Source organism: Streptomyces sp. NPDC051555 (genome assembly GCF_044454405.1).
In the GTDB taxonomy this organism is placed as follows: domain Bacteria; phylum Actinomycetota; class Actinomycetes; order Streptomycetales; family Streptomycetaceae; genus Streptomyces.
Genome location: NZ_JBITDP010000004.1, coordinates 257,804 through 314,354 on the forward strand (window position 1 = coordinate 257,804; position 56,551 = coordinate 314,354).

51 protein-coding genes and 2 pseudogenes (2 of these 53 cut by a window edge) are annotated in these 56,551 nt (G+C 71.3%); 26 read left to right on the forward strand and 27 right to left on the reverse strand.

From position 1 onward, the window contains the following. Positions 1–1,302, reverse strand: partial view of a class II fumarate hydratase gene (locus tag ACIBEA_RS12300; RefSeq protein ID WP_399259820.1) — the 5' portion only. Its footprint begins 102 nt before the window's first position; the window shows 1,302 of its 1,404 coding nt (coding positions 1–1,302); its start codon is at positions 1,300–1,302; its stop codon lies beyond the left edge, outside the window. Positions 1,303–1,409: 107 nt separating this feature from the next. Between ACIBEA_RS12300 and ACIBEA_RS12305 the strand changes: the two genes are divergently transcribed. After that, positions 1,410–2,924, forward strand: coding sequence for a ricin-type beta-trefoil lectin domain protein (locus tag ACIBEA_RS12305; RefSeq protein ID WP_399259823.1), 1,515 nt, complete (start codon positions 1,410–1,412; stop codon positions 2,922–2,924). 85 nt (positions 2,925–3,009) lie between these two features. On the opposite strand, the gene ACIBEA_RS12310 is transcribed toward ACIBEA_RS12305, so the two are convergent. Both ACIBEA_RS12310 and ACIBEA_RS12315 read right to left on the reverse strand, forming a co-directional pair. Then, on the reverse strand, positions 3,010–3,801 hold the full coding sequence (locus tag ACIBEA_RS12310) for a glycerophosphodiester phosphodiesterase (protein ID WP_399259825.1): 792 nt from the start codon (positions 3,799–3,801) through the stop codon (positions 3,010–3,012). Between the two features lie 298 nt (positions 3,802–4,099). Further along, positions 4,100–5,767: a fumarate hydratase gene (locus ACIBEA_RS12315; RefSeq protein ID WP_399259827.1), complete on the reverse strand. Its 1,668-nt coding sequence runs from the start codon at positions 5,765–5,767 to the stop codon at positions 4,100–4,102. Positions 5,768–5,915: 148 nt separating this feature from the next. On the opposite strand from ACIBEA_RS12315, the gene ACIBEA_RS12320 reads away from it, so the two are divergent. Beyond that, a complete protein-coding gene (locus ACIBEA_RS12320) occupies positions 5,916–6,608 on the forward strand; it encodes a DUF1707 domain-containing protein (protein WP_399259829.1) in 693 nt (230 codons plus the stop codon). A gap of 163 nt (positions 6,609–6,771) precedes the next feature. Continuing rightward, positions 6,772–7,158, forward strand: a complete 387-nt coding sequence (locus tag ACIBEA_RS12325; RefSeq protein WP_354379663.1) for a WhiB family transcriptional regulator — start codon at positions 6,772–6,774, stop codon at positions 7,156–7,158. A 110-nt stretch (positions 7,159–7,268) separates the two neighbouring features. On the opposite strand, the gene glpX is transcribed toward ACIBEA_RS12325, so the two are convergent. Further along, positions 7,269–8,300: a class II fructose-bisphosphatase gene (gene glpX, locus ACIBEA_RS12330; protein WP_399259831.1), complete on the reverse strand. Its 1,032-nt coding sequence runs from the start codon at positions 8,298–8,300 to the stop codon at positions 7,269–7,271. A gap of 224 nt (positions 8,301–8,524) precedes the next feature. Between glpX and ACIBEA_RS12335 the strand changes: the two genes are divergently transcribed. Continuing rightward, positions 8,525–9,043 (forward strand): DUF4245 domain-containing protein, encoded by a 519-nt coding sequence (locus ACIBEA_RS12335; protein ID WP_399260142.1) that lies wholly within the window; start codon positions 8,525–8,527, stop codon positions 9,041–9,043. A gap of 77 nt (positions 9,044–9,120) precedes the next feature. Here ACIBEA_RS12335 and ACIBEA_RS12340 read toward each other — a convergent pair whose 3' ends face one another. The 4 genes from ACIBEA_RS12340 to ACIBEA_RS12355 form a co-directional block, all read right to left on the reverse strand. Beyond that, entirely contained in the window at positions 9,121–9,711 is a 591-nt protein-coding gene (locus ACIBEA_RS12340) for a malonic semialdehyde reductase (protein WP_399259833.1), read from the reverse strand. 133 nt (positions 9,712–9,844) lie between these two features. Continuing rightward, positions 9,845–10,078, reverse strand: a complete 234-nt coding sequence (locus ACIBEA_RS12345; protein WP_385780129.1) for an exodeoxyribonuclease VII small subunit — start codon at positions 10,076–10,078, stop codon at positions 9,845–9,847. Positions 10,079–10,206: 128 nt separating this feature from the next. Next, entirely contained in the window at positions 10,207–11,421 is a 1,215-nt protein-coding gene (gene xseA, locus ACIBEA_RS12350) for an exodeoxyribonuclease VII large subunit (protein ID WP_399259836.1), read from the reverse strand. Between the two features lie 9 nt (positions 11,422–11,430). Further along, entirely contained in the window at positions 11,431–12,852 is a 1,422-nt protein-coding gene (locus tag ACIBEA_RS12355; protein WP_399259838.1) for an APC family permease, read from the reverse strand. 86 nt (positions 12,853–12,938) lie between these two features. Here ACIBEA_RS12355 and ACIBEA_RS12360 point away from each other — a divergent pair, with 86 nt between their 5' ends. Beyond that, positions 12,939–13,931 carry a 4-hydroxy-3-methylbut-2-enyl diphosphate reductase gene (locus tag ACIBEA_RS12360; RefSeq protein WP_399259840.1) on the forward strand — a complete coding sequence of 331 codons (993 nt, stop codon included), beginning with the start codon at positions 12,939–12,941 and terminating at the stop codon, positions 13,929–13,931. Positions 13,932–13,976: 45 nt separating this feature from the next. Beyond that, positions 13,977–14,720: a polyphosphate--glucose phosphotransferase gene (ppgK, locus tag ACIBEA_RS12365; protein ID WP_399259842.1), complete on the forward strand. Its 744-nt coding sequence runs from the start codon at positions 13,977–13,979 to the stop codon at positions 14,718–14,720. Positions 14,721–14,748: 28 nt separating this feature from the next. Here the strand turns inward: ppgK and ACIBEA_RS12370 are convergent, their stop codons facing one another. Next, on the reverse strand, positions 14,749–15,252 hold the full coding sequence (locus ACIBEA_RS12370) for a DUF6542 domain-containing protein (RefSeq protein WP_399259844.1): 504 nt from the start codon (positions 15,250–15,252) through the stop codon (positions 14,749–14,751). A 148-nt stretch (positions 15,253–15,400) separates the two neighbouring features. Here ACIBEA_RS12370 and ychF point away from each other — a divergent pair, with 148 nt between their 5' ends. Then, positions 15,401–16,489 (forward strand): redox-regulated ATPase YchF, encoded by a 1,089-nt coding sequence (ychF, locus tag ACIBEA_RS12375; RefSeq protein ID WP_399260144.1) that lies wholly within the window; start codon positions 15,401–15,403, stop codon positions 16,487–16,489. 134 nt (positions 16,490–16,623) lie between these two features. Here the strand turns inward: ychF and ACIBEA_RS12380 are convergent, their stop codons facing one another. The 6 genes and pseudogenes from ACIBEA_RS12380 to ACIBEA_RS12405 form a co-directional block, all read right to left on the reverse strand. Further along, positions 16,624–16,887 (reverse strand): type II toxin-antitoxin system RelE/ParE family toxin, encoded by a 264-nt coding sequence (locus ACIBEA_RS12380; protein ID WP_399259846.1) that lies wholly within the window; start codon positions 16,885–16,887, stop codon positions 16,624–16,626. After that, on the reverse strand, positions 16,880–17,149 hold the full coding sequence (locus ACIBEA_RS12385) for a type II toxin-antitoxin system Phd/YefM family antitoxin (protein ID WP_019434848.1): 270 nt from the start codon (positions 17,147–17,149) through the stop codon (positions 16,880–16,882). The genes ACIBEA_RS12380 and ACIBEA_RS12385 overlap by 8 nt, the downstream gene beginning before the upstream one ends. A gap of 215 nt (positions 17,150–17,364) precedes the next feature. Further along, positions 17,365–17,640, reverse strand: a pseudogene (locus tag ACIBEA_RS12390) (DNA-binding protein); the annotation flags it as partial. Next, complete coding sequence (locus ACIBEA_RS12395; RefSeq protein WP_399259848.1) at positions 17,624–17,854, reverse strand: hypothetical protein; 231 nt, start codon at positions 17,852–17,854, stop codon at positions 17,624–17,626. The pseudogene ACIBEA_RS12390 and the gene ACIBEA_RS12395, both read right to left, overlap by 17 nt. Before the next feature lie 234 nt (positions 17,855–18,088). Beyond that, positions 18,089–18,340: pseudogene (locus ACIBEA_RS12400) on the reverse strand (type II toxin-antitoxin system RelE/ParE family toxin); the annotation flags it as partial. Then, positions 18,333–18,518 (reverse strand): type II toxin-antitoxin system prevent-host-death family antitoxin, encoded by a 186-nt coding sequence (locus tag ACIBEA_RS12405; RefSeq protein ID WP_399259850.1) that lies wholly within the window; start codon positions 18,516–18,518, stop codon positions 18,333–18,335. The pseudogene ACIBEA_RS12400 and the gene ACIBEA_RS12405, both read right to left, overlap by 8 nt. Before the next feature lie 104 nt (positions 18,519–18,622). Between ACIBEA_RS12405 and ACIBEA_RS12410 the strand changes: the two genes are divergently transcribed. Beyond that, on the forward strand, positions 18,623–18,904 hold the full coding sequence (locus ACIBEA_RS12410) for a type II toxin-antitoxin system Phd/YefM family antitoxin (protein WP_399259852.1): 282 nt from the start codon (positions 18,623–18,625) through the stop codon (positions 18,902–18,904). Next, entirely contained in the window at positions 18,901–19,155 is a 255-nt protein-coding gene (locus ACIBEA_RS12415) for a Txe/YoeB family addiction module toxin (RefSeq protein ID WP_351032907.1), read from the forward strand. Before ACIBEA_RS12410 ends, ACIBEA_RS12415 begins: the two co-directional genes overlap by 4 nt. Positions 19,156–19,189: 34 nt before the next feature. On the opposite strand, the gene ACIBEA_RS12420 is transcribed toward ACIBEA_RS12415, so the two are convergent. From ACIBEA_RS12420 to ACIBEA_RS12430, 3 genes are read right to left on the reverse strand one after another with little or no spacing between them, the layout of a single operon-like run. Beyond that, entirely contained in the window at positions 19,190–19,771 is a 582-nt protein-coding gene (locus tag ACIBEA_RS12420; RefSeq protein ID WP_399259854.1) for a Uma2 family endonuclease, read from the reverse strand. A 4-nt stretch (positions 19,772–19,775) separates the two neighbouring features. Then, complete coding sequence (gene lanL / locus ACIBEA_RS12425) at positions 19,776–22,406, reverse strand: class IV lanthionine synthetase LanL (RefSeq protein ID WP_399259856.1); 2,631 nt, start codon at positions 22,404–22,406, stop codon at positions 19,776–19,778. A gap of 2 nt (positions 22,407–22,408) precedes the next feature. Then, on the reverse strand, positions 22,409–22,603 hold the full coding sequence (locus ACIBEA_RS12430) for an SflA family class IV lanthipeptide (RefSeq protein ID WP_399259858.1): 195 nt from the start codon (positions 22,601–22,603) through the stop codon (positions 22,409–22,411). A gap of 275 nt (positions 22,604–22,878) precedes the next feature. Between ACIBEA_RS12430 and ACIBEA_RS12435 the strand changes: the two genes are divergently transcribed. From ACIBEA_RS12435 to ACIBEA_RS12445, 3 genes are all read left to right on the forward strand, one after another. After that, a complete protein-coding gene (locus ACIBEA_RS12435) occupies positions 22,879–24,168 on the forward strand; it encodes an alpha/beta hydrolase-fold protein (RefSeq protein WP_399259860.1) in 1,290 nt (429 codons plus the stop codon). A 210-nt stretch (positions 24,169–24,378) separates the two neighbouring features. After that, complete coding sequence (locus ACIBEA_RS12440; RefSeq protein ID WP_399259862.1) at positions 24,379–25,617, forward strand: alpha/beta hydrolase; 1,239 nt, start codon at positions 24,379–24,381, stop codon at positions 25,615–25,617. Beyond that, a complete protein-coding gene (locus tag ACIBEA_RS12445) occupies positions 25,614–26,408 on the forward strand; it encodes a trypsin-like serine peptidase (protein ID WP_399259864.1) in 795 nt (264 codons plus the stop codon). The genes ACIBEA_RS12440 and ACIBEA_RS12445 overlap by 4 nt, the downstream gene beginning before the upstream one ends. A gap of 72 nt (positions 26,409–26,480) precedes the next feature. Here the strand turns inward: ACIBEA_RS12445 and ACIBEA_RS12450 are convergent, their stop codons facing one another. The 3 genes from ACIBEA_RS12450 to ACIBEA_RS12460 all read right to left on the reverse strand — a co-directional run bounded on the left by ACIBEA_RS12450 (position 26,481) and on the right by ACIBEA_RS12460 (position 29,569). Further along, complete coding sequence (locus tag ACIBEA_RS12450) at positions 26,481–27,398, reverse strand: EamA family transporter (RefSeq protein ID WP_399259866.1); 918 nt, start codon at positions 27,396–27,398, stop codon at positions 26,481–26,483. Positions 27,399–27,513: 115 nt separating this feature from the next. Then, positions 27,514–28,332, reverse strand: coding sequence for an isocitrate lyase/phosphoenolpyruvate mutase family protein (locus tag ACIBEA_RS12455; RefSeq protein ID WP_399259868.1), 819 nt, complete (start codon positions 28,330–28,332; stop codon positions 27,514–27,516). A gap of 118 nt (positions 28,333–28,450) precedes the next feature. Beyond that, a complete protein-coding gene (locus ACIBEA_RS12460) occupies positions 28,451–29,569 on the reverse strand; it encodes a threonine synthase (RefSeq protein WP_399259870.1) in 1,119 nt (372 codons plus the stop codon). 237 nt (positions 29,570–29,806) lie between these two features. Between ACIBEA_RS12460 and ACIBEA_RS12465 the strand changes: the two genes are divergently transcribed. The 7 genes from ACIBEA_RS12465 (at position 29,807) to ACIBEA_RS12495 (ending at position 38,094) form a co-directional block, all read left to right on the forward strand. Then, on the forward strand, positions 29,807–31,015 hold the full coding sequence (locus ACIBEA_RS12465; RefSeq protein WP_399259872.1) for a DUF4190 domain-containing protein: 1,209 nt from the start codon (positions 29,807–29,809) through the stop codon (positions 31,013–31,015). Between the two features lie 207 nt (positions 31,016–31,222). Beyond that, positions 31,223–31,975 carry a GntR family transcriptional regulator gene (locus ACIBEA_RS12470; protein ID WP_399259874.1) on the forward strand — a complete coding sequence of 251 codons (753 nt, stop codon included), beginning with the start codon at positions 31,223–31,225 and terminating at the stop codon, positions 31,973–31,975. Between the two features lie 129 nt (positions 31,976–32,104). Next, positions 32,105–33,823 carry a purine-cytosine permease family protein gene (locus tag ACIBEA_RS12475; protein ID WP_399259876.1) on the forward strand — a complete coding sequence of 573 codons (1,719 nt, stop codon included), beginning with the start codon at positions 32,105–32,107 and terminating at the stop codon, positions 33,821–33,823. Between the two features lie 160 nt (positions 33,824–33,983). Then, positions 33,984–34,172: an SPOR domain-containing protein gene (locus ACIBEA_RS12480; RefSeq protein WP_399259878.1), complete on the forward strand. Its 189-nt coding sequence runs from the start codon at positions 33,984–33,986 to the stop codon at positions 34,170–34,172. Positions 34,173–34,202: 30 nt separating this feature from the next. Beyond that, positions 34,203–34,598, forward strand: a complete 396-nt coding sequence (locus tag ACIBEA_RS12485) for a (deoxy)nucleoside triphosphate pyrophosphohydrolase (protein WP_399259880.1) — start codon at positions 34,203–34,205, stop codon at positions 34,596–34,598. A gap of 278 nt (positions 34,599–34,876) precedes the next feature. Next, positions 34,877–35,305, forward strand: coding sequence for an ATP-binding protein (locus ACIBEA_RS12490; RefSeq protein WP_399260146.1), 429 nt, complete (start codon positions 34,877–34,879; stop codon positions 35,303–35,305). Between the two features lie 149 nt (positions 35,306–35,454). Beyond that, on the forward strand, positions 35,455–38,094 hold the full coding sequence (locus ACIBEA_RS12495) for a SpoIIE family protein phosphatase (RefSeq protein ID WP_399259882.1): 2,640 nt from the start codon (positions 35,455–35,457) through the stop codon (positions 38,092–38,094). A gap of 174 nt (positions 38,095–38,268) precedes the next feature. Here ACIBEA_RS12495 and ACIBEA_RS12500 read toward each other — a convergent pair whose 3' ends face one another. The 6 genes from ACIBEA_RS12500 to ACIBEA_RS12525 all read right to left on the reverse strand — a co-directional run bounded on the left by ACIBEA_RS12500 (position 38,269) and on the right by ACIBEA_RS12525 (position 45,151). After that, entirely contained in the window at positions 38,269–38,988 is a 720-nt protein-coding gene (locus ACIBEA_RS12500) for a PspA/IM30 family protein (RefSeq protein ID WP_399259884.1), read from the reverse strand. A gap of 37 nt (positions 38,989–39,025) precedes the next feature. Then, positions 39,026–41,164, reverse strand: a complete 2,139-nt coding sequence (locus tag ACIBEA_RS12505) for a TPM domain-containing protein (protein WP_399259886.1) — start codon at positions 41,162–41,164, stop codon at positions 39,026–39,028. A gap of 58 nt (positions 41,165–41,222) precedes the next feature. Beyond that, positions 41,223–41,993 carry a succinate dehydrogenase/fumarate reductase iron-sulfur subunit gene (locus tag ACIBEA_RS12510; protein WP_399259888.1) on the reverse strand — a complete coding sequence of 257 codons (771 nt, stop codon included), beginning with the start codon at positions 41,991–41,993 and terminating at the stop codon, positions 41,223–41,225. Then, positions 41,990–43,918, reverse strand: a complete 1,929-nt coding sequence (locus ACIBEA_RS12515) for a fumarate reductase/succinate dehydrogenase flavoprotein subunit (protein WP_399259890.1) — start codon at positions 43,916–43,918, stop codon at positions 41,990–41,992. Before ACIBEA_RS12515 ends, ACIBEA_RS12510 begins: the two co-directional genes overlap by 4 nt. A gap of 1 nt (position 43,919) precedes the next feature. After that, entirely contained in the window at positions 43,920–44,741 is an 822-nt protein-coding gene (locus tag ACIBEA_RS12520) for a hypothetical protein (RefSeq protein ID WP_354379631.1), read from the reverse strand. A 188-nt stretch (positions 44,742–44,929) separates the two neighbouring features. Continuing rightward, a complete protein-coding gene (locus ACIBEA_RS12525; RefSeq protein WP_399259892.1) occupies positions 44,930–45,151 on the reverse strand; it encodes a hypothetical protein in 222 nt (73 codons plus the stop codon). Positions 45,152–45,511: 360 nt separating this feature from the next. Between ACIBEA_RS12525 and ACIBEA_RS12530 the strand changes: the two genes are divergently transcribed. From ACIBEA_RS12530 to ACIBEA_RS12560, 7 genes are all read left to right on the forward strand, one after another. Continuing rightward, entirely contained in the window at positions 45,512–47,998 is a 2,487-nt protein-coding gene (locus ACIBEA_RS12530) for an ABC transporter family substrate-binding protein (protein ID WP_399259894.1), read from the forward strand. A gap of 317 nt (positions 47,999–48,315) precedes the next feature. Continuing rightward, positions 48,316–50,214: a translational GTPase TypA gene (gene typA, locus ACIBEA_RS12535; RefSeq protein ID WP_399259896.1), complete on the forward strand. Its 1,899-nt coding sequence runs from the start codon at positions 48,316–48,318 to the stop codon at positions 50,212–50,214. A gap of 416 nt (positions 50,215–50,630) precedes the next feature. Beyond that, positions 50,631–52,274 (forward strand): ABC transporter substrate-binding protein, encoded by a 1,644-nt coding sequence (locus ACIBEA_RS12540; RefSeq protein ID WP_399259898.1) that lies wholly within the window; start codon positions 50,631–50,633, stop codon positions 52,272–52,274. A 182-nt stretch (positions 52,275–52,456) separates the two neighbouring features. Further along, on the forward strand, positions 52,457–53,380 hold the full coding sequence (locus ACIBEA_RS12545; RefSeq protein ID WP_399259900.1) for an ABC transporter permease: 924 nt from the start codon (positions 52,457–52,459) through the stop codon (positions 53,378–53,380). A gap of 31 nt (positions 53,381–53,411) precedes the next feature. Then, positions 53,412–54,344, forward strand: coding sequence for an ABC transporter permease (locus ACIBEA_RS12550; RefSeq protein WP_399259902.1), 933 nt, complete (start codon positions 53,412–53,414; stop codon positions 54,342–54,344). A 16-nt stretch (positions 54,345–54,360) separates the two neighbouring features. Next, entirely contained in the window at positions 54,361–55,416 is a 1,056-nt protein-coding gene (locus ACIBEA_RS12555; protein WP_399259904.1) for an ABC transporter ATP-binding protein, read from the forward strand. Then, on the forward strand, positions 55,409–56,551 hold the 5' portion of the coding sequence (locus tag ACIBEA_RS12560) for an ABC transporter ATP-binding protein (RefSeq protein ID WP_399259906.1). 6 nt of this gene lie beyond the right edge of the window; the window shows 1,143 of its 1,149 coding nt (coding positions 1–1,143); its start codon is at positions 55,409–55,411; the stop codon falls past the right edge of the window. Before ACIBEA_RS12555 ends, ACIBEA_RS12560 begins: the two co-directional genes overlap by 8 nt.

Sequence of the window (56,551 nt, forward strand, 5' to 3'; positions counted from 1 at the left end):
CGTCCTGCGTTCCGCGAGCGCCTTTTTGGCGACCTTGGCCGCTTCCTCGTAGCCGATGTAGCGGTTCAGTGGGGTCACCACGGAGGGCGAGGACTCCGCGTACTCCCTGGCCCGGGCCGCGTTGGCGGTGATCCCGTCCACCGTGCGGTCGGCCAGCAGCCGGCTCGCGCTGCCCAGCAGTCGGATCGACTCCAGGAGGTTGCGGGCCATCACCGGGAGCATCACGTTCAGCTCGAAGTTGCCCGCCGCGCCGGCCACGGCGACCGTGGTGTCGTTTCCGGTCACTTGGGCGGCCACCATCAGGACGGCCTCGGCGACGACCGGATTGACCTTTCCGGGCATGATCGAAGAGCCTGGCTGGAGATCCGGGAGATTGATTTCGGCCAATCCGGTGCGCGGTCCCGAGGCCATCCAGCGCAGATCGTTGGCGATCTTCGTGAGTGAGACCGCGACGGTGCGGAGCATGCCCGAGGTCTCCACCAGCGCGTCCCGCGCGCCCTGGGCCTCGAAGTGGTTGCGGGCCTCGGTGAGCGGCAGCCCGGTCTCGGCGGCCACTTCGGCGATGACCGCGGCGGAGAATCCGGGCGGGGTGTTGATCCCGGTGCCGACCGCGGTGCCGCCCAGCGGCAGTTCGGCGAGCCGGGGGAGCGCCGCCCGGAGCCGCTCGACGCCGTAGCGCACCTGGGCCGCGTAGCCGCCGAACTCCTGTCCCAGCGTCACCGGGGTGGCGTCCATCAAATGGGTGCGTCCCGCCTTGACCACCCCGGCGAACTCGTCGGACTTGCGCTCCAGGGCGGCCGCGAGGTGCTCCAGGGCCGGGATCAGCTCGCCGGTGACGGCGCCGGTGGCGGCGATGTGGATCGACGACGGGAAGACGTCGTTGGAACTCTGCGAGGCGTTGACGTGGTCGTTGGGGTGCACCTCGCGACCCAGCCGCTCGGTGGCCAGGGTCGCGATCACCTCGTTGGCGTTCATGTTGGACGAGGTGCCGGACCCCGTCTGGAAGACGTCCACGGGGAAGTGCGCGTCCCAGCGTCCCTCGGCCACCTCGGCGGCGGCCGACCGGATGGCGTCGGCGACCTCCGGGTCGAGGACGCCCAACTCCGCGTTGACCTTCGCGGCCGCGGACTTGATCCGGGCGAGGGCGGCGATGTGCGCCCGCTCCAGGCGCTGCCCCGAGATGGGGAAGTTCTCCACGGCGCGCTGGGTCTGGGCCCGCCACTTGGCATCGGCGGGGACCAACACCTCGCCCATCGAATCGTGTTCTACGCGCAGCCCTGTGGCCTGCTGGTCTTCGGTCATGTTCGTGGCCTCCTCAAAAAGTTGAGCAATTGTCTTGTTCGAAGTGTTCCCAACTCCCCTACCGGCCAGTAAATACCGGGGGTAACACTGACACCGGGGAGACATCCATGGCCCGCACCACACCCAGGCTCAGATCTACCTTCGCCGCGGTCGCGGCGATCGCGGCCGCCCTCGGCGGCGTCACCGCCATCACCCCCATGGCCCAGGCGGCCACCGCCGCGGCGAGCGCCCTGTCGCCCGAACTGGAGGCGATCCGCGCCGCGGAGGCCACCAAGATCTACGGCGATCCCGCGATCCGTCCGCCGGCCGACCGCAGGACCGGGCTGATCTCACTGGGCGACAGCGAGATCTCGGGCGAGGGCGTCGGCAACTACGACCCCGCGACCAACACCTCGTCCAACCAGTGCCACCGCTCGCCGGACTCGGCCATCCACCGCACCGGCATCCCCGCCGACCTCACCTTCAACGTGGCCTGTTCCGGCGGCTACACCGGCAACATCCGGATCGGCGGCAGCAAGCAGTACGCCGACGAGCTGGTCCAGAGCGACAACCTCGCCATCAAGGCCCGCAACACCCGCATCAAGATGGTGCTGCTGGTCGCCGGGGCCAATGACGACCTCCAGTTCGGCCCCGTCATGACCGACTGCGTGACCCGTTGGGTGCTCAGCCAGGGCACCTGCGAGCCCAAGTACGGGCCGGGCTGGCAGGCCCGGGTGGACGGCCTGCGGCCCAAGGTCGAGTCGACGGTCGCCGACCTCAGGACCGTCATGCGGGACGCCGGTTACGCCGACACCGACTACAAGCTGGTCGTGATGGGCTACCCGAGCCCGATCGGCCCCGACTTCTACGACAACCCGAACTTCCCCGGCAAGCTCCCCGGAGGCTGCGCGGGCTACGACTCGGACGCCGCGTGGGGCCGCAACTACGCGGTGCCCACCTTCGAGAAGGGCATGCGCGCCGCCGCCCTCGCCTCCGGCGCCTACTACCTCGACAACTCGCGGCTCTTCAACGGCCACGAGGTCTGCATGGAGGACACCTGGGCCCGCGGCCTCTACCTGGACCTGGGCGACCACTTCCCGTGGGACGAGAACACCGCCCGGCAGTCCTTCCACCCGAACTACCGCGGCCACGGCGCCTTCGCGTCCTGTCTGACCCAGCTCTACGACTCCGGCCTGCGCGAGGCCTCCTGCGCCGACCCGGCGAGCACCGGCACCCCCGTCCTGCAGGCCGGGGCCTGGGACGACCTGTACAAGCCGCTCAAGAACGAGGCCAACGGCACCTGCGTCGACGCCAACGGCGGCTCCAGCGCCAACGGCACCGGGCTCCTCGGCTGGGACTGCCACGGCGGCCGCAACCAGGGCTGGTGGTACGACGCGCCCCGCAAGTCGCTGCACGTCGAACTGACCCAGGACCGCTGCCTGGACGCCCCCGGCGCCAACTACGGCGCGGGCACCGGCCTGATCATCTGGAACTGCCACGGCGGCGCGAACCAGCAGTTCGTCCGCAACGGCGCCACCATCCGCCCGCAGGCCGCCCCCGGCATGTGCCTCACCGTGGGCGCCGCCCACGAAGCCGTGCGCCTGCAGACCTGCACCGGCGCGACGAACCAGCGCTTCGCGTAACACCCGAATCGCCGGCACCCCGCACCGCCGACACGCCCACACCCCCCACCCGGCCGGCGCACCCCGGCCGGGTGTTCCCGTTCCCTCAGCAGGCGTCGAGCTGGTCCCGCACCTGCCGCGGACGGTTGGTGATGATCGCGTCCACGCCGAGGCGCAGGCACAGGTCCACGTCCTCGGGCTCGTCGACCGTCCACACCCGTACGCCGAGCCCCGCCGCCCTGAGCCGGTCCACCAGCCGCGGATCCCGGCGGACCAACTCGATCCCGGGACCGGCGTGCCCGACGGTGTGCGGCAGCCGCAGCGGGCCGCGCCGCTCCAGCAGCTGTACGGTCTCCAGCGCGGGCGCCAGCCGGTGCGTACGGGCCAGCGCGCCGCGGGAGAAGCTCATCACCTCGACCCGGTGGCCGCCCTCGCCGGGCCCGTCCGCGAGACCGTACTCGCCGAGCACCCGCACCAGTTCGGCCTCCACCCTGCCGCCCGCCCGGGTCGGGTGCTTGGTCTCCACGGCCAGCCCCACGGGCCGCGGCGCGGCCAGCACCTCCTGGAGCAGCTCCTCGAAGTACAGGACCCGGGCCCCATCGTGCCGGGGCCCCTTCCAACTGCCGAAGTCGAGCCCGGCCAGCTGCTCGTAGGTCATCGCGGACACGGCCCCGCGCCCGTCGGAGGTCCGGTCGACCCGGCGGTCGTGGACGCACACCAGCCGCCCGTCCGCCGTGAGCCGGACGTCGCACTCCAGCGCGTCGGCCCCGTCGACCAGGGCCTGCCGGTAGGCGGCGATGGTGTGCTCCGGGTACTGCTCGGAAGCCCCGCGATGGGCGATGACCCGCGTCGCGCGGGCGGCGGATGCGGAAGCGGGGAGGTGGGACGCCTGAGTCATACGGCAAACCCTGGCAAACCAGGGTGAACGCGAAGTTCCCTCCTTGTGTCCGCCCCCGGTCCACCCCGGGTGGACGAAGCGAAGACGCCGGGCCGGCACGACCCGGTGGCGGACGGGCGCGGCCGATGGTCGGCCCCTGAGGGTGTCGGGCAAGGACCATCCGGGTTTCCGGCCCGCCATGGACGCACTGGCCGCCGTCGAGGACGAGGCCGCACGGGCGGTGAACGAGTGACCCGGCGCCCTCGGGCGGACCACCGGTCGCCGGGGCGGGCGCGGACGCCGCGCCCCGGCGGTGGGGTCAGGCCAGGCCCGGGCCGCGGACCGGGATGTGGGTGAAGGTGGGCTCCGGGGCCGGGTTCTGGAAGAAGTCGTTGCCCTTGTCGTCGACCACGATGAAGGCCGGGAAGTTCTCGACCTCGATCTTCCAGACCGCCTCCATGCCGAGCTCCTCGTACTCCAGGACCTCGACCTTCTTGATGCAGTCCTGCGCGAGGCGGGCCGCCGGGCCGCCGATCGAGCCGAGGTAGAAGCCGCCGTGCGTCCCGCAGGCGTCCGTGACCTGCTGCGAGCGGTTGCCCTTGGCCAGCATCACCTTGGAGCCGCCCGCCGCCTGGAACTGCTCGACGTAGGAGTCCATCCGGCCGGCCGTGGTCGGGCCGAAGGAGCCGGACGCGTAGCCCTCGGGGGTCTTCGCCGGGCCCGCGTAGTAGACCGGGTGGTCCTTGAGGTACTGCGGCATCGGCGCGCCCGAGTCCAGCAGCTCCTTGATCTTGGCGTGCGCGATGTCGCGCGCCACGACCAGCGGGCCGGTCAGGGACAGGCGGGTCTTGACCGGGTGCTCGGTCAGGGTCGCCAGGATCTCGTCCATCGGCCGGTTGAGGTCGATGGAGACCACGTCCGCCGAGTCGTCCAGGTGCTCGTCGGTGGTCTCCGGCAGGAAGCGCGCCGGGTCCCGCTCCAGCTGCTCCAGGAAGACGCCCTCCGCGGTGATCTTCGCGGTGGCCTGGCGGTCCGCCGAGCAGGAGACCGCGATGGCGACCGGGAGGGACGCGCCGTGGCGGGGGAGGCGGACCACGCGGACGTCGTGGCAGAAGTACTTGCCGCCGAACTGGGCGCCGATGCCGATCTTCTGGGTCAGCTCGAAGACCTGCTGTTCCAGGGCCTCGTCGCGGAAGCCGTGGCCCAGCGCCGAACCCTCGGTCGGCAGCTCGTCCAGGTAGTGCGCCGAGGCGTACTTCGCGGTCTTGAGCGCGTGCTCCGCCGAGGTGCCGCCGACCACGATCGCCAGGTGGTAGGGCGGGCAGGCCGCCGTGCCCAGCGAACGGATCTTCTCCTCCAGGAACTTCATCATGGAGCCCTCGTTGAGGACCGCCTTGGTCTCCTGGTAGAGGAAGGACTTGTTCGCCGAGCCGCCGCCCTTGGCCATGAAGAGGAACTTGTAGGCGCCGCCGTCGGTCGCGTACAGCTCGATCTGCGCGGGCAGGTTCGAGCCGGTGTTCTTCTCCTCCCACATGGTGATCGGAGCCATCTGCGAGTAGCGCAGGTTGAGGCGGGTGTAGGCGTCGTAGATGCCGCGGGACAGGGCCGCTTCGTCGGCGCCCTCCGTCAGCACGTTCTGGCCGCGCTTGCCCATCACGATCGCGGTGCCGGTGTCCTGGCACATCGGCAGCACGCCCGCCGCGGCGATGTTCGCGTTCTTGAGCAGGTCCAGCGCCACGAACTTGTCGTTCGCGCTGGCCTCGGGGTCGTCGATGATGCGGCGCAGCTGCGCGAGGTGCGCGGGGCGCAGGAAGTGCTGGATGTCGTGGATGGCCTCTTCGGCGAGCGCGCGCAGCGCCTCGGGCTCGACCTTGAGGAACGTACGGCCGTCGGCCTCGAAGGTGGAGACGCCCTCCGCGGTCACCAACCGGTAGGGGGTGGTGTCCTCGCCCAGGGGCAGCAGGTCGGTGTACGCGAACTCCGGCATCGTGTGGCCAATCCTCACTCGGCAGACAGCGCTGGCGCCCAATTGGCAGCGCAGTCCTCCAGCGTAGGACCTCTTTCCCCGGCTCCGTCTGTGAGGTAAGGCTCACTCAGCAGTATCGCGATCTATCGTGTCTCGCTATGCTGGGGGCGTGGACCTCGAAAAGCACCCCGCCGCGCCCGCGCCCGCAGCCGAATCCGCGCCCGTCGCGCTGCGCGCTTCCGACGCCGACCGTGACCGCATCGCGCAGATCATCGGTGACGCCCTCGCCGAGGGCCGGCTGACCGCGGAGGAGCACTCGGAGCGCCTCGACGCCCTCTACGCCGTCAAGACCGTCGGCGAGCTGGAGGTGCTGGTCCGGGACCTCCCGGCCGCTCCGGGAGCCGCCTACGCCGTCGCCGCGCCCGCTTCCGGTCCGGCCTGGCCGGTTTCCGGACCGCCCGGTGGCGGTTACGTCGAGAACGTGGTGGCGGTGTTCAGCAGCTCCACCCGCAAGGGCCGCTGGCGCCCGGCGTCCCACACCCGGGCCGTCTCGGTCCTCGGGGACATCACCATCGACCTCACCGAGGCCGTCTTCGAGCAGCAGGTCACCGAGATCAACGTGACCTGCGTCCTCGGCAACGTCGAGGTCAAGGTCCCGGAGAACGTCACCCTGCGGGGGTACGGCAGCGGGGTCCTCGGCAACTTCGAGGTGCACGGCGAGGGGGAGTCCGTCGCCGACCCGCAGGCGCCCGTCGTGATCGTCCGCGGCTTCACCGTGCTCGGCAACATCGAGGCCCGTCGCAAAATGGGTTCCCGCCTCGTCGACCTCGCGGAGAGGTTCCGCAAGCGACTGGAGGGCTGAGCCGTCTCGTCCGGATCACGGCCGAATGGTTCCGTTTGGCTTCCGGATGCAGCGGATTCCGGTCGAACTTCCCCCGGGTGGCACAGAGTGCATAGGGGGGCGTACAGCGGGTAGGGACAGGTGCATCGTCTCTCGCTCGCGAATACGTCGTCAGGAGTAGACCGTGCAGCATCCGCCGCATCAGTCCCTGCAGGTAGCCACCGTGCAGAGCGTTCGGGGTATCCCGGGCCCACGGACGCCCGCGAGGGAAGAGGACGGCCCATGGCACGCGGAGGCGGTGTGCCGCCGGGATGAGGCGGGCCTCTTCTTCGCCCCCTCCAAGGAGCCCACCGCGGCCCGGCTGGCCCGCGAGGAGGCGGCCAAGCGCGTCTGTGCCCGCTGCCCCGTGATGGTCGCCTGCCGGGAGCACGCACTGCTCCAGCCCGAGCCCTACGGCGTGTGGGGCGGGCTCACCGCCGCCGAGCGCCGCGTGGTGCTGGCCCGCCGCCGGCGCCGGGCGGCCGAGCTGCGCCAGGGTCCGGGCTCCGAGCCGATCGCCGCCGCGGGCTGATCCGGCCTGCCGCCGGGGCCGGAAGTGGCCCGCGGGGTCCCCTGGGTGTGCTGGAGGGGCGGTCACCGCCGCACGCGGTGGCCGCCCCTCCAGTCGTGCCGGCCGCAGGCCTACTGCGCGCGGTCGAAGTCGATCGCGCTGTACGCCCGCAGCTTCGACAGGCGGTGGGTGGAGTCGATCTGCCGGATCGTGCCCGACTTCGACCGCATGACCAGCGAGGACGTGGTCGCGGTCGCGGAGCGGTAGTGGACGCCGCGCAGCAGCTCGCCGTCCGTGATGCCGGTCGCGACGAAGAAGACGTTGTCGCCGGAGACCAGGTCGTCGGTGTGCAGGACCCGGTCCAGGTCGTGGCCCGCGTCGATGGCCTTCTGGCGCTCGGCCTCGTCCTTCGGCCACAGCTTGCCCTGGATGGTGCCGCCGAGGCACTTGATGGCGCAGGCCGAGATGATGCCCTCGGGGGTGCCGCCGATGCCGAGGAGCAGGTCCACGCCGGTCCCCTCGCGGACCGCCATGACCGAGCCCGCGACGTCGCCGTCCGAGATGAACTTGATGCGGGCGCCGGTCTCGCGGATCTCCTTGACGATGCCCTCGTGGCGGGGGCGGTCCAGGATGACGACGGTGACGTCCTCCACGGCCATGCCCTTGGCCTTGGCGACCCGGCGGATGTTCACCGAGGCGGGGGCGTTGATGTCGACGAAGTCGGCGGCCTCGGGGCCGGTGACCAGCTTCTCCATGTAGAACACCGCGGACGGGTCGAACATGGTGCCGCGGTCGGCGGCGGCCAGGACGGCGATCGCGTTCGGCATGCCCTTGGCGTTCAGGGTGGTGCCGTCGATCGGGTCGACGGCGATGTCGACCTCGGCGCCGGTGCCGTCGCCGACCCGCTCGCCGTTGAAGAGCATGGGGGCTTCGTCCTTCTCCCCCTCGCCGATGACGACGACGCCGTTCATCGAAACGGTGGAGATCAGGGTGCGCATGGCATTGACCGCGGCGCCGTCGGCGCCGAGCTTGTCGCCGCGCCCGACCCAACGGCCCGCGGCCATGGCGGCGGCCTCGGTGACCCGGACGAGCTCCAGGGCGAGGTTGCGGTCGGGCGCCTCCGGAGAGACTTCGAGCTGGGGCGGCAGGTTGTGCTCGGTCATCGGAGCGCACCTTTCTGTACGGCGACGGCCGGAAGTGAGGGTGCTGGAACTCTATCGGTACGTCGATAAATTGAGCAGGGCGGGGCACGTATGAGCGGTATATCGGTCAGCGTATTGGCCTGAGCGGACGGATCGGGTCCGCCGCCGCGCCCCATGTGGCCCCGCCGGGGCGACCCTGGTGATGATCGCGTACCGCGATGCGGGACGATGGTCCCGTGGCAGGCATGAAAGGCAAGCAGACGATCTGGGACATGGTCCGGTCGCTGGCGATCATCGGCGTGGTCGCGGGAGGGATCTACCTGGCCGTCCCGCACGACGACAAGGCCGACCCGACGCACGTCGTCGACTACCGCATCGAGACCCTCACGGCCCGCCGCGCGGCGCCGTACCCGGTGGGTTCGCCCGTCGGGCTCGCCAAGGAGTGGCGCGCGACCTCGGTGACCTACGACCGCAAGGACGCGAACGCCTGGCACCTGGGCTTCCTCGACCCGCGCAGCGAGTACGTGGCGGTGGAGCAGTCGAGCGACACCTCGGCCAAGTACCTGGACAAGGTCACCCAGAAGGCCAAGGCCACCGGACAGACGCAGCAGGTCGGCGACCTGTCCTGGGAGCGCTGGGAGGGCCCGAAGTACCGCGCCCTGGTGCGCCGGGAGCAGGGGCACGCGACCGTGGTCACCGGCACCGGCGCCTTCGGGGAGCTGGCGGAACTGGCCGGCGCGCTGGAGTTCAAGCAGGGCGGCTGAGCCGTCGAGCGACTGTGCGAAAAGGCCGCCCGCCCCGGGGAAACCGGGGCGGGCGGCCTTTTCGGGTTCGCTCGGGCTCAGACGGTCGTGACGACCTGGTCGAAGTCCAGGCGCGGGGAGCGCGGGTACCAGGCGTTCTCGCCCGGCTTGCCGATGTTGATGACCATCAGCGGGGTGTGGTCGTCGTCCAGGAACTCCTTCTGGACACCGGCGAAGTCCAGGCCCGTCATCGGACCCGCGGCCAGACCGGCGGCGCGGATGCCGACGATGAAGTAGGCGGCCTGCAGGGCCGAGTTCACCAGGGCGGACTGCTCGCGGACCGGACGCTCGCCGAAGAAGAGGTCCTTGGCCTGCGGGAAGCTCGGGAGCAGGGCCGGCAGCTCCTCGTGGAACTCGTTGTCCGCGGAGAGGATCGCGACCAGCGGGGCGGCCTGGGTCTTGGGCTGGTTGCCCGCGGCCATGTGCTTCACGAGGCGCTCGCGGGCCTCGGCGGAGCGGACCAGCGTGATGCGCAGGGGCGTCTGGTTGAAGGCCGTCGGGCCGAACTTGACGAGGTCGTAGATCGCCTGGACCTGCTCCTCGGTCACCGGCTCGTCCGAGAACGAGTTGGCGGTACGGGCCTCGCGGAACAGCAGGTCCTGAGCGGCGGAGTCAAGAACGAGGGACATCGGAAAGCCTTCTTCCATACGAAAACCGGGGTGAAGCGATGCCCTGACACTACGCCAAAGAAATTGAAATTTCAACTAATAGCCCGACGGGGTGGGCGGCCTCACACCGCGACGCCCCCGGGGGCCGGGCCGTCTAGTCGGCGTCCCCGTCGGGCGCGCCCGCTCCGTCTCGCCCCGCCAGGGCCGAGTCCAGCCGGGCCCGGGCGCCCTCCAGCCAGTTCCGGCAGACCTTCGCCAGCTCCTCGCCGCGCTCCCAGAGGGCCAGCGACTCCTCCAGCGAGGTGCCGCCCGCCTCCAGCTTGCGGACGACCTCGATCAGCTCGTCCCGAGCCTGCTCGTACCCCAGCGCCGTACCGGCCTCAGTCATTCCCGCTCCGATCGTATTCTTCGTGTCACAAGGAAATTGTTTCGGGAACATGGCGGCTTCCGGAGCCCCCCGCGGTCCCGTGGCCGCCTGCCGTCCCGCGGGCACCGGTGGTCGGCAGCCACCCGTGGTCAGCCGGCATCGGTGACGCGGACGGTGAACTCGCCCTCCGCGACCCGTGCCCGCAGCACCTCGTCCGCCCCCAGCTCCGCGGGGGAGCGCACCACGTGCCCGTCCGCCCGCTGGAGCACCGCGTACCCGCGCTCCAGCGTCGCCGCGGGGGACAGCGCCACGACCCGGGCGCGGGTGTGCGCCAGCTCCGACTCGGCCCGGTCCAGCAGGTGGCCCACGGTCCGCCGGGCCCGCGCGAGCGTCGCGTCCAGCTCGGCCTCCCGGGTCTCCACCATCCGCTGCGGGTGCACGAACACCGGCCGCGCGAGGGCGTGCGCGAGCCCGCGCTCCTCCCGGTCCAGCAGGCCGCGCACCGCGCGCAGTCCCCGGCCCTGCAACTGGCGCACCCGCTCCAGCTCCTCGCCGACGTCCGGGACCACCTTCTTCGCCGCGTCGGTGGGCGTGGACGCCCGTACGTCGGCGACCAGGTCCAGCAGCGGGGAGTCGGGCTCGTGCCCGATGGCCGAGACCACCGGGGTGCGGGCCGCGGCCACCGTGCGCACGACCTCCTCGTCGGAGAAGGGCAGCAGGTCCTCCACGCTGCCGCCGCCGCGCGCCACGATGATCACGTCGACCTCGGGCAGCGCGTCCAGCTCCCTGACCGCCTCGATCACCTGGGGCACCGCGTGGACGCCCTGCACGGCGACGTTGCGCACCTCGAAGCGGACCGCCGGCCAGCGGCGGCGCGCGTTCTCCAGCACGTCCCGCTCGGCCGCCGAGGCCCGCCCGACCACCAGCCCGATCAGTTGCGGCAGGAACGGCAGCGGCTTCTTGCGGTCCAGCGCGAACAGGCCCTCCGAGGCCAGCGACCGCTTGAGCTTCTCCAGCCGCGCCAGCAGCTCGCCGATGCCCACGGGCCGTATCTCGGTGGCCCGCAGGGACAGCTGGCCGCGCGGCGCGTACCACTCGGGCTTGGCGAGGACGAGGACGCGCGCCCCCTCCGACACGGAGTCCGCGACCTCGTCGAAGACCTGCCGGAAGCAGGTCACCGCCACCGAGATGTCGTGCGACGGATCGCGCAGGGTCAAGAACACCACCCCGGCCCCCGGTCGTCGCGAGAGCTGGGTGATCTGCCCCTCCACCCACACCTGGCCGAGGCGGTCGATCCACCCCCCGATCAGCCGGGACACCTGACCGACGGGCAGTGGCGTCTCCGGCGATGAATTCAGACCCATGCAGGCAGGCTAACGGCCGGGACCGACAGCGTCGCCAGGTCCGCCCGGTCCCCGGCCCGCGCGCCGCCCCCGTTGCGCCACCAGCACCGCCAGCCCCACGGCCAGCCAGAGCGCGCCGACCCACTGGGCCGTGTGCGAGGCCTCGACGATCACCGCGAGGGTCACGGCCGCGCCCAGGACCGGCACCACCAGGTGCTTCCACCAGTTCGGGGGGCCCGCGGAGCGGCGTACGACGAACCACCCGACCACGGAGGCGTGCAGCAGGGTGAAGGCCACCAGCGCCCCGATGTCGACGACGGAGACCAGGTGGTCCAGCCCGTCGTCGCGCCGGGCCGCCCAGACGGCCGCGACCAGCGTCACCGTCGCCGCGACCAGCAGCGCCGGGCGCGGGGTGCCGCCCGAGGTCCGCGCGAGCGCCTTCGGCAGCCGCCCCTCCCGGGCCATCGCGAACAGCAGCCGACCGGCCGCGGCCTGCCCGGCGAGCGCCGCGAAGGCCGCCCCGATCGCCTTGCTGGCCGCGACCAGGTCGTGCAGCCAGGGCCCGACGGCGGACTCGACGGTGGTGTAGAAGGCCGGCCCCTGGAGCCCCGGATCGGCCGCCAGCTCGGCGGCGGAGAGCGGGGTCAGCAGCGCCGCCAGATAGGTCTGGGCGATGAAGAGCACCCCGGTCAGCGCCAGGCAGAAGAGCACCGCCCGCGCCACCTTCGCGCTGCCCCCGGTCACCTCCTCGGCGAAGGAGGCGATCGCGTCGAACCCCAGGTACGACAGGACCGCCACCGACACCGCTCCGAGCACCGCGCCCGTCGAGAAGCCGAGGGATCCGTCCCCGGTCAGCGGGGACAGCCAGCCGCGCCGGGCGCCGCCTTGGACCAGCGCGCTCACGGCGGCGACCAGGAACACCAGCAGGACCACCACCTCCAGGGCCAGCACGGCGAAGCCCACGCGGGCCGCCGCCCGTACGCCCCACAGGTTCAGCGCGGTGGTGACCACCACGGCCAGCGCCGTCCACACCCAGCGCGACACCTCCGGCACCAGCGCGTGCATCGCGATGCCGGAGAAGAGGTACGCCACCGCCGGGATCAGCAGGTAGTCGAGCATCGCCATCCAGCCGGCGATCAGCCCGGGCCCCTCGCCGAGGCCCTTGCGGGCGTAGGTGAAGACCGAACCGGCCTGCGGCGCGACCCGGACCATCTGCGCGTAGGAGAAGGCCGTGAAGGCCATCGCCACGGTGGCGGCGAGGTAGACCAGGGCCACGGCGCCGTGCGACTTCGCGTCGAGGGTGCCGAAGATGCCGACCGGAGCCATCGGCGCGATGAAGAGCAGCCCGTAGACGACCAGGTCACGGAAGCCGAGACTGCGCCGCAGCCGCCCCTCGGGGGCGGCACCGGGTGACGGCCCGGCCTCCGTGCCGGGATCCGTATCGGACACCATCCGCCCTCCGAGTGATGCAGTGGACACGCTTTCGGTCCAGTCTGTGTCGAACGGGGGACGTCCGGCCTGTTGGACACCCCCGTACGATGGACGTCATGACTGCTTCCGCTTCCCGCCGTGTCCTGCTCGCCGCCCCCCGCGGGTACTGCGCGGGCGTCGACCGAGCCGTGATCGCCGTCGAGAAGGCCCTTGAGCAGTACGGTGCGCCGGTCTACGTCCGCCACGAGATCGTCCACAACAAGTACGTCGTCCAGACGTTGGAGAAGAAGGGGGCCATCTTCGTCGAACGGACGGCCGAGGTCCCCGAGGGCTCCATCGTGATGTTCTCGGCGCACGGCGTCGCCCCCGTCGTCCACGACGAGGCCGCCGAGCGCAAGCTCGCCACGATCGACGCGACCTGCCCGCTGGTCACCAAGGTGCACAAGGAAGCCGTCCGCTACGCCAACGAGGACTTCGACATCCTCCTCATCGGCCACGAGGGCCACGAGGAGGTCATCGGCACCTCCGGCGAGGCCCCGGACCACATCACCATCGTCGACGGTCCCGAGGACGTCGCCAAGGTCACCGTCCGCGACGAGTCCAAGGTCGTCTGGCTGTCGCAGACCACGCTCTCGGTCGACGAGACGATGGAGACGGTCGACGCGCTGAAGACCAAGTTCCCGCTGCTCGTCTCGCCTCCCAGCGACGACATCTGCTACGCCACCTCGAACCGGCAGGCCGCCGTCAAGGTGATGGGCGCCGACTCCGACCTCGTCATCGTCGTCGGCTCGAAGAACTCCTCGAACTCGATCCGGCTGGTCGAGGTCGCCCTGGACGCCGGCGCGGCCGCCGCGCACCTCGTGGACTTCGCGAGCGAGATCGACGAGGCCTGGCTGGAGGGCGTCACCACGGTCGGTCTGACCTCGGGCGCCTCGGTCCCGGAGGTCCTGGTCGAGGAAGTGCTGGAGTGGCTGGCCCAGCGCGGCTACGCCGACGTGGAGATCGTCAAGACGGCCGAGGAGTCGATCGTCTTCTCACTGCCCAAGGAACTGCGCCGCGACCTGCGCACCGAGGCCGCGAACCTGCTCGCCGGGAAGTAGCCGGGTCGTCCCGCTCGTCCCGGGGTCTTTTCGTACGGTGAGTCCATGCAGATCTTCGGTGTGGACATCGGCGGTTCCGGGATCAAGGGCGCTCCCGTGGACCTTGACCGCGGCGACCTGGCGCAGGAGCGCCACAAAGTACTGACACCGCATCCGGCCACCCCCGACGGGGTGGCCGACTGCGTTGCGGAGGTCGTACGCAACTTCGACTGGAAGGGCCCGGTCGGCGTCACCTTCCCCGGGGTCGTGACCGGCGGCATCACCCGCTCGGCCGCGAACGTCGACAAGGGATGGGTCGGCCTGGACGCGGCCGGCCTCCTCTCGGAGCGCCTCGGCGGCCTCCCGGTCACGGTCCTGAACGACGCGGACGCGGCGGGCGTCGCGGAGATGACGTACGGGGCCGGCCGCGGCCGCGGCGGTACGGTCATCCTGCTGACCCTCGGCACCGGCATCGGCAGTGCCCTCTTCACGGACGGACACCTGGTCGCCAACAGCGAGCTGGGCCACCTGGAACTGCGCGGTCACGACGCGGAGACCCGGGCCTCGGTGAAGGCCAAGGAGGACGGCGACCTCAGTTGGGAGCGCTGGGCGCACCGGCTGCAGAGGTACCTGGCCCACGTGGAGATGCTGTTCTCCCCGGACCTCTTCATCCTCGGCGGCGGGGTGAGCCGCAAGCCGGAGAAGTTCCTGCCGCTGATCGAGGGCATCCGCGCCGAGATCGTCCCCGCGACGCTGCGCAACAACGCGGGCATCGTGGGCGCGGCGATGGCGGCGCGCCCGGCCTCCTGAAGCCCTCCGGGCCCCTGAGCGAGTCCGCTCAGGCGACGCGGCGGGGCATGGTGCGCCGCCGCCCGATCAGCACGGCCTTGCGCACCACCGCGATCAGACCGGCGATCAGGGTCCCCGCGTACAGCCAGCCGGCGTGCAGGGACAGCGCCGTGACCACGCCCATCAACTGGCCGCCGAAGCCGCCGGAGCCGCCCGCGATGGGCCACACTCCGGCGGTGAAGGCGATGGGGGCGGCGATCGGCGCGGTGATCAGGTCGGCCGGGCGCACCCAGAGCGCGGTCGCCGCGGCGACCGGCATGAAGAGGAGCCCGTACCCGAGCAGCGACGCGTCGAAGATCAACCAGTCGATCCCGGCGGCCAGCACCATCGCGGCGCAGGCGAACAGCCCGCCCCCGAGCCCGGTCAGCTTGGGCCGGGGCAGCCTGCGGGCCACGGCGGGCCGGGGCCTGGGCCGGTTGCCACCGCCCTGCGGGGGTACGGCGGGCCGGCGGGCCGCCTCCGGCTGTCGCTGCGGGTGATATGCCGATCGCATCCTGTCTCGCTCCACTGGACCAAGCTAGGCGGCACGGACCCCGTATGGGTGCCTGGACACGCGTACATCCACCGCCGGCCATCGGAAAGTAAACTGTCCGATGGCCCGTACCCGGGTCAGCCCCCTCCAGCTACGGGAAGTCGCCAACGTGTCGCTCACGATCGGAATCGTCGGCCTGCCGAATGTCGGCAAGTCGACCCTTTTCAACGCCCTGACCAAGAACGACGTGCTGGCGGCCAACTACCCGTTCGCCACCATCGAGCCGAACGTCGGCGTCGTCGGCGTACCGGACACCCGCCTCGCCGTCCTCGCGGGCATCTTCGGCTCCCAGAAGGTCCTCCCGGCGACCGTCGACTTCGTCGACATCGCGGGCATCGTCCGCGGCGCCTCGGAGGGCGAGGGCCTCGGCAACAAGTTCCTCGCGAACATCCGCGAGTCCGACGCGATCTGCCAGGTCATCCGCGCCTTCGCCGACGAGAACGTCGTCCACGTCGACGGCAAGGTCTCGCCGAAGGACGACATCGAGACGATCAACACCGAGCTGATCCTCGCGGACCTCCAGTCGATCGAGAAGGCGGTGCCGCGCCTGACGAAGGAGTCCCGCCTCCAGAAGGAGAAGGTCGCGGTCCTCGGGGCGGTCGAGAAGGCCCAGAAGATCCTCGAAGCGGGCGACACCCTCTTCTCGCACGGCATCACCAAGGGCACCGAGCAGGGCGACCTCCTGCACGAACTGCACCTGCTGACCGTCAAGCCGTTCCTCTACGTCTTCAACGTGGACGAGGACGAGCTCACCGACGACGCCTTCAAGGCGGAGCAGAGCGCCCTCGTGGCCCCGGCCGAGGCGATCTTCCTGAACGCCAAGCTGGAGGCGGAGCTGATCGAGCTGGACGACGAGGAGGCCCTCGAACTCCTCCAGTCCGTCGGCCAGGAAGAGCCGGGCATGGCCACCCTGGGCCGCGTCGGCTTCGCGACCCTCGGCCTCCAGACCTACCTGACGGCCGGCCCGAAGGAAACCCGCGCCTGGACCATCAAGCAGGGCGCCACGGCCCCCGAGGCGGCCGGCGTGATCCACACGGACTTCCAGCGCGGCTTCATCAAGGCCGAGGTCATCTCCTTCGCGGACCTGGTCGAATGCGGCTCGGTCGCCGAAGCCCGCGCCAAGGGCAAGGCCCGCATGGAGGGCAAGGACTACCTCATGCAGGACGGCGACGTGGTGGAGTTCCGCTTCAACGTGTAGTCGTGCACTTGCTGCACGTGATGTGATTGGTCAAGTGTGCAGCTCAGAAGGGGTCGGACTCTGTGGAGTCCGACCCCTTCGTCGTCACCGTGCTGGATGGGTGCTGGATATTCTGACGTGGGGTCAGCGGGTAATCAGGTCTCGTAAACGGTGGACCGGTGTCCCACGTGAACGACCCAGATCACCAGCTCGCCGTTGTCGATCGTGTAGACGATGCGGTAGTCGCCTATGCGAAGGCGCCGTCGTTCCGGCTGTGACACGAGTGCGGTGGTGTTGAAGCCGAGGGGATCGGTCTCCAGCTCGGTCAGCTTGGCCAGGATGCGCAGCGCCATGTCGCGGGGGATCTTCCGAAGCTCGGCCTGCGCCTCGGGGCGGAAGACGGTTCGGTGCTCACTCACCGCGCGCCAGCGTCTCCCTCATGATGTCCTCGATCGGGATGCCGGGTGCTGGGTTGGCCATGCGCTCGTCGATGATCCGGTTGATCTCGCGCTCTTCCCACTCCTGGTACTTGCGCAGCACCTCGATGGAGACCACGGCGGCGACTTCCTTGCCTCGGCGCGTGATCACGGTGGGTACGTCGTCGCGGTCGGCGCGCTCCACGACCTCCGCCAAGTGCGCACGCACGTCGCGGATGGACTCTATGGGCAGTGGCTGCGTCATGCGCTCAAGGGTACCGAATGTCCCATGTGTACACAAGGGCTACCGTGGTGCTGGGCAGGTCGCCTCGACGCGCGCGTGCTGGATGTGCTGGATGAGCGCGCACCGTGCTGCAGTGCCGGGGTCCGGCATCGAGCGGGTCATTTCGACCGTGCTGGACGAGGCCCACAGATTCGACGTCCTGCGGCAGCCCGGCCGGCTCGGGCGCACCGGGCGTTTCACGCCTTGACGACTTCTACTGCGGGGTCGCAGAGCAGTGTCAGGTCCTCGGGGTCGGAGGTGAGGACGGTGACCGGCTGGGGCGCGGCGCGGGCGATGACGGCGAAGGCGGCGTCGATGGCGTACGTGTGGCCATGGAGATGGTGGGTGCGAAGGAGGGCGGCGGCCTGGTCGGTGACCTCCTTGGTGACGTCGCGAACGTCGATGCGGGAGAGGACCCACTTGATGCGGGCGGGGTGGATGCGCTCGTAGTCGGCCTCAAGGGTGGTCATGGCGCAGCAGAGCGCGGGCCGCCTCGACCTCTTCGCGGGTGAGCTCGTCATTGTCGGTCTCGAAGTCGGCGACGATCTGCCGGAGCTTGTCCATGGCGACCCGTTGTTCGAGGGCCTCTGCGACGTAGGCGGAGAAGCCGCCAGGGCCGACGTGGGCGCGCACGGCCTCGGCGAGGTCCTCGGGCAGGCTGATCGAATACTTCCTGCTACTACTCATGATGCCGATCCTGCCAGTGGCAGTAAATTGTTGGGTGAGAGTGGCCGCGAGTGGTGCTCGGCGCCTCGCCGGAGGAAGCCGGTTCGCAGGCAGTCCGCAGAGCACCCGAAAGTGCCCGGATCGGTCCGCAGACATTCCGCTTCAACGTGTAATCGGCGTGCAGGTCGGAAGGGGTCGGATCCTCCCGGGGTCGGCCCCCTTCGTCGTGGCCGTACTGCGGCAATCAGGTCTCGTAACGGTGGACCGGTGTCCCATGTGAACGGCCCAGACCGCCAGCTCTCCGTTGTCGATCGTGTAGACGACGCGGTAGTCACCGACGCGCAGACGGCGCCGTTCCGGCTGTGACACGAGTGCGGTGGTGTTGCAGCCGAGTGGGTCGCTCTCCAGCTCGGTCAGCTTGGCCAGGATGCGCAGCGCCATGTCGCGGGGAACCTTCCGGAGCTCGGCCTGCGCCTCGGGGCGGAAGACGGTCCGGTACTCACTCACCGCGTGCCAGCGTCTCCCTCATGACGTCCTCGATCGGGATACCGGGGGCCGGATTGGCCATGCGCTCGTCGACGATCCGGTTGATCTCGCGCTCTTCCCACTCCTGGTACTTGCGCAACACCTCGATGGAGGCGACGGCGGCGACCTGCTTGCCGCGACGGGTGATGACCGTGGGCACTGCGGACCGCGTGGTCCCGCGATGGCCGACCGCCCATAAGCCCCCCTCCCGAGTGGTGCGGGAGTGGTACGTTATTAGGTACCACTTGAGGGAAGGGTCAGGTCATGTCCATCACTGCGAGCGAAGCCCGCAAGGAACTCTTTCCGCTGATCAAGAAGGTCAACGAGAACCACGAGGCCATCGAGATCGTCTCGAAGCACGGCAACGCCGTGCTCATCTCGGCCGAGGACTATGCGGCGCTGCGCGAGGGCTCGTACCTGCTGCGCTCGCCGGCGAACGCGCGTCGGCTGCTCAAGGCGTACGAGAACGCCCTGGCCCACGTCAATGTGTCGGAGCGGCAGCTGATCGATCCGGACTCGGCGGACGCTGGTGCGGGTGCCGCGTGAGGCTCGTCTTCGAGGATCAGGGCTGGGAGGACTACACGTCCTGGCTCAAGAACGACCGCAAGATGCTCGCCCGGATCAACAAGCTCATCGAGGACGTCAGGCGTGACCCGTTCACGGGCATCGGTAAGCCGGAGCCGCTGAAGTATCACCTGCCCGGGGCGTGGTCGCGGCGGATCGACGACGAGCACCGCCTCGTCTACCTGGTGACGGACAAGGAGATCGTCGTCCTCGCTGCCCGCTACCACTACTGATCGCCGGTGCTGGGATGGTGCTGGTGATCAGCTTTCAGTTGTTGCGCGGTGGGGTGAGCTTGTCGAGGTCAAGGGTGATCTCGAAGGGCACCGGGCGGTGGAGGGTGTTCCGGAAGATGCCCGCGGGGGCGTAGGCGCCCGTGGGCTCGTCGAGCTCGTAGGCGTGGACCACAGGAGCGCCGTCCTCGTCCTCGATGCACCAGTAGTGCGGGATGCCGGCCTCGGCGTACTTGCGGAGTTTCACCGTGCGATCGCGGTGGGCCGATTCCGGGGAGACGACCTCGATGACGAGCTGGACGTCCTCCGGTGCGAACCAGGTGCGGTCGCCGTCGAAATCGGCCGTCGTCACCAGCAGGTCCGGTTCGGGACGGTTGCGCGGGTCGAGCTTGATGGTCATTTCGCGGCCGACCCTGTGTCCCACTGGGGCCTGAGCCCTGAGGGCCAGCGTGAGGTCGGTGACGATCTCTCCGTGCCACCAGCGTTGGGGCGACATCATGAAGACGAGGGCTCCGTCGATCAGTTCGGTGTGGCGCGGTGCTTCCGGGAGGCGGTCCAGGTCCTCCGCGAACCAGCCTTCCGCGCGCGGCGGGCGCATCCAGTCGGGCAGTGCGGTCATGGCTTCACGGTAGCGGCTGCCGCCGTCCCGGGGGCCCGGCTCCGCGGGAATCCAGGCGGCGGAGGAAGGCGAGGACGCCTGCTGAGCCTGCGGACCAGGTGGCGGTGGAGGTGGTCAGGGTGCTGTCCGGGAACGTGGGGCGGGAGCTCGGGCCGCCGCTGCGGCTCAGGATGATCAGCGCGACCTTCTCGGCGGCGTCCAGGAATTCCTCGGCGTCGCGGGCGTGCGCGACGTCCAGCAGGAGCTCGCCGACGCCCGACAGGCCGCAGCACTGGCCGACCAGGGGCATGCGCGGGGCGAGCGCCGCGCAGGTGCGGGCGCTGCGCTCGGCCAGGGTCAGGTAGCCGGGTTCGTCGAGGAGGGCGGCGGCCCGGGCGAGGACCGTGCCGATCCCGGCGAGGCCGCGGCACCACGAGCCGTAGCGGCGCGTCGCGCCCGGTGCGCCCGCCGCCGCGATGACGTCCGGGGTGCGCGCGGCGAGCTGCGCGCACGCCCGCCGGGCCCGGTCGATCGCGGCGGGGTCGCCCGTGGCGGCGCCGTACTCCAGCAGGAAGTGCGCGACCCCCGCCGTGCCGTGCGCGATGCCCTCGCCCAGTGCGGCGCCGCCGGGCGTGCCCGGGCCCGTGGTCGACAGCCGGGCCTCCCCGGACGCGAGCATCCGGGCGCACTCGGCGGCGAGGGCGAGGTGGTCGCCCGCAGCGCCGGGGTGTCGGGCCAGGAGGAGGTGCCCCAGGCCGATCCCGGCGGCGCCCTCGATCAGGTCGGCTTCCGGCGGCCCGCCGTCCGGAGTGCGGGTGGGGAGGAGGGGGACGGGCGGGAGGGACGGGCGCGGTGCACCCGCCGACGTGAGGAAGAGCTCCACGCCGGTGTGGCCCGAGTAGAAGCCCGGCGACATGCTCTTGGACCTCGGCTGCGCCGCGGTCCACCGCGCCAGTGCGGCCACGGCGTCGCGCACGCCCGGCCGGTTCCGGTGGTGGAGGAGTTCCAGGCCGAGCCCGGAGGTGCCGCCGTAGACGTCGATCGGTGTCGGGACGTGCAGGCGGGCGGCGCGCACCGGGTCCACGATCCGCAGTGCCTCCTCGACGCAGAAGGCCGTGGTGTGCTCGATGATGTCCGTCAGCCGGTCGGCGTCGAGCCGGTCCCCTCGGTGTGGTCGGTGCGAGGGGCCCGGACCGTTGCTGCCGCTGCCGCCGCTCGTGCCGGACGGGTCGCCGCGGAGCCGGGCCGCGGTGGCGGTCCGTACGGTCGGGGTCAGGCTCATCAGGCCGGTGATCGCCGACCGGATCCCCTGGTGGGCCGGGCCGGGCAGGGCCCAGGCCAGGGCGTCGAGGGTCCGGTCCCGGTTGACCGCGGCGTCGGCGTCGACGATCACGGGGTCCAGGCCGGTGGCGGCGAAGCACAGGGTCGCGCCCAGGGCGTAGTAGTCGTCGGCGGAGGCGGCCGGCCCGGTCGCGGGGAGGACCGGCCCGCCGTAGCCGGGGGTCGCGCCGCCCGGGCCGGCGCCGTCCCGCTCGCTGATCCCGAAGTCGATCAGGTGGCACCGGCCCGCCCCGTCGAGGACCACGTTGTCGGGCTTGAGGTCGCGGACCACGACGCCCCGGGCGTGGACCTCGTCGAGGGTCCGCAGCAGGCGGGTGGCGAGGTGGGTGAGGGTGAGCACCCCGTAGGGGCCGTTCTCCTGGACGTCCCGGCGCAGGTCCCGGTCGCCGCAGTCGGTCAGCACCAGGTACTCGTCCGGCGCGTGCAGGAAGTAGTCCAGGCCGCGCGGCACGCCCGGGACGGAGTCGAGCGCGGCGAGGATCCGGCGTTCGTTGCGCAGCCGGTCGCGGGTGTCCGTACCGGCGGCGTCCTCGGACACGAAGGCCCGCGCCTGCTTGATCACCACGGGGCGTCCGGTGGCCCGGTCCAGGGCGCGGTAGACGTTCCCCTGGGGCTTGCGGACGATCCCGGCCGTGACCGCGTAGCGGCCGCCCACGCCGAAGCCGAAGCCGAAGCCGAAGCCGAAGCCGAAGCCGAAGCCGAAGCCGGAGCCGGAGCCGGCGCCGGGTCCCGGTCCCGGTCCGGCCGCCGCCTCCGGAGTCGCCGCGGGCGGCGCCGCGGGGGCCGGCGCGAAGGGGTCCTCGGCCCAGGGCGGGCAGCGGTACGCGTTGCTCGCCAGCCCGTCGAAGAGCTGGCCGTCCGGTCCGGCCATGACCGATTCGAGCCGCCCGCTGCGGCCGGTCCGGTAGTCGCCGGTGAAGGGCCCGTAGCGGTAGTAGACGGGTGCGTGCGGATCGACCTGCCGGTCGCTGACGACCCGTGGCCCCTCGCGGCCGCGCAGTACGTCGACCAGCTCCGCGGCCAGGGCGACGACGGCGCCGGGGCCGGGATAGACGGTGATCGCCTTGCCCACGAGGCCGGGGCCGGACGCCCCGGAATTGATGGTGCGCAGCGTCTGTCGGTCCTTGGCGAACTTCGCGTGGCACACGTGCCGGCGCAGGACGGGCAGGACGAGGGCGCACACCTCGGCGAGCGCGCCCGGGCGGGCCGACACGTGCAGCTTCCAGCCGTGGTCCATCGCCGGCATCCGCGGGTCGTTCAGGTACGACCACGTGTCGTCGGACCAGCCGGCCGCGCCGGCGACGGACCCGGTCACCGCTAGGAGTTGTTCTCGCAGGCGAAGCGGGTGGTGGCGGTCACCCACGGGTCGGCGAGACAGGCGGTGTGCTCGCGGTCGCCGCGGTCGTCGTCCTCGAACGCGATCGTCTCGTCGTCGACGAGCAGCGGACCCGCGTCGAGGAACTCGTCGAGCTCCGCGATCCGCGCGGTGGCAGTGGCAGTGGCAGTGGGCATGTGACGCCTCCGTGTCGTGTGTCCTGTCGTACGTGCTCAGGCGGGTGCCCGATCCCCCGAAGGTAGGGAGGCCCGGTCCGGCCGACCAGGGCCAAAAGCGCAGCCTCCCCGGCGGTGGGGCACGTTCGGATCGATCTGGGTTCCGGTGGTCATTTGGTGAGATGCAGGTCATTTATTTGCCTGGATTTGAAACCTCGGGCCGGATTCGGCCATCAGGAGTAGAGGGGATGCCCCGCCGTTCTGTCCCGCGAGGGCAGTCATGACCGTTCGGAGCGATGTCAGTGCACCAGTACCCGCAGCGCCAGCGGCCCGATGACCAGCCGTCCGGGGGCCGGCCGTACGAGCCGTACGGGGCCCAGCCCCACCAGGACCAGCCGTACGGCGCCCAGCCCTACCAGGACCAGCCGTACGGCGCCCAGCCCTACCAGGACCAGCCGTACGGCGCCCAGCCGCACGGCGGTGAGTACGGGGCGGGCGGCTCCGGTCGGCGCGGCGGCCGGACCCCGCGGCCCAAGCGGTCCCGGCGCGCGGTGTGGATCAGCGCGGCCCTCGCCGTCGTGCTGCTGGCGGGCGGCGGCTTCGGGGCCTGGAAGGCGGGCTGGTTCTCCGGCGACGGCGACCCGGTGAGCTTCGGCAAGACCCCGCCCCCGGCCGCGGACGCCAGTACTCCGGGCGGAGGCCGGTCGGCGAAGCCCAGCGGCGACCCGGACGTGCAGCTGCCGACGGGGCCGAAGGCGGACTTCAAGCAGACCGGCAGCCTCGACGACGGCACGAAGATAGCCAAGACCCGGCTGACCGGGGCGAAGTCCGGCTTCACGGGCGACGTGTGGGTGTGGGCGCCGAAGGAGTACGACGAGCCGAAGTACGCGAAGAGCGCCTTCCCGGTGATGATCGCGCTCCCCGGCGGCAACGGCTTCCCCAGCAACTACTGGTCCGACCGCAGCCTCGGCCTCCAGAAGGCCATCAGCGACGGCGTCCAGGCGGGCACCAGCCTGCCGTTCGTGCTGATCATGCCGGTGCTGAACCCGGACGAGAAGAACTACTACGACGGCTCCGACATCCCGGGCCAGCCCAAGATGGGCACCTGGATCGCCGATGACATCCCGGACTTCGCCCGGGCCAATTTCCGCACCTACAAGTCGCGCGACGGCTGGGCCTTCATGGGCTCCTCCTCCGGCGCCTTCGTCGGGCTCAAGCAGGTGCTCCAGCATCCGGACCGGTTCAAGGCCGTGATCGCGAGCGGTGGCGAGATAGTCCCCGATTCCCCGCTGTGGAAGGGGGACACCCAGCTGATGGACGAGAACAACCCGCGCAAGCTCGCCCAGAAGCTCATCGACACCAAGGGCCCCGAGGTCTACGTCAACTTCCAGCTCGGGACCAAGGAGAAGGACCGGGCCCGGATGGAGAAGTTCCAGGCGGAGTTCGGCAAGGGCCCGGTCAAGGTCACCATCCGGGACATCCAGAACGGCGAGCACAACGGCTGGCACTACGTGCGCGGCATGAAGGAAGGCTCGCTGGAGTGGATCAGCAAGGCGATGAAGGGCCCCAAGCCCGCCGAAGGCTGACCCCGGCCGCGCCCCGGCCCCGTGCGCCCGTGCCCCTGTGCCCCGTGCCCCCGTGCCCCCGTGCGCCCCGGCGCACGGCGCGTTAGATGCACGTCACGGTCGTCCCAGGCAACCCGACCCGCCGATAGTCCCTCTCATAGGGGTGTAAGGGGGACCAAACGGTCCTGCCCGCCCTCGTAGCGGGCGCCGGAAAGGAAACGGGACACTTCCGTGCAGCAAGACCAGCAGCTCGACCACCCGCAGTCGGACCCGCAGTCGGACCCGCAGTCGCAGGGCGGCCCCTCGACCGGGGGCGGCCGTCGCAAGCACCCCCGCCGCCGCCTGATCGGCGGCGCGCTGGCCCTGGCCCTGACCGCCGGGGGCGGCGCGGCGGCGTACGGGTTCGGGCTCTTCTCCGACATAGGCGACCCGATGTCCTTCGGCCGGGTCCAGGAGACCGCGAGCGACGTCACCGACGCCCACGCGGATACGGGTACGGGTGCGGGTGCGGTGAACGGCGTACGCATGCCCACCGGCCCCCGGGCCGCCTTCGAGCGCTCCAGCCGGCTCCCCGACGGCACCGAGATCGGGAAGACCACCCTGGTCGGGAAGAAGTCGGGCTTCACGGGCGACGTGTGGGTGTGGGCGCCGAAGGAGTACAACGATCCGCGCTACGACAAGAGCGCCTTCCCGGTGCTGATCGCCCTGCCCGGCGGCCGCGGCTACCCCACCAACTACTGGGGCACCGGCCCCGGCCTCGGCCTCCAGCAGGCCGTGATCGACGGGGTGAAGTCGGGCAAGAGCCTGCCCTTCCTGCTCGTCATGCCGGTGATCAACGCCGACACGAAGCACCACTTCGACGGCTCGGACATCCCGGGGGAGCCCAGGATGGGCACCTGGATGGCCGATGACGTGCCGGATTTCGTGAAGGCCAATTTCCGTACCTTCACCTCCCGCGACGGCTGGGCCTTCATGGGTTCCTCCTCCGGCGGGTTCGGCGCCTTCAAGCACGTCCTGAAGTACCCGGACCGGTTCAAGGCGGTCATCGCCAGCGGTGTCGACTTCGTGCCCGATTCCCCGCTGTGGAAGGGCGACGTCAAGGCGATGGACGAGAACAACCCGGAGAAGCTGGCCGAGAAGCTGATCAAGGCGGGCGGTCCGGACGTCTACATCAACTTCCAGATCGGCACCAAGGAGAGCGGCCGGGACAAGGCCGAGAAGTTCATGCGGGACTACACGAAGGGCCCGGTGCACACCCGCCTGCAGGTCATCCAGGATGGTGAGCACAATGGGAAGTCGTACGTCCGTGGCATGAGGGAGGGTTCGCTGGAGTGGATCAGCAAAGTACTGCTGCCCCCGACCCCCGGACCGAGCGCGAGCACGGGTCCTGGGACGGGCCCCGCGACGGCTCCCGCCACGACCCCCGCGGCCCCGGCCACGGCCCTGGCTCCCGTTTCCGCCGCGCGATGAGCAAGCCGGTGGTGATGGGCGCGTCCGCCGCGGCCGCCGGGCTCGTGGCGGTCGTCGCCGTCGTGGGCTTCGACTCGGCCGGTGCCGAGAAGCCCGAGGCGATGCCCTTCCCCACCGTCGGCGTGCTGATGGCCAACGGGGAGCACTGGTGCACGGCGAGCGTGGTCGACAGCCCCAAGGGCAACGTCGTCGCCACCGCCGCGCACTGCGTGGCCCCGGCGGGTGAGGACGGCTCGCCCGGCGAGGTGGCCCACGACGGCCTCGCCATCGGCGAGCTGTCCTTCGCCCCGGCCTTCTCCGGCGAGGGCAAGGGCTCGCAGCCCCTCGGGCGCTGGAAGGTCAGCGCGATCCACGTGGACGACCGCTGGACGAAGTGGGGTGACGACACCGCCGACTTCGCCTTCCTGACCGTGGAGCCCGACAAGAGCGGCCGCACCCTCCAGCAGGCGGTCGGCGACGGCGAGGCGCCGACCCCCGACTGGGCCTCGGGCTACGAGCGCGACGTCACCGTGGTCGGCTACCCGGACTCGGCCTTCAACCCGAAGAACCGGCCGGTCTCCTGCACCACCCAGACCGCGCACGACACCGAGGACCCGAACATGCTCCACATCAGCTGTGCGGGCTTCTGGACGGGCACCAGCGGCAGCCCCTGGATCGCCGACCGGGGCGGCCCCGGCTCGCCCGGCCGCATCATCGCGGTGCTGAGCGGCGGCGACACGGACGTGGACTCCACGGCCGCGCTCTTCGACGGGCGCGCGAAGGCCCTGTACGAGCGGGCCGCCCGCGGCTGACCGGACCCGCGGCCCGGCCCTGTGCCGCCCGGCCCCCCGGCCCCGCCCGGCGGCGGCCCCGGTCGGTCGACGCTACGTGCGGCGCTCGGTGCTCACGATCACGCACACCGCCGCCACCACGATCCCGCCGCCGACCAGGATCGGCCAGGTCAGCTCCTCGCCCAGGACCAGCGCGCCGAGGGTGACCGCGACGACCGGATTGACGTAGGCGTAGGTCGACACGAGCGAGAGCGGCGCCGACTGGAGCAGCCATACGTACGCCGTGAAGCCGACCAGCGAGCCCACGAGGATCAGGTAGCCCAGCGCCAGCCACGAGCGGGTGGAGAAATCGGCCGGGTCGAGACCGTGCTGCTCGCCCCGAGCCAGGCCCACCAGGAGGGCGGCGGCGCCGCCCGCGAGCATCTCGTAGGCGCTGGCGGCGAAGGGGTCGGCCGGCATCGGCAGCCGGTTCGAGGAGTACGAGCCCAGCGACCACAGCAGCGACCCGGCCAGGATCGTCAGCACGCCCCACAGCTCCACCTCGCCGCTGAGCCCCGGGCTGGTCAGCACGGTCAGCCCCGCGAGGCCCACGAGCACGCCGCCCAGCGTGCGCACCGGCGGCCGGTCGCCCCCGGTCAGGCGGAGCAGCACCACCCACATCGGCACCCCGGCGACCAGCAGCGCGGCCAGACCGGACGGCACGGCGGTCTCGGCCAGCACCACCAGGCCGTTCCCGCCGAGGACCAGCATCAGGCCCACCAGCACGGCCGAACCCAGCTGCGCCCGGGTCACCCGGAGCGCGGCCGGGCCGGACCGCCAGGCGACCAGGGCGGTCAGCAGCACGCCGGCCGAGAGGAAGCGGGCCCCGGCGGAGAGGAAGGGCGGCATCGTCTCCACGACGACGCGGATGCCGAGGTAGGTCGAGCCCCACACGACGTAGACGAGGGCGAGGGCGGCCCAGACGGCGCCGGAGGCCGCCCGGGGCCGGGGGGAGTCGATGAGGGTCGTCACCCCGGGATCCTACGATCGGACCGGCGGACCCTCGTACGGGCGGCACCCGCCTGTGTCAGCTCGCCCCGGGCCCGCCCCGGGCGGGCGCGGGGACACCGCCCCGTGCCCGCGAGGATCAGCCCTTGAACAGGGAGTTCACCTCGCCGTAGGAGAGGGACCCGGAGAGCGCGCCGTAGGTGCCGCCCGAGAGCAGCTCCTCGGTGGCGCGCCGGACCACGGCGTACGCGGCCTCCGCGACCCACGAGCCGAGGCTGACCCGGGCCACGCCCAGCTCGCCCAGCGCGGCGACGCTCGGCGCGTCGGGGCCGACCAGCACGTTCAGCGGGGCGTCGATGCCGCGGGCCAGCTCGGTCACGGTCGCCGGGTCGTACACGCCGGGCACGAAGATGCCGCTGGCCCCCGCCTCCAGGTAGGCGGCGGCGCGGGCCAGGGTCTCCTCCACCCGGGCCGGGCCGGGCTCGCCGAGGCCGAGGAGGTAGGTGTCCACGCGGGCGTTGATGTAGAGCGGGACGTCGAGGGCGTCCGCGGCCGCGCGGGCGGCGGCGAGGCGCTCGACCTGCTCGGCGGGGTCCCGGAAGCGGTCCTCGATGTTGACCCCGACGGCTCCGGCGGCCAGCACCCCGGCGACGGTCTGTCCGACCCCGTCGGCGTCGGCGCCGAAGCCGCCCTCGATGTCGGCGGTCACCGGTACGTCGACGGCGCCGACCACGCGGGCGATCAGGTCCAGGGCGCGGTCCCGGGCCAGCAGGTCCCCGTCGGGGGAGCCGAGGGACCAGGCGACACCGGCGCTGGTGGTGGCGACGGCGGGGGACCCGGCGGCCTCGACCAGGCGGGCGCTCGCGACGTCCCAGGCGTTGGCGAGGGCGAGCGGGGCGGCGGGGGTGTGCAGGGCGTGGAAGGCGCGGACGCGGGAGAGGTCAACGGACTTAGTCATGCGGGCATTTCATCAGAAGGGGGCGGCCCGGGGCTGGCGAAAACCGGACATCTGCGTGGACCGGAGCCATGCCTCCCGGGCCCCATGGGGCCCGGGAGGCATGGCCGCATGGCCGCGGTCAGGGGGCCAGGCCCGTCTTGGCGCCGGCGCCGCAGAGCGGGACGACCGCCGAGCGGCCCGCGAGCGGGTCACCGGGCGCGCCCGGGCCGACCGCGGCCCAGCACGCCACGCCCGTCGGCTCGACGAAGAGCCCCCGCGCCGCCAGGTCCCGCTGGGCCGCACGGATCTGCTCCTCGGACACCGTCAGGAAGGTGCCCCCCGACTCCCGCACGGCCGCCAGGATCTGCCGGGCCCGCGGCGGGGCCGGGATCGCGATCCCCTCGGCCAGCGTCGGTACGGGGTCCGGGACCGGGGCCGTCGGTTCGCGCTCGCCGGCGGCGAAGGCCCGCGCGAGCGGAGCCATGGCCTTCGCCTGGACGGCGATCAGCGCGGGGGCCCGTACGCCCGCGCGCGCCAGCTCCCGGGCCGCCAGCGCCGCGCCGAGCAGCAGCGTGCCGTTGCCCACGGGCACCACCAGGGCCTCGGGCAGCTCGCCGCCCAGCTCCTCCCACAGCTCGTACACGTACGTCTTCGTGCCGTGCAGGAAGTAGGGGTTGAAGACGTGGCTCGCGTAGAAGACGCCCGGCTCGTCGGCCGCCGCCCGCGCGGCGCGGGCCGCCGCCTCGCGCCCGCCCGGCACCACCCGGACCCGCGCCCCGTGCGCCCGCATCTGCTCGGTCTTCTTCTCCGAGGTGCCCTCGGGCACGAAGACCTCGCAGGGGAGGCCCGCCCGCGCGCTGTAGGCCGCGACGGAGGTGCCGGCGTTGCCACTGCTGTCCGCGACCACGTGCTGCGGACCGAGCCGTCGGGCCAGCTCGGCGAGCATCACCGCGCCCCGGTCCTTGAAGGACAGGGTCGGCATCAGGAAGTCGAGTTTGGCGGAGATCCGCCCGGTCAGCGGGACCAGCGGGGTGCGCCCCTCGCCGAGGGTCACCGCGGGCGCCCCCGGCAGCGGCAGCGCGGACCCGTAGCGCCACAGCGAGTTCGGCCCGGAGTCCAGCTCGACGGCCTTCGGCGGCTGCGGCGCGAAGTCCAGGTCCCAGGGGCCCGCGCAGACGGGGCAGCGCCAGGGCGCGGTGCGGACGTCGGCGCGGGCGCCGTCGTCGGGGCAGATGTAATCGGGAAGTGCGTGCGTCATGCGCGAACGGCTCCGCTCCGTCGGGTCTTCCACGGGCCCGGTCCCGGGCTCCGTCGTGGACTCGTGCAGGGTTCGGGGGTGGCCCGTCTCCGTGACGGATCGTACGCGGGGGGTGTTCGCCGGGCGGGGGGCGTGGGGGCGAGCGGCCGGCCGACCGTTGCCCCTGCGTACTATTCGCGCAGTCGTTCGCGCAACGCCGCACCCCCCACACCCCCGCATGATGGAGCAGCTCACGCCGTGAGTACCCCGCCGCAGCCCCCTCCCCCGCCGCCGCCTCCGCCCCGCGATCCGTGGGCCGCCCCGCCGTACGGGGCCCCGTACGGCTCCGGCCACCCCGGCGCTCCGGCTCCGGGCGGCAGGCCGCCGCTCAACGGCTTCGCCCTGGCCGCGCTGCTGGTCGGGCTGCTCTGTTTCCCGCCGCTCGGAGTGGTCTTCGGGATCGTGGCGCTGGTCCAGATCGCCGCGCGCGGGGAGCGGGGCAGGGGCTTGGCGGTCACCGGGCTCGCGGTCTCCGTGCTGATGTCGGGCGCGCTGGCGCTCGTCGCTGTGGAACTGGTGGGTCCGGTCGGCGAGCGGCTGGCCCGGGCGGCCGATCGCGGCACGGCCGGTACGGGCGGCACGGGGAGCGCCGCCCGTGACGTGGAGGGGGATCCGGCGGACCTGGAGCAGGTACGGGCCGGGGACTGCTTCAACGTGCCGGGCGCGGACCTGCTCGCCGAGGCGCCCCTGGTCTTCAAGGTGGCGTGCACCCGCCCGCACCACGGCGAGATCACCGCGTCCTTCCTCGCGGACCCGGGCGCCTTCCCGGGCGAGGAGGCCCTCGCGGCGCGGGCCGAGGAGCGCTGCTGGCTGGCGCAGGACACCTACGCCATGGACACGTGGGCGCTGCCGGAGTTCGCGGAGATGTACTTCTTCGCGCCGAGCGAGGACGAGTGGGAGCAGGGCAGGCGCAGCGTGCTGTGCGTGCTCGGCACCACGGAGGGCGAGCAGCGCGGGAGCCTGAAGCGCGACGCGACGATGTTGACGGCCGGGCAGGCGTCCTTCCTGGGCGCCGCGAACCGGCTGGACTCCGCGCTGACGGCCGCCCCGGTGACCGACCTCAAGGTCTCGCTGCCCCAGTACCGGGCGTGGGCGGCCAAGGTGGAACCGGCGATGGCGGCCGAGGCCGCCGTGCTGCGCGAGTCCAAGGCCGGCGCGCCGGCCGACGCGCTGCTCAAGGAGGTCGAGGCGGCCCGCGTGCAGTGGCGGGCGGCGGCGGACGCGCAGCGGCCGGAGGACTTCCGCGCGGCGTGGAGCCGGGCGGTGGACGCGACGTCGGTCGAGACGGAGCGCACGCTGCGCGGGGCGCTCGGGCTGGCGACGAAGGTGCCGTCGTGGCTGGAGGATTCGGACGGTTCGGACACGGGCTGGCTCGACGGCGAGGGTGCCGGGTCGCAGTCGGTCTAGCCGGGACCAGGACCAGGACCATGACCGAGACCGTCACCCCGGCCGTCACCGTGAACGTCACCGAGATCATCGGCGCGGCTGTAACGCAGGGTAACGGGTTTCGGTGACCTGGCTTCATCACTTCGAGTGAAACTTTGGCCCTTGCTTGCGGTGCACAACCGTAGGTTGCCAGGCTGTAGCTGTCTGTCAACCTGATGGGAGTGGCTAGTGACTTTCGGTGAGCAGCCGGCCTATCTTCGCGTCGCCGGTGACCTGCGACGGAAGATCGTCGACGGGTCCCTGCCCCCGCATGCGCGGCTCCCTTCGCAGGCCCGCATCCGCGAGGAGTACGGGGTCTCCGACACCGTCGCCCTGGAGGCCCGCAAGGTCCTCATGGCGGAGGGGCTCGTCGAGGGCCGCTCCGGTTCGGGGACCTACGTGCGGGAGCAGCCGGTGCCGCGCCGGGTGGCCCGCGCCGGGTACCGCACGACGGGGGCGTCCACCCCCTTCCGGCAGGAGCAGGCGGACTCGGGCAGCCGCGGCACCTGGGAATCCAACAGTGAACAGACCGAGGCGCCGACCGAGGTCGCCGCACGGCTGGGCATCGAGCCGGGGGAGCGGGTGATGCGCACGCGCTACGTCTTCCGTGACGCGGGCGAGGCGATGATGCTCTCCACCTCGTGGGAGCCCCTGTCCGTGACCGGTCGCACGCCGGTGATGCTGCCGGAGGAGGGCCCGCTCGGCGGGAGCGGCGTGGTGGAGCGGATGGCCGCCATCGACGTCGTCGTGGACAACGTGGTGGAGGAGGTCGGCGCCCGGCCCGGGCTGGCCGAGGAGATCCTGGCGCTGGGCGGAGTGCCGGGGCACGTGGTGCTGGTGATCGGGCGGACGTACTTCGCCTCCGGCCGCGCCGTGGAGACGGCGGACGTGGTGGTCCCGGCCGACCGCTACCGCCTCGCCTACCACCTGCCGGTCCGCTAGTCCGCGACCCCGGCCCCGGCCCGGTCGGGTGCGGTGTAACGCCCCGGTCATGCGCGGGCCCCGGGTGTAACCCCGGGGCAATGCGGTGAGGTGACGGGCCGTCACGCGCGGGGCCTAGCCTCGGCGCGCATGACGGACGCCACCACCACCCCTGCCGCCGGCCCCGCCGCCACGCGCGGCGCCCCGGAGCCGGCCCGCCGCTACGCCCGGCTCGCCGCGGACGAGAGCCGTGAGGACTTCTCCCTGCGGTACGCGCCGCACTCCTACCGCCGCTGGGGTCCCGCCACGGTCGCCGGTACGGCACTCGGCGGGATCGCCTACCTCGCCGACTTCGCGATCGGCGCCTCCATCGTCTTCGCCTACGGCTTCACCAGCGGGCTCGCCGCGATCCTGACCGCGGCCGTGGTCATCTTCCTCACCGGCATCCCGATCGCCCGGGCGTGCGCGACGTACGGCCTGGACATGGACCTGGTCACCCGGGGCGCGGGCTTCGGCTACTTCGGCTCGACCCTCACGTCGCTCATCTACGCCTCGTTCACCTTCATCTTCTTCGCCCTCGAAGGCTCGATCATGGCCCAGGCCATGCACCAGGCCGTCGGACTGCCGCTGGAGATCGGGTACCTGCTCACCACCCTGATCGTCATCCCCATCGTCTTCCGCGGTATGGGCGCGCTCGCCAAGGTGCAGGCGTGGACCCAGCCCCTGTGGCTGGTCGGCCTGGTGCTGCCGTTCCTCGTGCTCGGCTTCGAGCATCCGGCGGCCTTCGGCGCGTTCGCGCACTTCGGCGGGGTGCGGGGCGCGGGGGCCGGCTTCTCCTGGATCGGCTTCGGCTTCGGCACCGGCATCGCCCTGTCCCTCATCGCGCAGATCGGCGAACAGGCCGATTACCTGCGGTTCATGCCCGCCCGGACCCCGGCCACCAGCCGCCGCTGGAAGCTCGCCGTGCTCGCCGCCGGACCCGGGTGGGTGGTCATCGGCGCGGCCAAGCAGCTCGGCGGCGCCTTCCTCGCCTTCGTCGCGCTCGAAGCGGTGGGCGAGACCCGGGCCCTGGAGCCGATCGCCCCGCAGATCGAGGCGCTGCGCCCCTGGCTCGGCGGCCTCGCGCTGCCCGCCGCCGCGCTCTTCGTCATCGTGTCCCAGGTGAAGATCAACGTCACCAACGCCTACAGCGGCTCGCTGTCCTGGTCGAACTTCTTCTCCCGGATCACCCACCGGCACCCGGGCCGGGTCTGGTACATCTTCCTCAACCTGGCCATCGCGCTGACGCTGATGGAACTCGACATGTTCGCGATGCTCGGCAAACTGCTGGGCTTCTACTCCAACGTCGGCATCGCCTGGATCGCGGCGGTCGCCGCCGATCTGGTCATCAACAAGCGGCTCGGGCTGAGCCCGCCGTACATCGAGTTCAAGCGCGCCTACCTGTACGCCGTGAACCCGGCCGGCTTCGGGGCGATGGTGATCGCGTCCACCGTGTCGATCCTGGCCTTCGCCGGGGCCTTCGGGACGTACGCGGAAGCCTTCTCGACCTTCATCGCGGCCTTCCTCGCGCTCGTCCTGTGCCCCCTGATCGCCTGGGCGACCGGGGGGAAGTACTACCTGGCCCGACCGAACACGCTGACCGGCCCGGGCGTGGAGGTCGCGGACGTCACCGCGACCCACACCTGCGGGGTCTGCGAGAGCGCGTACGAGCTCCCGGACATCGCCGACTGCCCCGTCCAGGCCGGGCCGATCTGCTCGCTGTGCTGTTCGCTCAACGCCACCTGCGGCGACGTCTGCCGCAAGGGCGCCGGGGAGGGCGCCGGGGGAGGAGCGGTCGTCCTGCCGCTGCCGACGGTGCGCCGGCTCTGAACCGGCGTGCGCGACCCTTTCGCACTCATGGCCGGATGAGTACGCCTGGGAGGTACCTCTTCGTGAAAAACCGTATCCGCTGAGTAAAGGTCGGGCGTAAGCTCGGGCATATGCGTAATGCGGTTTCCTGGGCAGGTACATCGGCGGAGGGTGGGGCGCGATGAGCGACAGCGGTGCTCTGCTCCCATGGCTGGTCATACGGCAGGACGACAACGGCAACCGCTACCGCGTGGGCCGTTACCCGACGCGCGCCGAGGCCCAGAAGGTCGTCGACAGCCTCGATGACCGCGGGCACAAGCAGCTCTACTGGGTCGAGCGGCTCGGGCAGGGCGCCACCACCGCCAACTGACCACGCGCCGGTGTGACATAGGCTCCGCCCATGACTGAACGCGTGGTCGTGGGCGGAGCCCTTTGCCGTGACGGGCGCCTGCTGGCCGCCCGACGCAGCGCCCCGCCCGAGCTGGCCGGCCGTTGGGAGCTGCCGGGCGGGAAGGCCGAACCGGGTGAATCCGTCCCCGAGGCCCTCGTGCGGGAACTGCGTGAAGAGCTGGGCGTGGAGAGCGAAGCCCTGGAGCGGATCCCGGGGGAGTGGCCCCTCAAGCCCGGCCTGGTGCTGCACGTGTGGACCGCGCGCCTGGTCTCCGGCGAGCCCGCGCCGCTGGAGGACCACGACGAGCTGCGCTGGCTCGGGCCGGACGAGTTGGACTCCGTGGACTGGCTCGACCAGGACCGCCCCGCCGTCGCCGAAGCCGGTCGGCGGCTGCGCGCGCAGTAGTTCGTCTCCTTCGGATCGTGTCGCCCCGGTGGTGGTGGTCGGTCGGCGCGCGCCGGGGTCAACGGCGCGTCACCGGGGCGCGGCAGCTGGAGCAGGGGCGGCGGAGGGGCGCGGGGGCGCGTACGGCTCACGGTGTAGGCCAGGTGCACCACTGTGCGCCGGTGCCTGGGGGGTCGGATGGTACGACGCCGCGAATATCGGGTATGTCGCTATTAGTCCCTATCTCGTCCCTCCTCGTCGCTGACGAACCGGACTGGGGTCCGCTGCTGGCCCGGGAAGTGATCGGCGTGATCGACACAGATGGTGAATGTGCCGAATGGGACTTCCCTGCCGAGCCCGGCGCCGTCCGCACCGCCCGCCACGCCGTGCGCGGCAAGCTCCGCGCCTGGGGTCTGGAGGCGGTGTGCGACGTCACCGTCCTGCTGGTCAGCGAGCTGGTCACCAACTCGCTGCGGTACGCCTCCGGCCCGATCGGGGTCCGATTGGTACGGCGCGATTCCGCCACCGCCCAACCCGCCGCGGGTCCCGCCCTCCTCGTGGAGGTCTCTGATCCGCTTCCGGATCCGCCGCGCGAGCGGGTCGCCGCACCCGACGACGAGGGCGGTCGCGGGCTGCACCTGGTGGCGGTTTCGGCGCAACGATGGGGGACCCGGCACGGGAAGTCGGGCAAGACAGTGTGGTTCGAATTGGCCCTACCTGGTGAGTAACAAGGAGAAGGGTCTCTGACGATCATCGGGTGTGGCTCGAAATGAACGAGACCGTGCTGTGATCGTGAACGCCGTGCCGAGCGTGCCCGTGGTGCTGAATACTGCGGTCATGGCCGGTCCGGTTGCGGTGAGCTGGAGGGGACGGTCGCGTGAGCGAAATACCTGCGCAGGCACATCAGGCCCATGTGTCAGGGGAGGCGTGGAACGACTCCTTGTGGCACAGCAGCCCGCCTGGCTCGATATATGACTACATAAAGGTCGCATCCTTCTCGATCGGGCCCGATGGCCTCATCGACCAGTGGAGCCTGCGCGCCGAGGAACTCTTCGGGCTGAGCGCCGCCGAAGCGGTGGGCCGCGATCCGGTCGATGCCTTCATGCCCCCGGAACTCCGCCCCGGCGCGCACCGCAGGGTCGCCGAGATCCTCGACGGCAAGGAGTGGACCGGCTTGATCCCGTTCCGCATCCCCGACGGGGACGGCGAACACGGCGTGGCCGAGATCTACGTGATGCCCACCCAGACCGAGACCGCCGAGCGGGCCGCGCTCTGCGTCGTGGTCGACGTACGCGCGCTGCGCCGGATCGAGTCCGACCTGGCGGCCTCTCAGGCGATATTCGGTCAATCTCCCTTCGGCTTCCTGCTCTTTGGTACGGACCTCACCGTGCAGCGCGCCAACCGCCGCTTCGTCACCGTCTTCGGGGGCGGGGTGGAGGAGCATCGGGGTCGCACCGTCCACGACTACCTGCCCCCGCACGAGGCCGACCGGATGGCCGAGGCACTGCGCCGCGTCCTGGAAACCGGCGATTCGGTCACCGACCTGCGCATCACCGGCGCGGCCCCCGGCAGCCGCGACAACCGGCACTGGTCCATCAACCTCTACCGGGTGCACGGCGGCAACGGCCTGCCCATCGGCGTCGCGGGCCTGGGCACCGATGTCACCCGCCGCCACCTCGCCGCCCGCGAAGCCGCGGGCGTGCGCCGCAACCTCGCCCTCCTCAACGAAGCGGGCCACCGGATCGGGAACTCCCTCGACCTGGAGACCACCGCCCGCGAACTCCTCGACGTCACCGTCCCCGGCTTCTGTGACCTGGCCGCCGTGGACCTCTACCAAGGGCTCCTCCTCGGCGACGACGACCGCGACCGCCCCGCCCGGCCGCACGGACCCGGGGTCCCCTCGCTCCCCGGGGGCGGTCCCGGGCGCGCGCCCTCCGCACCGCTGCGCCGGGTCGCCTTCGCCTCCGCCGTCTCCGACGCACCGCTGTCCGGGCCCGGGCCCGGCGCGCTGGTCGCCGTGGGCGAGGTCCACCGCTACCCGCCGGGCTCGCCCGGCACCCTGGCCCTGCGCACCGCCCGGACGCGGCTGCTGGAGGGCGCCGCGCCCGAGGACCTGATCCAGTCCACCCTCGTCGTCCCGCTCGTCGCGCACGACACGGTGGTCGGCCTGGCCCAGTTCTCCCGCACGAAGGGCAGCGAGCCCTTCGGCGAGCGGGACCGGGCCGTCGCCGTCGAGCTCGCCGCGCGGGCCGCCGTGTGCATCGACAACGCGCGGCTCTACCGGCGCGAACACGAACGCGCGCTGATACTCCAGCGCAGCCTGCTGCCCCCCGGCGATCCGGCCGCGGCGGGCCTCGACATCGCCTGCCGCTACCTGCCCGGCAACGCGGCGACCGAGGTCGGCGGCGACTGGTTCGACGTCATCGAGCTGCCCGGGCACCGCACCGCGCTCGTCGTCGGTGACGTGATGGGCCGCGGCCTGCGGGCCGCCGTCGCCATGGGTGAACTGCGTACGGCCGTGAGGACCCTGGCCCTGCTCGACCTCGAACCGGCCGAAGTGCTGACGGCCCTGGACGAGGTGGCCCGGGGCCTCGGCACCCCCGGCGGTTCGCAGCAGGCCTCGCGGGCGGCCCTGCAGTCCCGCGACGCCGACCGGAACGACCTGTCGGAGGTCTACCTCGCGACCTGTGTCTACGCCGTCTACGACCCGGTGACCAGGCGCTGCACCATAGCCAACGCGGGCCACATGCCGCCCGTGCTGGTCGAACCCGCCGAACCCGGGGGCCCGCCCCGGCCCGCGCTGCTGCTGGAGGTGCCGCCCGGCATGCCGCTCGGGGTCGGCGGCGAACCCTTCGAGGAGGTCGAGGTGGACCTTCCCGAAGGCGCGCTGCTCGCCCTGTACACCGACGGGCTCGTCGAATCCCGCGACCACCCGCTGGAGGAGGGCCTGCGCGGGCTGCGGGAGGCCCTGGCCGATCCGGTGCGGCCGCTGGAGGACGTCTGCGACCACGTCCTGAGCTCGCTGCACACCCGGCACGGCGAGGACGACATCGCCCTGCTGCTGGCCCGGGTCCAGGGGCTGCCGATCGACGCGGTCGGCGACTGGCAACTGCCGCGCGAGGCCCGGTCGGTGGGCCGGGCGCGGGAGCTGGCCCGGGCGAAGCTGCCCGCGTGGGGCCTGGAGGGGCTGCTCGACACGACGGAACTGCTGGTGAGCGAGCTGGTGACGAACGCGCTGCGGTACGGGGAGGGCGAGATCAGGCTGCGGCTGCTGTTGGACCGGACCCTGGTGTGCGAGGTGTGGGACGGGAACCTGGTGCAGCCCCGGCGGCGGCGGGCCCGGGACACGGACGAGGGCGGGCGCGGGCTGCAACTGGTCGGGCTGCTGTCGGCCGGGTGGGGCACGCGGCGCACGCACCGGGGGAAGACGGTGTGGTTCGAGCTGCCGTTGCCGGGGGTGGCGGGGGAGGCGGTCGCCGAGCTGTCGGCGGAGCAACTGCTCAGCATGTACGGGTAGTTCCGGGGGTCGGGTGTTCCGGGGCGGAGGCGGGTGGGTCCGTGCGGACCGCTCCCGGGGCTCCGCCCCGGACCCCGCGCCTCAAACTCCCCCAGCTACCGCTGGGAGGTGCCCCCGGGCGAGGCTGGATGGGGCCGGGCGGGGCTGGATCGGGGCTGGATCGGGGTGGGTGGGTCAGCCTGCCTTCAGGGCCGCCAAGCGGGCTTCGACCTCCGCGTTCTTGTCGAGGTCGTCCAGGGCCTCGAACTGGGCGTCCAGGGTGGAGGCGGCCAGTTCTTGCTTGCCGAGGGCCATCGCCTCCTCGCGGCGGACCTTGTCCTCGAAGCGGTTCAGGTCGCTCGTCGGGTCCATCACGTCGATGTTCTTCACCGCGTCCATCATCGTGTTCTGCGCCTGCGCCGTCTTCGCGCGCGCCACCAGCTCGTCGCGCTTCGCCTGGAGCTCGGTCAGCTTGGTCTTCATCGAGTTCAGCCCGGTCTTGAGCTTCTCGACGACCTCCGTCTGCGCCGCGATCGTCGGCTCCGCCGTCTTCGCCTCCTTCTCCGACTGGAGCTGTCGGCCCAGCGCGACCTTCGCCAGGTTGTCGAACTTGTCCGCGTCCGTCGGCGTGCCCGGGGTTCCCGCCGTCCGCAGCTCGTCGGCCCTGCGGCTGGCCGCCAGGGCCTTGGCGCCCCACTCGGCCGCCGCGTTCACGTCCTCCGCGTGGTCCGCCTCCAGCATCCGCAGGTTGCCGATCGTGGTGGCGACGGCCTGCTCCGCCTCGGAGATGTTGTTCGTGTAGTCCCGGATCAGCTGGTCCAGCATCTTCTGCGGGTCTTCCGCCTGGTCCAGCAGCGCGTTGATGTTGGCCTTCGCGAGCTGGGTGACGCGGCCGAGGATGGTCTGCTTGCTCATGGGTGCCTACTCCTGGTGTGAAGGGGTGTCGGTGACGTCAGAAGCGGCCGCCACCGCCCATCCGGCCGCGGGTGCCCCCGCCGCCGAAGGAGCCCGGACCGCGGCCGCCACCCCCGAAGCCGCCACCGCCACCGCCGCCGAAGCCGCCGTACCCGCCCCCGCGGCCGCCGCGGCCGCCGCCGCCGAGGATCTCGCCGAGGATGATCCCGCCCAGCACCGCGCCGCCCATGCCGCCCTGCTGCGAGCGGCGGCCGCCGTACGGGTCCTGGTACGCCCGCACGTCCGCCTCCGCCAGCTGCTGCGCCTGCCGGGCGAGCGAGTCCGCCTGCTGCGCCTCCGCCAGCGCGGCCGCCGGGTCCGAGCCCGTCACCGCGAGCGAGCGCTCCAGGTGCCGCTGGGCCTCCGCCAGCCGGGTGCGGGCCTGACTGCCGACGGCTCCGCGGCTGGTGGTGACGTAGTCCGTGGCCGCACCGATCGCGCTGCGGGCCGACAGCAGGGCCTGGTCCAGCAGGGCCGCGGCCCGCCCGCGGCCCGACTCGCGCTCCCGGGCTCCGGCGAGCGCCTCGTCCAGGGCCGCGTCGGCCTCCTCGATCCGGCGCAGGGCGTCGATCGGGTCGTACCGGCCCGCGCCCTGCTCCGCCCGTACGTCGGCCAGTACGGACTCCGCCCGGCCGATCCGGCCCCGCAGGTCCGCCGTGGAGACGCCCTCGGCGGTTCCCGTCAGCAGCCCGCGGGCGTCCGCGAGGTCGGTCTCGGTCTCGTTCAGGGCGCCGGTCAGTTTGCCGGCCGCCTCGGCCAGCTCCTGCGCGCGCCGCTCCACCGCGTCCACCAGGGTGGCCGCCTGGTCGACGGCGCCCTCGGCCGCCCGCACGTGCACGGCCGCCTTGCCGTTGTCCCCGCCGTCGACCGCGGCGCGCGCCTCGCCGAGGCTCGTGGTGGCGAACAGCAGCCGGTCCTTGGCCTGTTCGGCGTTGGAGGCCACGGGGGCGGACGCGGCATCGGCGTACCGCCGGGCCAGGGCGGTCAAGGTCGCCTCGGCCGTCGAGGTCCGGCCGGTCAGCGCGCGGAAGTGCGCCTGTACGGTCTCCAGCGCCTGCGGGGCGTTCTTCTCCAGGGCGCGCAGCCGGTCGAAGTCGGCCGATTCGGCGTCGAGGCGCCGGCTGGCCTCGGTGCAGCGCGCCACGATCTCGTCCAGCATCCGGCGCCGGGTCGCGTCGTCCTCGGGATAGGCGTCGTCGAGCTGCTGGCGCAGCCGGAAGGCGTGCGTCAGCTCGTCCTTGGCGTAGGCCACGGCCGCGGTGAAGGGCCCCACCGCCGCCTCGCCGAACTGGGCCGAGGCGAAACCGAGTTCCTCGGTGCTGGTGCGGACCGCGTCGTCGGTCTCCACCAGCAGCGACTTGGCCTCGGCGTCGAGTTCGGCGAGCGGGAGCCGGGGCGGGCCCTGCTCGCCCCAGCCCGAGCGGGCCGTCGTACCGCGGTCGGTCGGGCCCTTGCGCTTGCGGCGGTTGTAGGCGTAGGCGCCGAGCGCGCCCGCGGCGCCGACCGCGATCACGGGGAGGACGAGGTCACCGGCCCCGCTCTCGCCGCCCGCCCGGTCCCCACCGGGATCGGCCACGCCCGGGGTGATCGCGGGCACCGGTACCGGCCGTCCCGCGAGCACGGCGTCGTAGCCGTCCGCCGCCCCGATCGCCGCGCCCGCCCAGTCGTTCTCCTTCAGAGCGGGCTCGATGGCGGTACGGGCGACGGACGCCAGCTGTTCCTTGGTGAAGCCGGAGTCGACGTCGGCCGAGTAGGCGTACTGCCGGGCCCCGGTCGCGACGGCGAGCAGGACGTCGTTCTGCCCGAGGCCGCTGCGCTGCGCGGTGGCATCGGCCCAGCTCTGGGCGGAACGTCCGGAGAAGTCGCGGACGTACGCCACGAACAGCTGGACGCGCTGGTCGGTGTACAGCTTGTCGAGGGCGGCGGCCACGGCGGGCTCGCGGTCGCCCAGGGCGCCCACCCGGTCGGTGATCTGCCCCTGCTGCGACAGGGTGACGGGATCGTCGGCCCGGGCCGGCGGGGCCCCGGCCGCGCCCTGGCCGCCGAGCGCGAGCAGCGCGGCGGCCAGGGCGAGCGCGGCCCGCAGGGATATCCGGGAGGTGGCGCTCGGCTTCGTCCTGCTTCTCGGCGGGATCACATTTGGGAGGTTATGGGGGGTTTCGCGCCCCCGCACCCCGAGCACCCGCCCCCCGAGGTCAGTCCTTGCGGCGGCCGATCTTCGAGCCCAGCCAGACCAACGGGTCGTACGTGCGGTCGACCACCCGCTCCTTCAGCGGGATCAGGGCGTTGTCGGTGATCTTGATGCCCTCGGGGCAGACCTCCGAACAGCACTTGGTGATGTTGCAGTAGCCCAGCCCGTGCTCTTCCTGGGCCGTCCGCTTGCGGTCCAGGCCCTGCTCGGCGGCCGCGTCCAGCGGGTGCATGTCCAGCTCCGCCACCCGCATCAGGAACCGCGGCCCCGCGAAGGCGGCCTTGTTCTCCTCGTGGTCGCGCACCACGTGACAGGTGTCCTGGCACAGGAAGCACTCGATGCACTTGCGGAACTCCTGCGAGCGCTCCACGTCCACCTGCTGCATCCGGTACTCGCCCGGCGCCACCCCCTCGGGCGGTACGAAGGCCGGGACCTCCCGCGCCTTCGCGTAGTTGAAGGACACGTCCGTCACCAGGTCCCGGACCACCGGGAACGCCCGCAGCGGGGTGACCGTGATCGTCTCCTCGCGGGAGAAGGTCGACATGCGGGTCATGCACATCAGCCGCGGCCGCCCGTTGACCTCCGCGCTGCACGAGCCGCACTTGCCCGCCTTGCAGTTCCAACGGACCGCGAGGTCGCCGGCCTGGGTGGCCTGGAGTCGGTGGACGATGTCGAGGACCACCTCGCCCTCGTTCACCTCGACGGTGAAGTCCCGCAGCTCACCGCCCTCGGCGTCGCCCCGCCAGATCCGGAACGCGGCGTCGTAGCTACTCACTCGTAGAGCTCCTCTTCGGCGAGGTACTTGACCAGCTCTTCCTTCTCGAAGAGCGCGAGCAGGTCCGGGCGGACGGGCTCGGTCCGGGTGTGTTCCAGGGCGATCCGGTCGGCCGCCGGGCCGGCGGGGTCCGCCGGGTCCACGGGCACCGGCCGGCAGAGCAGGTTCACCGGGCGCCAGGCCCGTTCCATGGCCGGGTAGTCCTCCCGGGTGTGGCCGCCGCGGCTCTCGGTGCGCTCCAGGGCGGCCCGGGCCACGCACTCGCTGACCAGCAGCATGTTGCGCAGGTCCAGGGCCAGGTGCCAGCCCGGGTTGAACTGGCGGTGCCCCTCCACCCCGGCGCGGGCGGCCCGTGCGCGCAGCCCCGCCAGCCGCTCCAGCGCCTCGGCCATCTCGCCCGCGCGCCGGATGATGCCGACCAGGTCGTTCATCGCCTGCTGGAGCTCCTGGTGGAGGGTGTACGGGTTCTCCGCGCCCTCCTCGGCGTGGAAGGGGGCCAGCGCCTCCTCGGCCGCCGCGTCGACCTCCCGCTGCGGGGCGACGGGCGGGGCGGCGGTCAGACCCGCGGCGTGCTCGGCCGCGTGCAGTCCCGCCCTGCGGCCGAAGACCAGCAGGTCGGACAGGGAGTTCCCGCCCAGCCGGTTCGAACCGTGCATCCCGCCCGCGACCTCGCCCGCCGCGAAGAGCCCGGGCACCCCGAGGGTCGCCGCCGTCTCCGAGTCGACCGCGATCCCGCCCATCACGTAGTGGCAGGTCGGGCCTACCTCCATCGGCTCCGCCGTGATGTCCACGTCCGCCAGCTCCTTGAACTGGTGGTACATCGACGGCAGTCGCCGCCGGATCCGCTCGGCGGGCATCCGGGTGGACACGTCCAGGAAGACCCCGCCGTGCGGGGAGCCGCGGCCCGCCTTCACCTCGGAGTTGATCGCGCGGGCCACCTCGTCGCGGGGGAGGAGCTCGGGCGGGCGCCGGTTGTGGTCCGGGTCCTCGTACCAGCGGTCGCCCTCCGCCTCCGACTCGGCGTACTTCTCCTTGAAGACGTCCGGGACGTAGTCGAACATGAACCGCTTGCCCTCGCTGTTGCGCAGCACCCCGCCGTCACCGCGCACCGATTCGGTGACGAGGATGCCCTTGACCGAGGGCGGCCAGACCATGCCGGTCGGGTGGAACTGCACGAACTCCATGTTCAGCAGCGGCGCCCCGGCCAGCAGGGCCAGCGCGTGGCCGTCTCCGGTGTACTCCCAGGAGTTCGAGGTGGTCTTGAAGGACTTCCCGATCCCGCCCGTGGCCAGCACCACCGCGGGAGCCTCCAGGACGAAGAAGCGGCCGGACTCGCGCTCGTAGCAGAAGACCCCCGCGACCCGCCCGCCGTCGCCCCGGCCGTGGTCCTTCAGGACGCGGGTGACGGTGCACTCCTGGAAGACCTTGAGCCGGGCCTCGTGGTCGCCGTACTCCTTGAAGTCCTCCTGCTGGAGCTGGACGATCTTCTGCTGGAGGGTCCGGATCAGCTCCAGTCCGGTCCGGTCGCCCACGTGTGCGAGGCGCGGGTACTCGTGGCCGCCGAAGTTGCGCTGGGAGATCCGCCCGTCGGGCGTCCGGTCGAAGAGCGCCCCCCAGGTCTCCAGCTCCCAGACCCGGTCGGGGGCCTCCTTGGCGTGCAGCTCCGCCATCCGCCACTGGTTCAGGAACTTCCCGCCGCGCATCGTGTCGCGGAAGTGCACCTGCCAGTTGTCGCCCCCGTTGACGTTGCCCATGGAGGCGGCGATGCCGCCCTCGGCCATCACGGTGTGGGCCTTGCCGAAGAGGGACTTGCAGATCACGGCGGTACGGGCGCCCCGCTCGCGGGCCTCGATCGCGGCCCGCAGCCCGGCGCCGCCCGCGCCGACCACGACCACGTCCCACTGCTGCCGGTCGACTTGAGCCATGTCAGAAGATCCTCGGGTCGTCGAGCGCACCGCTGGCCAGCAGGTACACGTAGAAGTCGCAGAGCGCGACGCTGATCAAGGAGGCCCAGGCCAGCTGCATGTGACGGGAGTTGAGCCTGCTCACCCAGCCCCACAGCCGGTAGCGCACCGGGTGCTTGGAGAAGTGCTTGAGCTTGCCGCCCATGATGTGGCGGCAGGAGTGGCAGGACAGCGTGTAGGCCCAGATCAGCGCGATGTTGACGAGGAACAGCAGCGAGCCGAGGCCCATGTGGCCCCAGGCGTAGTGCGCGTCGCGGAAGGTCAGCACGGTGTCGTAGGTGAGGATGCCCGCGACCGGCAGCGCCGCGTAGAAGAAGTAGCGGTGCATGTTCTGGAAGACCAGCGGGAAGCGGGTCTCGCCGGAGTACTTCGCGTGCGGCTCGGCGACCGCGCAGGCCGGGGGCGAGGCCCAGAAGCCCCGGTAGTAGGCCTTGCGGTAGTAGTAGCAGGTGAGCCGGAAGCCGAGCGGGAAGACCAGCACCAGCAGCGCGGGGGACAGGCCCCACCAGCTGCCGAAGAGGTCCCAGTTGGGCCCGTCGCGCATCTCCCGGCAGTTCTCCGCGAGGCACGGGGAGTAGAAGGGCGAGACGTAGGGGGCCGCGTAGTAGTCGGCGTTGGAGAAGGCCCGCCAGGTCGAATAGACGATGAAGGCGAGCAGCCCGGCCGCGGTGCCGGCGGGGGCCAGCCACCACCGGTCGGTGCGCAGGTGCCGGGCGGCGATCGCGGCGCGGGAGGCGCCGTGCACGCCGGTCAGGGGTCGGGGTGGTTCCGTGCCTGTGGCCAAAGGGGACTCCGGGAGGAGTGGAGGGGTGGCCCAGGAGGCCCGGCCGCCGGGTGGCGGCGGGGCCTGATGGGGAGTGCCGGGCGAAACCGGCCGTCGCGTGCCGTGTGTCGTGCTCCGTGCTCCGTGTGCTGTGTGGCGTGTGATGCGGGCCGTGTGATGCGGGCCGTGCGCGTGCGGTGCCGTACGGCTCAGGGCGCCCGGCGGTCGCGGGCGCCGAGGCCCTCGTCGTCGGAATCCGTCCACAGCGTGCTGTCGTACGGGGTGTCCGGGACGAAGACCGTCTCCTCCCCGCCCGGGGGTCCCGCGGCCGCGGGCGCCTGGCGCGCGACGTCCCGCTCCAGTCGCTCGACCGAGCGGACCAGCTCGTTCAGATTGCGTCGTACGGCGGTCAAATCGTCCTGCAGGGACATGACTTGCCCTCACTTCCGCAGGTTGCGGTGGCAACGCTCATGTGCGCCTGCGAGTGTCGCGCCTGAGGGCGCCGGTTGTGAAGGGACGTGACGGTATTGCGGGCGCGCAGGCCGGAACCGTGCGCCCCCGGTCCGCCGCCCCGGATCCCCCGAACGGGTCAGTGCCCGCCCGCCGCGTACCCGGGATTGGTCCGCACGGGTGGGGTTCGCGGCGTGGCGCGGGTCGGCTGCGGAGGGTGCGCGAGGCGGTCGATTTCAGTGGGTTCATCACCAGTGTGATCAGCTCCATATACCGCCAAACGTGATCAAGCCACCCCACCGAGTCCCGCCCCGCTCGGCCCCGCTCCGGAGGTACCACCCATGTCCCAGAGAAGGCGCAGGTCCTTGGCGCTGCTGACCTCGGGAGTCCTCGCACTGCCGCTGCTGACGGGCTGCGGCGGCGGCGAAGACGAGGGCGGCCCGGCCGCCGCCGGTCAGGACATCTCGTCCACCACCCGCGAGCTGGTCGCGGACGGCGGGTCGGTGCGCTGGGCCGTCGACGCGCTGCCCGAGACCCTCAACGCCTTCCAGGCGGACGCCGACGCCACCACCGGGCGGATCGCCGGAGCCGTCCTGCCGCAGCTCTTCGTCATGGACGCCAAGGGACGGCCCGTCGCCAACCCCGACTTCCTGGAGAAGGCCGAGGTCATCGAGCGCGAACCCAAGCAGGTCGTGCTCTACAAGCTCAACCAGCAGGCGGTGTGGAGCGACGGCCGCGAGGTCGGCGCACCCGACTTCGTCGCGCAGTGGCGGGCCCTGAACGGCAAGGACTCGGCGTACTGGACGGCCCGCAACGCGGGCTACGACCGGATCGAGAAGATCGAGCGCGGCGCCAACGACCTCGAAGTCAAGGTCACCTTCGCCAAGCCCTACACCGACTGGCGCTCCCTGTTCAGCCCGCTCTACCCCAAGCAGGTCACCGGCAGCCCCGAAGCCTTCAACGAGGGCGCGCGCGGCACCCTCAAGGTGACGGCGGGCCCCTTCAACCTCGGCGCCATCGACAAGAAGACCGGCACCGCGGCGCTCTCGCGCAACCCGCGCTGGTGGGGCCGCCCCGCCAAGCTCGACTCCCTCGTGCTGACCGCCGTCCCCCGCGCCGAGCGCGCCGCCGCGCTCGCCGCCGGGAAGCTGGACCTGGCCGAGATCGACCGCGGCGGCGCGGAGCGCATCGCGCTCGCCCACCGGGACGCCGCCCACCAGGGCGCCCCCGCCCACGGCCCCGGCGCCGCGGTGACCGCCGCCCAGGCCACGCTCTCCTGGGCGGTCGCCTTCGGCGCCGACGAGGGCAAGGCCAGGGACGAGCAGGAGAGCCGCAAGAAGAACGCCGAGGCCGCCGCCGCCTACGCCGCCCAGCAGAAGGCCCTGCGCTCCTTCACCGTGCGCAAGTCCCTGGAGCCCGCCTACACCCAGCTCGCGCTCAACGGCGCCTCCGGACCGCTGGCCGACGAGCGGGTGCGCCGGGCGGTGGCCCGGGCGCTGGACCGCCAGGGCCTCACCGACATCGTGCTGCGGCCCCTCGGCCTGCCCTCGAAGCCGGTCGGCAGCCACGTGGCCCTGGCCGGGCAGCGCGCGTACGCCGACAACAGCGACGCGCTCGGCGGCCAGGACACCCAGGCCGCCCAGGCCCTCCTCGCCGACGCGGGCTGGCGCAAGGGCGGGAAGCTCTCCGACCCCGCCGGCGCCAAGGCCGGCTCCGAGAGCGAGAAGAAGGACGACGGGAAGACCCTCGGCCGCCGCGCCCCCGGCGCCCCCGCCGACGGGGACGGCACCGGCAACGACGGCCTGTACATCGTGGGCCAGGACGACCGCAACGGCGCCCGCCCGCCCGCGGCCCTGAACCCGCCGCTGCGCCCGGCCCCCCTCCCGGGCCTGCGCCCCGGCGACCGGCCGGCCCGCCAGGAGGACGAAGCCGTCCGCCGGCCCGAGGGCCCGGTCGAGCCGCAGGCGGGCGGACTCCCCGAGGGCGACAGCCGCTACGCCCCCGACGGGGAGGTCGTCGACGCCGACCGCTTCGCCTCCGGGGCGCACCAGCCCTCCCCGGTGCTGGCGGCCGTACCGCTCGCCGAACAGCAGGAGGCCGCGCTCCTCGCCCAGGCCGCCGCGGTCGACGACGGCAAGCGCAACCCGTCCCTGGACGCCGAGGCGGCCCCGGCCGAGGAGCAGGGCGCGGCCAAGGCCAGTCCGGCGCCCGCGCCCGCCAAGCACGCCGTCCGCACTTCCGGCGCGATGCTCGCCAAGGACGGCAAGCCGCTCACGCTGCGCTTCGTGCTCCCCTCGGGTCCCGGTTCCGAGGCGCTGCGCACGGTCGGCGAGCGGATCTCCCAGATGCTCCAGAAGATCGGCGTCAGCACCGAGCTGGTCAAGGTCGCCGACGACAGCTTCTTCAAGGACCACATCGCCTCGGGCCAGTACGACCTGGCCCTGTACTCGTGGCCCGCGACCGCCTTCCCGGCGACGGACGCCCGACCGATCTTCGCCAAGCCCGCGCCCGCCGCCGACGGCTCGCTGCTCGTCGAGCAGAACTACACCCGCGTCGGCACCGACCGGATCGACCAGCTCTTCGACCAGGCGCTCGGCGAGCTGGACGAGGAGCAGTCCCGCGACCTGGTGCGCAAGGCGGACGCCCGGATCTGGGCCGCTGCCGGCTCCATCCCGCTCTTCCAGCGCCCCGAGCTGGTGGCGGCCAAGCCCGGCCTGGTCAACGCGGGCGCCTTCGGCCTGGGGGTGCCCCGCTTCCAGGACATCGGCTGGGTCAAGCCCGCCGGCGCGGCGGGGTCCGGATCGGAAAAGGCCGCGAAGAGGAGCTGACCTGACACCCAAGGGCGGGTGAACAAGCTCAGAAGTGACTCAAGTCCCTTGCCCGCCGCTCACCTCGGCGGGCAAGGTCGTACGTAGCCATTGACCCGCAGGAACACCGGCCGGGACCCCCCACCCCAACCCCGGCCCAGCACCATCCGCGACCCCGTCGCGGTCAGCCCTCCGGCCTCTTGACAGACCCCCCGGCGTGCGGTTCCCGCCACGCAACGTACGATGGGGTAAGGCCGTGGCAGGTTTTTCCGCCCGGCGGGCGCGCGTGCCGGACCGTACGCGACGCCATCCACGATTCCGGGAGAAGCGCCGCCAGTATGACCACGCGCCACGACATTCGTAATGTAGCCATCGTCGCCCACGTCGACCATGGCAAGACGACCCTCGTCGACGCCATGCTGAAGCAGGCAGGTGCCTTCGCCGCCCACCAGCACCTCGACGACCGAATGATGGACTCGAACGACCTGGAGCGCGAGAAGGGCATCACCATTCTCGCGAAGAACACCGCGGTCAAGTACCACCCGAAGGAGGGTGGCGCGCCGATCACGATCAACATCATCGACACCCCGGGTCACGCCGACTTCGGTGGTGAGGTCGAGCGCGGCCTGTCCATGGTCGACGCCGTCGTCCTCCTCGTCGACGCCTCCGAGGGCCCGCTGCCGCAGACGCGCTTCGTGCTCCGCAAGGCGCTGCAGGCGAAGATGCCCGTCATCCTCTGCATCAACAAGACCGACCGCCCCGACTCGCGGATCGACGAGGTCGTCAACGAGACGTACGACCTCTTCCTCGACCTGGACGCGGACGAGGAGCAGATCGAGTTCCCGATCGTCTACGCCTGCGCCCGTGACGGCGTCGCCTCGCTGACCAAGCCGGAGGACGGCACCGTCCCGGCCGACAGCGAGAACCTTGAGCCGTTCTTCTCGACGATCCTGGCCCACGTGCCGGCTCCCGAGTACGACGAGGCCGCCCCGCTCCAGGCCCACGTCACCAACCTGGACGCCGACAACTTCCTCGGCCGCATCGCTCTCGTCCGCGTCGAGCAGGGCGAGCTGCGCAAGGGCCAGACGGTCACCTGGATCAAGCGCGACGGTTCGCAGTCGAACGTCCGCATCACCGAGCTGCTCATGACCGAGGCGCTCACCCGCAAGCCCGCCGAGGTGGCGGGCCCGGGTGACATCTGCGCGGTCGCCGGTTTCCCCGACATCATGATCGGCGAGACCCTGGCCGACACCGAGAACCCGATCGCGCTCCCGCTGATCACGGTCGACGAGCCCGCGATCTCCATGACCATCGGTACGAACACCTCCCCGATGGTCGGCCGCGGCGGCAGCGGCAAGGGCGCGGACGCCAAGTCCGCGGTCAAGGACCGCAAGGTCACCGCCCGCCAGGTCAAGGACCGTCTGGACCGCGAGCTGATCGGTAACGTCTCGCTGCGCGTCCTGGACACCGAGCGCCCCGACGCCTGGGAGGTGCAGGGCCGCGGTGAGCTGGCGCTGGCCATCCTGGTCGAGCAGATGCGCCGCGAGGGCTTCGAGCTGACCATCGGCAAGCCGCAGGTCGTCACGCAGCTCGTCGACGGCAAGGTGCACGAGCCGGTCGAGCGCATGACCATCGACGTCCCCGAGGAGCACATGGGCGCGGTCACGCAGCTCATGGGCGTCCGCAAGGGCCGCATGGACAACATGTCGAACCACGGCTCCGGCTGGGTCCGCATGGAGTTCGTCGTCCCGTCCCGCGGCCTCATCGGCTTCCGCACGGAGTTCCTCACCAACACCCGTGGTACGGGCATCGCCCACTCGATCCACGAGGGCCTGGAGCCGTGGTTCGGCGAGCTGAAGACCCGTAACAACGGTTCGCTGGTCGCGGACCGCTCCGGTTCGGTCACGCCGTTCGCGATGATCAACCTGCAGGAGCGCGGCGTCCTGTTCACCGAGCCCGGCACCGAGGTGTACGAGGGCATGATCATCGGCGAGAACTCGCGCGCCGACGACATGGACGTGAACATCACCAAGGAGAAGAAGCTCACGAACATGCGTGCGGCTTCCGCGGACAACACGGAGAACGTGGTGCCCCCGCGCAGGCTGTCGCTGGAGCAGTCCCTGGAGTTCTGCCGCGACGACGAGTGCGTCGAGGTGACCCCGGAGGCCGTCCGCATCCGCAAGGTCGTTCTGGACCAGAAGGAGCGCGGCCGCTCGTCTTCGCGCGCCAAGCGGTAATTGCCGCGAACGTCACTTTTCGTGACTCGACCCCTTCCCCACGGGCTCCGTGGTGGAGGGGTCGTTCGCATTTGTCAAGCGGATTGTCTCGTTCATGTGTCCGCATATCGGGCGTCACACTCCGGAAGGTGTACTAACCGTCCGTTTCGCGTGTGTCTGTCTAGGCTCAGTTTGTCCGTATTTCGGGCTACTGACCTGTAGTGATGTTGTCAAAACGAGACCCTTTAAGTGTGGTTTACGGGTCGGCCGTACTTAATAGTTGGCACCAAGCTCGGGTCAATGGGTCACACACTGTGGGGAGTGTCGACTCACGAGCACACTGTGGGTAACTCATCGCGTCATCGCTGTCAGGGGTGTCAGCGTGCGATCGAGTACCCCGTCTTGTAGTGACAAGTGGACTCATGAGGAGGAAACCCATGCGTGGTGCTCAGAGCGCCAAGTGGGTCGCGGGCGCGGCAATCATTGCCCTCGCCGCGACTGCCTGTGGTGGCGGCGGGGAGAAGAAGGCAGCGGGTCCCGCTGGCGGCACCTTCCGCCTCGGTATCACCGAGCCGGTGGCGATCGACCCGTACAACACGCAGGAGTCTGAGGGCGCCCTGGTCGCGCACAACCTCTTCACCGGCCTGTACAGCGCGACGCCGGACGGCAAGCTGAAGCCGGCTCTGGCCGAGTCGTTCACCACGAGCGACGACGGCAAGACCTGGACCTTCAAGATCAAGGCCGGCACCAAGTTCTCCAACGGTGAAGCGGTCGACGCGGAGTCGTTCATCCGCGGCTGGACCCGCACCGTCTCGAAGGCCTCGGCCTCCGACGTCGCGTACCCGATGGACGGAATCGTCGGCTACAAGGAGCTGAACGGCGGCACCAGCGACAAGTTCGCCGGTCTGTCCGCTCCGGACGCCAACACGCTGAAGGTCGAGCTGTCCGCGGCCGACTTCGAGTTCGACAAGAAGACCGTCCACACGGTCTTCAGCCCCGTTCCGAAGGTCGCCGGCGCCGCCAGCAACAAGGCGTACAACGACGCTCCCATCGGCAACGGCCCCTTCAAGATGGAGGGTTCGTGGCAGCACAACAAGTCCATCACCATGGTCCGTAACGACGACTACGGCCTGGAGAAGGCGAAGCTCGCCAAGGTTGAGATCTCGATCCTCAACTCGGCCAACGCCGCCACCCTCGAGTACCAGGGCTACCAGGCGGGTAGCTTCGACTGGGCCCGTATGCCCACGCCGCAGCTGCCGGTCGCCAAGGCCAAGTACTCGGCCAAGAAGCAGTGGATCGAAGCCGACACCTCGGGTATCAACTACCTGGTCGTCTTCAACCAGAACGCGCCGATGAACAACGTCGACGCGCGCAAGGCGATCTCCTACGCGATCGACCGCGAGGCCATCGCCAAGGGCGTCTTCCAGGGCATGCAGAAGCCCGCCACGTCCGTGCTCCCGCCCTCGTTCGCGGACACGTACACCAACAACCTCTGCACCTCCTGCATCAAGCAGGACCCGGCCAAGGCCAAGGAGCTCGCGGCCAAGGGCGGCCTGAAGCCGGGCACCGTCCTGGACTTCGGCTACAACACCGGTGGCGGCCACGAAGAGTGGGTCCAGGCCATCGCGCAGCAGCTGAAGGACGTCCTCGGCCTCGAGGTCAAGCTGAACGGCAAGCCGTTCAAGGAGGCCCTGGCGCAGCAGCAGGACAAGGCGACCGCCGGTATCTGGCGTTCGGCCTGGGGCGCGGACTACCCGACCCCGGACAACTTCCTGTTCCCGCTGCTCGACTCGGGTTCGATCAACGAGGACCCGGCCACCGGCAAGGCCCAGGGTGACAACCGCGGTCGGTACAACAACCCGAAGTTCGACGAGCTGATCACCAAGGCTCGCGCCACCAAGGACCCGGCCGCTCGCGCCGCGGTCTACAAGGAGGCCGAGAAGATCGCTGTCGAGGACGACCAGGCGCTGATCCCGACCTGGAAGCGCTCGCAGTACCGTCTCGCGAACACGGACAAGTTCAGCAACATGGCGATGGACTTCTTCGAGGACCCGAACCTCGCGGAAATCACCGCCAAGTAGTCGTACTTCTTCACCAGTAGGTAGGCGAAGGCTGTGGGGGCCGGAGTAACTTCTTCGGTCCCCACGGCCTTCGCTCAGTCCCGGGCGCACCCCTCATCTCTCCCGTTCCGCGCCCGGATGCGGCCAATCTCCCGATCGGATGATGCCGCCAACCCCCACGCTCAGTATGTGAAGGAGGCATCGTGGGCAGATATGTGATCCGGCGGCTCGGACAGATGGTGGTCGTCCTCTTCGGTGCGACGATTGTTCTCTTTGGCTGTCTCTTCGTGCTTCCGTCCGACCCGGTGGGTTCGCTCGGTGGCGACAAGGCCCGCGACCCGGCGGTCATCGAAGCGCTCCGCGAGCGCTACGGACTCAACGACCCGCTGCCGGTCCAGTACGGCAACTTCGTCAAGAACCTCGTGCAGGGCGACCTCGGTGAGGACTTCACCCAGCGGCGCCCCGTCACCGAGGTGCTCCAGCCGAAGCTCGTGAACACCGCCGAGCTCGCGCTGCTGGCGATCGTCCTCGACATCGCGATCGGCCTGTTCGCCGGCCTGATCGCCGCGCTGTTCAGATACTCCTTCTGGGACGTGCTGATCACGCTCTTGACGACCATGGCCGTCGGCTTCCCATCCTTCGTGATCGGCATGGTCTTCCAGAAGGTCTTCGTGATCCAGCTGGAATGGGTCCCGCTGATCTCGGACGGCACCTTCAAGTCGATGATCCTGCCGGCCTTCGTGCTCGCGATCCTCGACGCGGCGCTTGTGGCGAGGCTCATGCGCGGCACGATGCTGGAGGTCCTGCGGGCCGACTACGTCAAGACGGCCGTCGCCAAGGGTCTGCCCCGACGCACGGTGCTCGTCAAGCACGTCATGCGGAACTCGATCATCCCGGTCGTCACGTACCTGGGTATCTCCTTCGGCTCGCTGCTCGGTGGCGCACTCATCACCGAGGCGATCTTCAACTGGGACGGCATCGGGCTCGCCCTGGTGCAGGCGGTTCAGCAGCAGAACAACCCGATCATCATCGGCGTGGTGACCTTCGGCGTCGCCGTGTTCGTCCTGCTCAACCTGATCGTCGACCTCTTGTACGCGGTCCTCGACCCCCGCATCCGTCTCGCCTGACCCCAGGCAGCCCGTTCTAGGAGTCATACCCATGACCGAGCTCACCAAGAGCACATCGGTGGCGGGGGACGCGACCGCCGTGGCAGGGGGCGCGAAGCCCTCAGAGGCCGAACCCGCCATCGCCCGCGTCACCCAGTGGGGCGAGATCCGCCACCGCTTCCTCGCCAACAAGCTGGCCGTCGTCGGCCTCGCGCTCGTCGTCGGGCTGTTCGCGGTCGCGCTGTTCGCACCGCTGATCGCGCCGCACGACCCGTACGCGCAGGATCTGACCAACACCCTGCAGACCCCGGGTGGTGCGCACTTCCTCGGTACGGACGCGCTCGGCCGCGACCAGTTCTCGCGCATCATCTACGGCAGCCGCATCGCGGTCATCGTCGGTCTCGCGTCGATCTTCCTGGCCTGCGCGATCGGCATCGTCATCGGCGCCGTCGCCGGCTACTTCGGCCGCGCGACGGACTCCGTCCTGATGCGCATCGCCGACGTGTTCTTCGCCTTCCCGCTGCTCATCGGCGCGATCGTGATCATCATCGCGATGGGCCGTGGTGTCACCCCGGTGATCATCTCGCTGGCCATCTTCTCCTGGCCGACGGTCGCCCGTCTGCTGCGCAGCTCGATCCTGTCGGTCCGCGAGGCCGACTACGTGCTGGCCGCGCGCGCCCTCGGCGCGGACACCCGGCGGATCATCATCCGGCACATCCTGCCCAACTCCATCGCCGCCGTGATGGCCTACGCCGCCTTCAGCGTCGGCGGAGCCATCGTGGCCGAGGCCTCGCTGTCCTTCCTGGGCGTCGGCGTGAGCCCGGAGATTCCCGAGTGGGGCAACATGCTCGCCGGTGCCAAGGACTTCATGGGCGTCAAGGACTACCTGTGGACGTACCCCAGCATCGCGATCGTGCTGACGGTCCTCGGCTTCGTTTTCGTCGGCGACGGGCTCCGCGACGCCCTCGACCCGAAGCTGCGCTAGAAGGGCGGCACCACTTATGACTACTTCAAGCGTCACCGCAGAAGTGCCCCACCAGAGGGCAGCGGGTGCCGAGGCACCCGTGCTCGAAGTGCGCGACCTGCACGTCGAGTTCAAGACCCGCGAAGGCGTGGTCAAGGCCGTCAACGGCGTGAACTACAGCGTCTCCTCAGGTGAGACGCTGGCGGTTCTCGGCGAGTCCGGTTCCGGCAAGTCCGTGACCGCGCAGGCCATCATGGGCATCCTCGACTCGCCCCCCGGGCGGGTCTCCCAGGGCGAGATCCTCTTCAAGGGCCAGGACATCCTGAAGCTCCCGGAGAGCGAGCGGCGCAAGCTGCGCGGCCCGAAGATGGCGATGATCTTCCAGGACGCGCTCTCCGCGCTGAACCCGGTCTACTCCGTCGGCAACCAGCTGGGCGAGATGTTCCGCGTCCACCAGGGCATGTCGAAGAAGGACGCCAAGGCCAAGGCCATCGACCTGATGGAGCGGGTGAAGATCCCGGCTGCCCGCAGCCGTGTCAACGACTACCCGCACCAGTTCTCCGGCGGCATGCGCCAGCGCATCATGATCGCGATGGCGCTCGCCCTGGAGCCCGACCTGATCATCGCGGACGAGCCCACCACGGCTCTCGACGTGACGGTCCAGGCCCAGGTCATGGACCTGCTGGCGGACCTGCAGCGCGAGTACAACATGGGTCTGATCCTGATCACCCACGACCTCGGCGTCGTCGCCGACGTCGCGGACAAGATCGCCGTGATGTACGCGGGCCGCATCGTCGAGCAGGCTCCGGTCCACGAGCTGTACGGGCGCCCCGCGCACCCGTACACGCGCGGTCTGCTGGACTCGATCCCGCGTCTGGACCAAAAGGGCGAAGAGCTCTACGCGATCAAGGGGCTGCCGCCCAACCTGCTCAAGATCCCGACGGGCTGCGCCTTCAACCCGCGCTGCCCCAAGGCGCAGGACATCTGCCGCACCGAGGTCCCGGCCCTGCTGCCGGTGACCGAGCGCGACGGCGTCGAACTGGTCGGTCGCGGCAGCGCCTGCCACTTCTGGGAGGAGCAGATCCATGGCTGAGCTGAGCAAGAAGGACAACGCCGTGGACGATGCCACCCCGAGCCTGGCCGAGGTCGAGACCGTCGACGTGGCGTCCGAGGAAGCGGCCCTGGAGGCCATCGCGGCCCCCGTGGACCGCGGCGAGCCGATCCTGCAGGTGCGCAACCTGGTCAAGCACTTCCCGCTGACCCAGGGCATCCTCTTCAAGAAGCAGATCGGCGCGGTCCGCGCGGTCGACGGGATCTCCTTCGACCTGCACCAGGGCGAGACCCTCGGCATCGTCGGCGAGTCGGGCTGCGGCAAGTCGACCGTCGCCAAGCTGCTGATGCTGCTGGAGACGGCCACGTCCGGCGAGGTGTTCTACAAGGGCACGGACATCACCAAGCTGTCGGGGAAGGCCCTCAAGGTCGTCCGCCGCAACATCCAGATGGTGTTCCAGGACCCGTACACCTCGCTGAACCCGCGCATGACGGTCGGCGACATCATCGGCGAGCCGTACGAGATCCACCCCGAGGTGGCTCCCAAGGGCGACCGGCGCCGCAAGGTCCAGGAGCTCCTGGACGTCGTGGGCCTGAACCCGGAGTACATCAACCGCTACCCGCACCAGTTCTCCGGCGGTCAGCGCCAGCGCATCGGCATCGCCCGCGGCCTCGCGCTCAACCCGGAGATCATCATCTGCGACGAGCCCGTCTCGGCGCTCGACGTGTCGGTGCAGGCGCAGGTCATCAACCTGATGGCGAAGCTGCAGGACGAGTTCAACCTCTCCTACATCTTCATCGCGCACGACCTCTCGATCGTCCGGCACATCTCGGACCGCGTGGGCGTGATGTACCTCGGCAAGATGGCGGAGATCGGCACCGACAAGCAGATCTACGACCACCCGACGCACCCGTACACGCAGGCACTGCTCTCCGCGGTGCCGGTGCCGGACCCGTCCGCCCGCGAGGGCCGGGACCGGATCATCCTGTCGGGCGAGATCCCCTCGCCGGCCAACCCGCCGTCGGGCTGCCGCTTCCGCACCCGCTGCTGGAAGGCCGAGGACAAGTGCTCCGCGGAGGAGCCGCTGCTCGCGATCCCGGAGCGCTTCAAGGGCCAGGAGTCCTTGGCCGCGCACGAGTCCGCGTGCCACTTCGCCGAGGAGAAGGCCGTTCTGGCC

Coding starts and splice junctions, on each gene's coding strand:
- ACIBEA_RS12305 (WP_399259823.1), top strand. CDS start 1,410: ATGGCCCGCACCACACCCAGGCTCAGATCTACCTTCGCCGCGGTCGCG.
- ACIBEA_RS12310 (WP_399259825.1), bottom strand. CDS start 3,801: ATGACTCAGGCGTCCCACCTCCCCGCTTCCGCATCCGCCGCCCGCGCG.
- ACIBEA_RS12315 (WP_399259827.1), bottom strand. CDS start 5,767: ATGCCGGAGTTCGCGTACACCGACCTGCTGCCCCTGGGCGAGGACACC.
- glpX (WP_399259831.1), bottom strand. CDS start 8,300: ATGACCGAGCACAACCTGCCGCCCCAGCTCGAAGTCTCTCCGGAGGCG.
- ACIBEA_RS12335 (WP_399260142.1), top strand. CDS start 8,525: ATGAAAGGCAAGCAGACGATCTGGGACATGGTCCGGTCGCTGGCGATC.
- ACIBEA_RS12340 (WP_399259833.1), bottom strand. CDS start 9,711: ATGTCCCTCGTTCTTGACTCCGCCGCTCAGGACCTGCTGTTCCGCGAG.
- ACIBEA_RS12345 (WP_385780129.1), bottom strand. CDS start 10,078: ATGACTGAGGCCGGTACGGCGCTGGGGTACGAGCAGGCTCGGGACGAG.
- xseA (WP_399259836.1), bottom strand. CDS start 11,421: ATGGGTCTGAATTCATCGCCGGAGACGCCACTGCCCGTCGGTCAGGTG.
- ACIBEA_RS12355 (WP_399259838.1), bottom strand. CDS start 12,852: ATGGTGTCCGATACGGATCCCGGCACGGAGGCCGGGCCGTCACCCGGT.
- ACIBEA_RS12360 (WP_399259840.1), top strand. CDS start 12,939: ATGGACGTCATGACTGCTTCCGCTTCCCGCCGTGTCCTGCTCGCCGCC.
- ppgK (WP_399259842.1), top strand. CDS start 13,977: ATGCAGATCTTCGGTGTGGACATCGGCGGTTCCGGGATCAAGGGCGCT.
- ACIBEA_RS12370 (WP_399259844.1), bottom strand. CDS start 15,252: ATGCGATCGGCATATCACCCGCAGCGACAGCCGGAGGCGGCCCGCCGG.
- ACIBEA_RS12385 (WP_019434848.1), bottom strand. CDS start 17,149: ATGACGCAGCCACTGCCCATAGAGTCCATCCGCGACGTGCGTGCGCAC.
- ACIBEA_RS12395 (WP_399259848.1), bottom strand. CDS start 17,854: ATGAGTAGTAGCAGGAAGTATTCGATCAGCCTGCCCGAGGACCTCGCC.
- ACIBEA_RS12410 (WP_399259852.1), top strand. CDS start 18,623: ATGTCCATCACTGCGAGCGAAGCCCGCAAGGAACTCTTTCCGCTGATC.
- ACIBEA_RS12420 (WP_399259854.1), bottom strand. CDS start 19,771: ATGACCGCACTGCCCGACTGGATGCGCCCGCCGCGCGCGGAAGGCTGG.
- ACIBEA_RS12430 (WP_399259858.1), bottom strand. CDS start 22,603: ATGCCCACTGCCACTGCCACTGCCACCGCGCGGATCGCGGAGCTCGAC.
- ACIBEA_RS12435 (WP_399259860.1), top strand. CDS start 22,879: ATGTCAGTGCACCAGTACCCGCAGCGCCAGCGGCCCGATGACCAGCCG.
- ACIBEA_RS12445 (WP_399259864.1), top strand. CDS start 25,614: ATGAGCAAGCCGGTGGTGATGGGCGCGTCCGCCGCGGCCGCCGGGCTC.
- ACIBEA_RS12455 (WP_399259868.1), bottom strand. CDS start 28,332: ATGACTAAGTCCGTTGACCTCTCCCGCGTCCGCGCCTTCCACGCCCTG.
- ACIBEA_RS12460 (WP_399259870.1), bottom strand. CDS start 29,569: ATGACGCACGCACTTCCCGATTACATCTGCCCCGACGACGGCGCCCGC.
- ACIBEA_RS12475 (WP_399259876.1), top strand. CDS start 32,105: ATGACGGACGCCACCACCACCCCTGCCGCCGGCCCCGCCGCCACGCGC.
- ACIBEA_RS12480 (WP_399259878.1), top strand. CDS start 33,984: ATGAGCGACAGCGGTGCTCTGCTCCCATGGCTGGTCATACGGCAGGAC.
- ACIBEA_RS12485 (WP_399259880.1), top strand. CDS start 34,203: ATGACTGAACGCGTGGTCGTGGGCGGAGCCCTTTGCCGTGACGGGCGC.
- ACIBEA_RS12500 (WP_399259884.1), bottom strand. CDS start 38,988: ATGAGCAAGCAGACCATCCTCGGCCGCGTCACCCAGCTCGCGAAGGCC.
- ACIBEA_RS12515 (WP_399259890.1), bottom strand. CDS start 43,918: ATGGCTCAAGTCGACCGGCAGCAGTGGGACGTGGTCGTGGTCGGCGCG.
- ACIBEA_RS12525 (WP_399259892.1), bottom strand. CDS start 45,151: ATGTCCCTGCAGGACGATTTGACCGCCGTACGACGCAATCTGAACGAG.
- ACIBEA_RS12530 (WP_399259894.1), top strand. CDS start 45,512: ATGTCCCAGAGAAGGCGCAGGTCCTTGGCGCTGCTGACCTCGGGAGTC.
- typA (WP_399259896.1), top strand. CDS start 48,316: ATGACCACGCGCCACGACATTCGTAATGTAGCCATCGTCGCCCACGTC.
- ACIBEA_RS12540 (WP_399259898.1), top strand. CDS start 50,631: ATGCGTGGTGCTCAGAGCGCCAAGTGGGTCGCGGGCGCGGCAATCATT.
- ACIBEA_RS12550 (WP_399259902.1), top strand. CDS start 53,412: ATGACCGAGCTCACCAAGAGCACATCGGTGGCGGGGGACGCGACCGCC.
- ACIBEA_RS12555 (WP_399259904.1), top strand. CDS start 54,361: ATGACTACTTCAAGCGTCACCGCAGAAGTGCCCCACCAGAGGGCAGCG.